This is a genomic window from uncultured Phocaeicola sp., from assembly GCF_948499155.1.
GTDB lineage: Bacteria > Bacteroidota > Bacteroidia > Bacteroidales > Bacteroidaceae > Phocaeicola > Phocaeicola faecalis.
The window spans coordinates 230,685-288,355 of sequence record NZ_CAOOSE010000002.1; the positions used below are offsets into that span (position 1 = coordinate 230,685).

52 protein-coding genes (1 of these 52 only partly in view) are annotated in these 57,671 nt (G+C 43.9%); 29 read left to right on the forward strand and 23 right to left on the reverse strand.

The window, feature by feature from the left end:
• The 7 genes from QYT14_RS02895 to QYT14_RS02925 form a co-directional block, all read left to right on the forward strand.
• Positions 1 to 1,054: the 3' portion of a peptidase domain-containing ABC transporter gene (locus QYT14_RS02895; RefSeq protein ID WP_044917720.1), read on the forward strand. 1,136 nt of this gene lie to the left of the window's left edge; 1,054 of the gene's 2,190 nt are visible here — the last part of the coding sequence; its start codon lies beyond the left edge, outside the window; its stop codon occupies positions 1,052 to 1,054.
• A gap of 2 nt (positions 1,055 to 1,056) precedes the next feature.
• Positions 1,057 to 1,512: a hypothetical protein gene (locus QYT14_RS02900; RefSeq protein ID WP_004319390.1), complete on the forward strand. Its 456-nt coding sequence runs from the start codon at positions 1,057 to 1,059 to the stop codon at positions 1,510 to 1,512.
• A 17-nt stretch (positions 1,513 to 1,529) separates the two neighbouring features.
• Positions 1,530 to 2,978, forward strand: coding sequence for an Ile-Trp crosslink formation radical SAM/SPASM protein ItfD (gene itfD, locus QYT14_RS02905; protein ID WP_004319392.1), 1,449 nt, complete (start codon positions 1,530 to 1,532; stop codon positions 2,976 to 2,978).
• Between the two features lie 48 nt (positions 2,979 to 3,026).
• Positions 3,027 to 5,315 (forward strand): outer membrane beta-barrel family protein, encoded by a 2,289-nt coding sequence (locus QYT14_RS02910; RefSeq protein WP_004319394.1) that lies wholly within the window; start codon positions 3,027 to 3,029, stop codon positions 5,313 to 5,315.
• Positions 5,316 to 5,399: 84 nt separating this feature from the next.
• Positions 5,400 to 6,011: a hypothetical protein gene (locus tag QYT14_RS02915; protein ID WP_004319396.1), complete on the forward strand. Its 612-nt coding sequence runs from the start codon at positions 5,400 to 5,402 to the stop codon at positions 6,009 to 6,011.
• A 170-nt stretch (positions 6,012 to 6,181) separates the two neighbouring features.
• Complete coding sequence (locus QYT14_RS02920; RefSeq protein WP_004319400.1) at positions 6,182 to 6,847, forward strand: hypothetical protein; 666 nt, start codon at positions 6,182 to 6,184, stop codon at positions 6,845 to 6,847.
• Between the two features lie 829 nt (positions 6,848 to 7,676).
• Complete coding sequence (locus tag QYT14_RS02925; RefSeq protein WP_004319406.1) at positions 7,677 to 9,800, forward strand: ABC transporter transmembrane domain-containing protein; 2,124 nt, start codon at positions 7,677 to 7,679, stop codon at positions 9,798 to 9,800.
• Positions 9,801 to 10,062: 262 nt separating this feature from the next.
• Here the strand turns inward: QYT14_RS02925 and QYT14_RS02930 are convergent, their stop codons facing one another.
• The gene (locus QYT14_RS02930; RefSeq protein WP_057249665.1) at positions 10,063 to 10,665 is read right to left on the reverse strand and encodes a TetR/AcrR family transcriptional regulator; all 603 of its coding nucleotides are present in this window, start codon (positions 10,663 to 10,665) and stop codon (positions 10,063 to 10,065) included.
• Between the two features lie 161 nt (positions 10,666 to 10,826).
• On the opposite strand from QYT14_RS02930, the gene QYT14_RS02935 reads away from it, so the two are divergent.
• Entirely contained in the window at positions 10,827 to 12,095 is a 1,269-nt protein-coding gene (locus QYT14_RS02935) for a pyridoxal phosphate-dependent aminotransferase family protein (protein ID WP_004319410.1), read from the forward strand.
• A 360-nt stretch (positions 12,096 to 12,455) separates the two neighbouring features.
• Here the strand turns inward: QYT14_RS02935 and QYT14_RS02940 are convergent, their stop codons facing one another.
• From QYT14_RS02940 to QYT14_RS02950, 3 genes are all read right to left on the reverse strand, one after another.
• Complete coding sequence (locus QYT14_RS02940; protein ID WP_004319412.1) at positions 12,456 to 13,073, reverse strand: TetR/AcrR family transcriptional regulator; 618 nt, start codon at positions 13,071 to 13,073, stop codon at positions 12,456 to 12,458.
• Between the two features lie 457 nt (positions 13,074 to 13,530).
• Positions 13,531 to 14,424: an Abi family protein gene (locus QYT14_RS02945; RefSeq protein ID WP_225982618.1), complete on the reverse strand. Its 894-nt coding sequence runs from the start codon at positions 14,422 to 14,424 to the stop codon at positions 13,531 to 13,533.
• Between the two features lie 423 nt (positions 14,425 to 14,847).
• Entirely contained in the window at positions 14,848 to 15,486 is a 639-nt protein-coding gene (locus QYT14_RS02950; protein WP_004319421.1) for a M23 family metallopeptidase, read from the reverse strand.
• A gap of 279 nt (positions 15,487 to 15,765) precedes the next feature.
• On the opposite strand from QYT14_RS02950, the gene QYT14_RS02955 reads away from it, so the two are divergent.
• From QYT14_RS02955 to QYT14_RS03035, 17 genes are read left to right on the forward strand one after another with little or no spacing between them, the layout of a single operon-like run.
• Positions 15,766 to 16,521: a DUF4099 domain-containing protein gene (locus QYT14_RS02955; protein ID WP_004319423.1), complete on the forward strand. Its 756-nt coding sequence runs from the start codon at positions 15,766 to 15,768 to the stop codon at positions 16,519 to 16,521.
• 5 nt (positions 16,522 to 16,526) lie between these two features.
• Positions 16,527 to 16,763 (forward strand): hypothetical protein, encoded by a 237-nt coding sequence (locus QYT14_RS02960; RefSeq protein WP_004319425.1) that lies wholly within the window; start codon positions 16,527 to 16,529, stop codon positions 16,761 to 16,763.
• Positions 16,764 to 16,790: 27 nt separating this feature from the next.
• The gene (locus QYT14_RS02965; RefSeq protein ID WP_005680951.1) at positions 16,791 to 18,392 is read left to right on the forward strand and encodes a hypothetical protein; all 1,602 of its coding nucleotides are present in this window, start codon (positions 16,791 to 16,793) and stop codon (positions 18,390 to 18,392) included.
• Between the two features lie 39 nt (positions 18,393 to 18,431).
• Positions 18,432 to 20,117, forward strand: a complete 1,686-nt coding sequence (locus QYT14_RS02970; RefSeq protein ID WP_004319429.1) for a toprim domain-containing protein — start codon at positions 18,432 to 18,434, stop codon at positions 20,115 to 20,117.
• 14 nt (positions 20,118 to 20,131) lie between these two features.
• On the forward strand, positions 20,132 to 20,617 hold the full coding sequence (locus tag QYT14_RS02975; protein WP_288324334.1) for a PH domain-containing protein: 486 nt from the start codon (positions 20,132 to 20,134) through the stop codon (positions 20,615 to 20,617).
• Complete coding sequence (locus QYT14_RS02980; RefSeq protein ID WP_004319432.1) at positions 20,598 to 21,290, forward strand: hypothetical protein; 693 nt, start codon at positions 20,598 to 20,600, stop codon at positions 21,288 to 21,290. Before QYT14_RS02975 ends, QYT14_RS02980 begins: the two co-directional genes overlap by 20 nt.
• Before the next feature lie 18 nt (positions 21,291 to 21,308).
• Positions 21,309 to 21,995 carry a hypothetical protein gene (locus QYT14_RS02985; RefSeq protein ID WP_004319434.1) on the forward strand — a complete coding sequence of 229 codons (687 nt, stop codon included), beginning with the start codon at positions 21,309 to 21,311 and terminating at the stop codon, positions 21,993 to 21,995.
• Between the two features lie 42 nt (positions 21,996 to 22,037).
• Positions 22,038 to 22,679 (forward strand): hypothetical protein, encoded by a 642-nt coding sequence (locus QYT14_RS02990; protein WP_004319436.1) that lies wholly within the window; start codon positions 22,038 to 22,040, stop codon positions 22,677 to 22,679.
• Between the two features lie 54 nt (positions 22,680 to 22,733).
• Positions 22,734 to 23,687, forward strand: a complete 954-nt coding sequence (locus QYT14_RS02995) for a radical SAM protein (protein ID WP_004319438.1) — start codon at positions 22,734 to 22,736, stop codon at positions 23,685 to 23,687.
• Positions 23,665 to 24,927 carry a DNA (cytosine-5-)-methyltransferase gene (dcm, locus tag QYT14_RS03000; RefSeq protein ID WP_004319440.1) on the forward strand — a complete coding sequence of 421 codons (1,263 nt, stop codon included), beginning with the start codon at positions 23,665 to 23,667 and terminating at the stop codon, positions 24,925 to 24,927. The genes QYT14_RS02995 and dcm overlap by 23 nt, the downstream gene beginning before the upstream one ends.
• A gap of 11 nt (positions 24,928 to 24,938) precedes the next feature.
• Positions 24,939 to 25,766, forward strand: coding sequence for a M23 family metallopeptidase (locus QYT14_RS03005; protein WP_004319442.1), 828 nt, complete (start codon positions 24,939 to 24,941; stop codon positions 25,764 to 25,766).
• 11 nt (positions 25,767 to 25,777) lie between these two features.
• Complete coding sequence (locus QYT14_RS03010) at positions 25,778 to 26,074, forward strand: hypothetical protein (protein ID WP_004319445.1); 297 nt, start codon at positions 25,778 to 25,780, stop codon at positions 26,072 to 26,074.
• Complete coding sequence (locus QYT14_RS03015) at positions 26,071 to 27,852, forward strand: hypothetical protein (RefSeq protein ID WP_004319447.1); 1,782 nt, start codon at positions 26,071 to 26,073, stop codon at positions 27,850 to 27,852. Before QYT14_RS03010 ends, QYT14_RS03015 begins: the two co-directional genes overlap by 4 nt.
• A gap of 27 nt (positions 27,853 to 27,879) precedes the next feature.
• The gene (locus QYT14_RS03020; RefSeq protein WP_004319449.1) at positions 27,880 to 30,531 is read left to right on the forward strand and encodes a zincin-like metallopeptidase domain-containing protein; all 2,652 of its coding nucleotides are present in this window, start codon (positions 27,880 to 27,882) and stop codon (positions 30,529 to 30,531) included.
• Between the two features lie 39 nt (positions 30,532 to 30,570).
• The gene (locus QYT14_RS03025) at positions 30,571 to 32,085 is read left to right on the forward strand and encodes a glucosaminidase domain-containing protein (RefSeq protein ID WP_004319450.1); all 1,515 of its coding nucleotides are present in this window, start codon (positions 30,571 to 30,573) and stop codon (positions 32,083 to 32,085) included.
• Positions 32,086 to 32,132: 47 nt separating this feature from the next.
• Complete coding sequence (locus QYT14_RS03030) at positions 32,133 to 32,762, forward strand: hypothetical protein (protein WP_004319451.1); 630 nt, start codon at positions 32,133 to 32,135, stop codon at positions 32,760 to 32,762.
• A 2-nt stretch (positions 32,763 to 32,764) separates the two neighbouring features.
• Entirely contained in the window at positions 32,765 to 34,552 is a 1,788-nt protein-coding gene (locus QYT14_RS03035; protein ID WP_004319452.1) for a zincin-like metallopeptidase domain-containing protein, read from the forward strand.
• A gap of 48 nt (positions 34,553 to 34,600) precedes the next feature.
• Here the strand turns inward: QYT14_RS03035 and QYT14_RS03040 are convergent, their stop codons facing one another.
• Both QYT14_RS03040 and QYT14_RS03045 read right to left on the reverse strand, forming a co-directional pair.
• A complete protein-coding gene (locus QYT14_RS03040) occupies positions 34,601 to 35,062 on the reverse strand; it encodes a hypothetical protein (protein ID WP_004319453.1) in 462 nt (153 codons plus the stop codon).
• A gap of 54 nt (positions 35,063 to 35,116) precedes the next feature.
• Positions 35,117 to 35,641, reverse strand: a complete 525-nt coding sequence (locus QYT14_RS03045; protein WP_004319454.1) for a hypothetical protein — start codon at positions 35,639 to 35,641, stop codon at positions 35,117 to 35,119.
• Between the two features lie 420 nt (positions 35,642 to 36,061).
• Here QYT14_RS03045 and QYT14_RS03050 point away from each other — a divergent pair, with 420 nt between their 5' ends.
• On the forward strand, positions 36,062 to 36,715 hold the full coding sequence (locus QYT14_RS03050; protein WP_005836221.1) for an NYN domain-containing protein: 654 nt from the start codon (positions 36,062 to 36,064) through the stop codon (positions 36,713 to 36,715).
• A 64-nt stretch (positions 36,716 to 36,779) separates the two neighbouring features.
• On the forward strand, positions 36,780 to 37,877 hold the full coding sequence (locus QYT14_RS03055) for a hypothetical protein (RefSeq protein ID WP_004319459.1): 1,098 nt from the start codon (positions 36,780 to 36,782) through the stop codon (positions 37,875 to 37,877).
• Positions 37,878 to 38,104: 227 nt separating this feature from the next.
• Here the strand turns inward: QYT14_RS03055 and QYT14_RS03060 are convergent, their stop codons facing one another.
• From QYT14_RS03060 to QYT14_RS03090, 7 genes are all read right to left on the reverse strand, one after another.
• Positions 38,105 to 39,538, reverse strand: a complete 1,434-nt coding sequence (locus QYT14_RS03060) for an OmpA family protein (protein ID WP_004319461.1) — start codon at positions 39,536 to 39,538, stop codon at positions 38,105 to 38,107.
• A 151-nt stretch (positions 39,539 to 39,689) separates the two neighbouring features.
• On the reverse strand, positions 39,690 to 41,150 hold the full coding sequence (gene mobV / locus QYT14_RS03065; protein ID WP_004319463.1) for a MobV family relaxase: 1,461 nt from the start codon (positions 41,148 to 41,150) through the stop codon (positions 39,690 to 39,692).
• A gap of 225 nt (positions 41,151 to 41,375) precedes the next feature.
• On the reverse strand, positions 41,376 to 42,200 hold the full coding sequence (locus QYT14_RS03070) for a hypothetical protein (RefSeq protein WP_004319465.1): 825 nt from the start codon (positions 42,198 to 42,200) through the stop codon (positions 41,376 to 41,378).
• 55 nt (positions 42,201 to 42,255) lie between these two features.
• Positions 42,256 to 42,771 carry a hypothetical protein gene (locus QYT14_RS03075; protein WP_004319469.1) on the reverse strand — a complete coding sequence of 172 codons (516 nt, stop codon included), beginning with the start codon at positions 42,769 to 42,771 and terminating at the stop codon, positions 42,256 to 42,258.
• A 13-nt stretch (positions 42,772 to 42,784) separates the two neighbouring features.
• Positions 42,785 to 43,135 (reverse strand): hypothetical protein, encoded by a 351-nt coding sequence (locus tag QYT14_RS03080; RefSeq protein WP_004319471.1) that lies wholly within the window; start codon positions 43,133 to 43,135, stop codon positions 42,785 to 42,787.
• Entirely contained in the window at positions 43,136 to 43,582 is a 447-nt protein-coding gene (locus tag QYT14_RS03085; protein ID WP_004319473.1) for a hypothetical protein, read from the reverse strand. It abuts the gene before it with no gap.
• Between the two features lie 17 nt (positions 43,583 to 43,599).
• The gene (locus QYT14_RS03090; protein ID WP_004319475.1) at positions 43,600 to 44,715 is read right to left on the reverse strand and encodes a hypothetical protein; all 1,116 of its coding nucleotides are present in this window, start codon (positions 44,713 to 44,715) and stop codon (positions 43,600 to 43,602) included.
• A 367-nt stretch (positions 44,716 to 45,082) separates the two neighbouring features.
• On the opposite strand from QYT14_RS03090, the gene QYT14_RS03095 reads away from it, so the two are divergent.
• Positions 45,083 to 45,673: a recombinase family protein gene (locus tag QYT14_RS03095; RefSeq protein ID WP_004319477.1), complete on the forward strand. Its 591-nt coding sequence runs from the start codon at positions 45,083 to 45,085 to the stop codon at positions 45,671 to 45,673.
• 94 nt (positions 45,674 to 45,767) lie between these two features.
• On the opposite strand, the gene QYT14_RS03100 is transcribed toward QYT14_RS03095, so the two are convergent.
• The 4 genes from QYT14_RS03100 to QYT14_RS03115 all read right to left on the reverse strand — a co-directional run bounded on the left by QYT14_RS03100 (position 45,768) and on the right by QYT14_RS03115 (position 49,116).
• Positions 45,768 to 46,073, reverse strand: coding sequence for a hypothetical protein (locus QYT14_RS03100; RefSeq protein WP_004319478.1), 306 nt, complete (start codon positions 46,071 to 46,073; stop codon positions 45,768 to 45,770).
• Entirely contained in the window at positions 46,070 to 46,312 is a 243-nt protein-coding gene (locus QYT14_RS03105; RefSeq protein ID WP_004319480.1) for a hypothetical protein, read from the reverse strand. Before QYT14_RS03105 ends, QYT14_RS03100 begins: the two co-directional genes overlap by 4 nt.
• Positions 46,313 to 46,325: 13 nt before the next feature.
• Entirely contained in the window at positions 46,326 to 46,610 is a 285-nt protein-coding gene (locus QYT14_RS03110; protein WP_004319482.1) for a hypothetical protein, read from the reverse strand.
• Between the two features lie 775 nt (positions 46,611 to 47,385).
• A complete protein-coding gene (locus tag QYT14_RS03115; protein ID WP_288324333.1) occupies positions 47,386 to 49,116 on the reverse strand; it encodes a ParB/RepB/Spo0J family partition protein in 1,731 nt (576 codons plus the stop codon).
• Between the two features lie 394 nt (positions 49,117 to 49,510).
• Here QYT14_RS03115 and QYT14_RS03120 point away from each other — a divergent pair, with 394 nt between their 5' ends.
• On the forward strand, positions 49,511 to 49,762 hold the full coding sequence (locus QYT14_RS03120) for a hypothetical protein (protein ID WP_032837713.1): 252 nt from the start codon (positions 49,511 to 49,513) through the stop codon (positions 49,760 to 49,762).
• A 102-nt stretch (positions 49,763 to 49,864) separates the two neighbouring features.
• Here the strand turns inward: QYT14_RS03120 and QYT14_RS03125 are convergent, their stop codons facing one another.
• From QYT14_RS03125 to QYT14_RS03150, 6 genes are all read right to left on the reverse strand, one after another.
• A complete protein-coding gene (locus QYT14_RS03125; RefSeq protein ID WP_057097959.1) occupies positions 49,865 to 54,841 on the reverse strand; it encodes an N-6 DNA methylase in 4,977 nt (1,658 codons plus the stop codon).
• Positions 54,842 to 55,286: 445 nt separating this feature from the next.
• Positions 55,287 to 55,772, reverse strand: a complete 486-nt coding sequence (locus tag QYT14_RS03130) for an SLOG family protein (RefSeq protein ID WP_032837707.1) — start codon at positions 55,770 to 55,772, stop codon at positions 55,287 to 55,289.
• A gap of 273 nt (positions 55,773 to 56,045) precedes the next feature.
• Positions 56,046 to 56,240, reverse strand: coding sequence for a hypothetical protein (locus QYT14_RS03135; protein ID WP_004319490.1), 195 nt, complete (start codon positions 56,238 to 56,240; stop codon positions 56,046 to 56,048).
• Positions 56,241 to 56,289: 49 nt separating this feature from the next.
• Positions 56,290 to 56,592 (reverse strand): hypothetical protein, encoded by a 303-nt coding sequence (locus QYT14_RS03140; protein WP_004319491.1) that lies wholly within the window; start codon positions 56,590 to 56,592, stop codon positions 56,290 to 56,292.
• Between the two features lie 10 nt (positions 56,593 to 56,602).
• A complete protein-coding gene (locus tag QYT14_RS03145; protein ID WP_004319494.1) occupies positions 56,603 to 56,845 on the reverse strand; it encodes a hypothetical protein in 243 nt (80 codons plus the stop codon).
• 408 nt (positions 56,846 to 57,253) lie between these two features.
• Positions 57,254 to 57,631, reverse strand: a complete 378-nt coding sequence (locus QYT14_RS03150; protein WP_004319496.1) for a single-stranded DNA-binding protein — start codon at positions 57,629 to 57,631, stop codon at positions 57,254 to 57,256.
• Positions 57,632 to 57,671: the final 40 nt, after the last annotated feature.

The window sequence follows — 57,671 nt, forward strand, 5'->3', positions numbered from 1 at the left end:
TCAAATCAATATAAAATCTTTGGTAATTGCTCAACTTCAAGGAGCAGGTGGAGCCTTTATCAACCAAATAAAAAATGTCATTATCTCATATCTGGCAGCAACATCTGTAGTAAAAGGGGAAATGACTCTTGGAATGATGATTGCCATACAATATGTTCTTGGGCAGTTGAATACTCCATTGAATCAATTCTTAAACTTCATAAAAGAATCGCAAGAAGCTAAAATTAGTTTAGAACGTATTAATGAGATATATGATAAACCGGATGAAGAACCTGTAGGGGTTAGTAAAATTACCAATATACCTAGTTGTTCTAATATCATATTCCAGAATGTAACTTTCTGTTATGGAAATCCTGAGGCAGAAAAGGCCCTTAAAAATATTAATCTTATTATTGAGGCCGGCAAAGTAACCGCCATAGTAGGAACAAGTGGAAGTGGAAAAACAACTTTACTTAAATTGCTATTGGGATTTTACCATCCAACTTCTGGTATCGTTTGTATTGGAGAAAAATCTTTAACAGATTATAGCGAGAAATACTGGAGAAGATGTTGTGGGGTGGTAATGCAGGAAGGATTCATATTTTCAGATTCAATTGCAAAAAACATAGGCATTATTGATGAAGAGCTTGATTATGACAGACTACACTATGCAGCACGGCTGGCCAATATCGATTCTTTCATTAACTCACTCCCACTAGGATACGAAACCAAAATTGGGAGTGAAGGCTGTGGATTAAGCAATGGCCAAAAGCAGCGAATATTGATAGCAAGAGCGATATATAAAAATCCAAATTATATTTTTCTAGATGAAGCAACTAATTCATTAGATACCACAAATGAAACTATCATCATGGAGAATTTGCAGAAATTTTACTCGGGAAGGACAGTTGTGATAGTCGCACATCGATTAAGCACAGTTAGAAATGCTGATAAAATAATCGTTCTTCATCATGGAGAAATAGTAGAAGTAGGTACTCATGAAACGTTAATATCACATCAAGGTGTTTATTATCAATTGATTGAAAATCAATTGGAACTCAATAAGAATGTATAATTATGAATGAACAAAATCCGAAATTAGAAAAAATAATGAACAAAGTTCCTGGTGGGTTGATTATTAGTGGGATAATGTGGCTTATTATGTGTATCTTAATAATTGCAGGTATGTATTTAATAAAGTATCCGCACTTTACTTACATATCAGTCATATATAATGGAAACCAGAATAATGAACATAAAAATGAATTGCTTTTCACAATAGAAAACACTGATATTGGGATATTACAGTCTCATATTAAGGGAAGCCGCGTTTCATTGAAAATAAATGGAAGACTACTATTAGGAGTTATAACAAATATATTTGCGCAAGGAAAAGATGAATTCATTGAGATAAGTATTACTGATATAGATATGCAGAAAATACCTGTAGGAAGCAAAGGACAGATGGCAATCATGATGTCTAAAAAACGAATGTTTGAATTGATTCCTTTTCTAAAAAGAGCTAGTAAATAACAATATACACTATAAAAATGGGAAATATATTTAACATAGAAGAATACTGCAAGGATACTAAAAGTACTCTTAGCATGCAAGATGTGGAAATTAATGATTATAATAAAGACTATGTGATTTTAGTAGCTAAAGAAACTGGAGCTTGGGCTACTATTAATAAGTCATGTATCTATCTTGTTGAAGAACTATTAGAAAAAGAAATTACCTTGAATAAATTTAAAGAAACATTTCCTGAACATATTCAACTATTAAATTTACTTTTCAATTCAGGGGTTTTAAAAGTTAATCATACATCATCATTCCATGATAAGTTAAAAAGGCGCCAATGCAAAATATCCAGTTCCAACGTTTGCCAAGTTGTACTTAGGTATACAAAGAGTTGCAATTTATCATGCTCTTATTGTTATGCTCATACAGATTTAAAACCTCCTACATCAATGAGCAATGAAACTGTTTTATACATATTGCGCAAATTGAGTAAATCTTATCCAGAGAAGGTTCTTAATTTATCATTTCACGGTGGGGAACCATTGTTGAACTATAATAAACTTGTACCTTTGGTAAAGGAAATAAGGAAAATTTCTGAAAATATTAAATTCTACATACAAACTAATGGAACTTTAGTAACAAAAGAGATTGCAGGTTTTCTAAAAGCAGAAAATTTTAATGTTGGAATAAGCATAGACGGGTTTGATACCGCTTCTAATTCACATCGATGCCAACTCAACGGGAGTAGTTCATTAAAACAGTCGCTTATTGGACTGGATTATTTGTTGGCTGCTGGAATTTCCCCCGGAATGTTTACGGTAGTCACTGCTGCCAATCAATATAAGCTATTAGATCATTTTGATTTTTACGTAGGCAAAGGTATAAAGAAATTCAATTTTAGCCCTATACTTCATTCTGGGAAAGCAGCTGATAAAAAATATGATGTGAACATTAATCATTTGATTGAAACAAATCTCAAATTAATGGAGAAAATCAATTTGATAAATAATGAATGTAATAATATTGAAGACTATATTTCTGAAGTGAATATTAGTAATCTACTGAATAATTTGTCATCTTTGAATATTTATAATTTGTGCACATTGGCTCCTTGTGGAGCCGGTCATACAATGCTGGGGTTTGATATTGACGGTTCATTCTATTCCTGCGATTATTTTATCGGTAATTTAGAATTTAAAATTGGCAATATTTATGAAGTAGATGACATAAAAAATAGTATTTTCAGAAATCCATCAGTTCAAAATTTATTAAAGAGAAATATTGATAGTATTAAAGAGTGTAGGATGTGTACATGGAAAAACGTATGTACATATCATTGTGCTTCAGATTCCTATTTTAATCACAAAACACTATACAAGCCACATAGTATGTGCGAATATGTAAAAAAAATTATTCCTCGAATAATAGATTTATTATATAGGAAAAAAATATCTATAAATAACATTCCGCCCTGTTGATAAAGGGTGTTAAAATATTTTTCTATGACTATATAAAAATGAATTGATATGAAATTTATAATAAGTGCCATACTTTCCTTGTGTATTAACAATGTATATGCACAGAAAATAACCGGAGTAATTACAGACAGAGATAATAACCCGATTGAATTTGCAACAATTGTTTTACAGACAACTGATTCTGTATTTTTGAATTCTGCCTATACCGATTCCGTTGGGAGATTCAGTATAAAAACAGATACACTTCCTGTAATTATAACCATTCAACATCTGATGTACGAAACGTATCAAAAAAAATGTAACACAAAGGCTATTGGCTCTATCCAGATGAATGAGAAAAGTCAAATGTTGTCTGAAGTGTCTATAATAGGTGAATATCCGCTGGTGAGAGTCATTGACGGAAAAATGACTTATAATATGTCGCAGCTTTTAACAGACAAAATGGCAACTAGCATCTATGATGCCATATTGAAACTTCCTGGGATTCATATACAAAAGGGTACTTTTCAACTGATAGGGGCAAATAACGTGACTATCCTAATCAATGGAAAGAAAACCAATATGGATGAAAACCAATTGAATAATCTGCTAAAAAATATGCCGAAAGAGCGTATTCGGGAAGCAGAAGTAATGTATAGTGCTCCTCCCCAGTATCATGTACGTGGAGCCGTAATAAACCTTGTACTTGACAATGCGATTTACGACACCCAGCAATTGCAAGGACAAATAAATACGTTGTATAACCAAGGGTATTATAAGAATTTTCAAGGAGGTGTCACAATCCTATATAACACTCCTAAAACCTTGACAGATTTCCTCTATTCGTTCGGTTACAACCAGGTTCGCACAGGACAGGAAATTATATCTCAACATATATTCAATGATCAGGTATCTGATATAAATCAATCCGACCGAGGTTACTCCGTCAAGCCTATCCATACCATTCGTTTGGGGAATGATTGGCTAATCAACGACAAGGACAAAATCACCCTAGCATACACTGCAGAAATTCAGCCGTGGATGCGGTCTTTCAATTCTTCTAATGGAACCTACTCAGATTCGGAAAATAAAAAAAATACGGATAAGCCAGTGCAAATGCACAATATTGCGTTGAACTACACCTCCGGATTTGGGTTTAGCACAGGCATTGACTTCACTTCCTATAAAAACCATACGACACAGCATTACCGGGAAAGGATGGAAGGCAAGGAAGATTTCTTTGATGCCCGCTCGAAGCAAGATATTCGCCGTCTTTCATTCTACGCAGATCAAAGCCATTCACTGGGAAAAGGCTGGACATTGAATTATGGTACTAAATTTAGTTTCGCCTCAGACAAGAGTTCTCAAATCTATCATTCCTCTGTCAGCCATAATTGGTCAGACTATGACAGTGACAGCCAATTGAATGAGTACACTTATGATTTATACGCAGGTTTCTCCAAGCGTTTTGCCAACAATCTCTCCCTGAATGCTTCCTTGACCGGAGAGTATTATAAGCATAAGAAAATTGACTACCGAAGCCTATTCCCTATGATGGAAATTACTTATACAGCTAATCCTGTCTCTGTTTTTCAACTGTCAGTTTCTTCTGATAAGGTTTATCCGAGTTATTGGGAAATGCAAAATACAACATCTTACCTCAATGGATATACAGAAATACAGGGAAATACGGATTTGAGACCTGCAAAAAACTACTCGTTTCAGTTAAACTACATCTGGAAAAGTAAATATATTTTTACATTATTCGCGAATTATACAGATGATTTTTTCTGCCAGATACCTTATCAGTCCTCCGACAGATTGATGCTGATTTATAAGACCTTGAACTTTAATTATTCAGCGAAGTTAGGGTTTAACATGATGATTCCGTTTCGGATAAGCAGGATATTTGAATCCAGATTTATCTTAAACGGATATTACGACAAAATGAAAAGCGACCATTATTATGACCTAAGCTTCACGAAAAACAATCTAGCGATTTATACCAATCTTGATAATACATTTACCATATCATCGAAACCCAATATCAAGGCGGAATTATCCGGTTCCTATATTTCACGTAACATTCAGGGGCCTATGACTATCAATGCCATGTATCGCATTGATACGGGTATAAAATGGACATTTAATCGTAACAAAGCGGAATTATCTCTGAAAGTCAACGATATATTCAACTCATGGGCTCCGAAAGAACTTAACCTCCAATATCAAACACAGAATCTACGGATGAAAGAAGTTGTGGATTCAAGAAGGATTTCTTTGTCTTTCACATACAGGTTTGGCGATTTCAAACCAAAAGCACACAAAGAAGTAGATCAATCACGGTTTGGCAAATAAGCATAAAAAAATTAGATGTACTAAAGTAAATAACAGAAGCTATTAGATTACTCGAATAAGCATTTTATATAATAACAATTAGTTATGCAAATACTAAGAATGATGATATGTCTGTTTATGATAAATGGCACTTTTGTATTGAAGCCAATCTACGCCCAAGAACATTGGGGTAAGGAGGACTCTATAAAACTATCTAAAATGCTAAATGGAGAAATGCCAATATATATAAATAAAAAAATCAAAATAGAATTTGAAAAATCGCTTTTAGAACATCCTCAAATAGAAGATAATGATGAGTGGAAAAAATATCTAAATTTTAAACAATCATTGACATACCATTGGTTATCCCCAATTGACGATGATATATTGACTAATCATTTTTTACAAACTTACAATAAAAGAATGAATGATAATTTGTTTTTCATGAATAATCAAATTATAAATATTTCCCAATATTCCAATATGTCAATACCACTTGCGAAGAGAATTCATTTCAATGTTTATGGGATCAAAGAATTAAGTGAGAAAAAAGTACTGCCCCATCCTATCTCCTTTTTTCCTTACGAGTTTGGAGCAGGTTTTTCATATGATATTAATCGCCACTTAAAAATAGGAACGCAAAGTAATTATCAATATAATTCTATTCACAAAAAGTGGGAGTGGTTTATGGGACTTGGAATAGTTGTGGTCTTTTGACAACTTCAGAGAATTCTATTTTTAAGGTATTATTGCACTATAGAAAATTTGCACCATAGCAAAACTTCATGCGTAGCAAGAAATATAAAAAATATATTTTGAATATTTAACTTACAGTCTATACTGTTTATTGATGTTTTTTCTATTTTTGTACTATAAATAAACGAAATATGAAAAATAAAATTACCATACTGGGAAACTTAATATTTGATAATTGGTTTCTATTTGTAATAAATACATTGATATACATATATTCATTGTATTTAGAGTTGAAATATATATTCGTAGATGACTTCTATCGATTATCAGTATATAAAAGATATGGGAATGAAGAGGAGTTTCTCAAATTTCTTTCATCAGAAAGATCTTTAGATTTTCTAAATTATTTATGGATGCCAATACACGTTATTGGAATTGCTTTGTTTACAACAATATGCATATTCTTGGGCTTTAATATTATGGGAATTAGATTAGCCTTCAATAAGGCTTTTAAATATTCCTTGCAGGCATCAATAGTATTTTCGTTCAACTATTTGTTATTGACTCTCTTGAAAATATTGGGTGTCGTAACTTATAATTACAACACTGTCGATGATGTGTATTTTGTTCAATCATTAGGTCGCTTGTTCACTCGCTTTAATTGGCCAGATTGGGCTTATGGCATTTTAGGCAGGATTAGTATTGTAGAGTTTCTTTTTTATTTTGTACTATCAATAATCATAGCAAAATCAATAAAAATCAACTTTAAAACAAGTTTATATAAGACCGGAATATCATACGGTATTGGTTTGTGTTTTCTTGGAATAATAACAACCTTTATTGGTTTTATTATATAACAATTATTATTAACTTATTAAATTAGTTTTTTATGAAAAAAGTAAGCAACAAAGTTTTGTCCCGTGCATTTGGGGGTAAAATGTTTGGATCAAAAACAGAATGCGAACGTTGGGAAGGCGGTTGTAGATGCCGTCAAGTCTATTACACATTTTGGGTAAAATCCTATGGAGCCTGGAACCCTGCAGCCGATTGGCAGTGCAACTAACCAGTAGGTAAATAAGAGATATATCTTCATTGGCTGCTTTTTATTTAATCTTTAAGAATTAATAAAATAGTAAAGCCAATTGATGGTATATCTCTTTTATTTTTGCAAATTATGAATAGAAAAAAATATTGTATTGCAACAGTAATATTTATAGTGGCGTCCACCATGTCACTCTTTACAATTTCAATAAGAAAGCATAGTTACAACGCTTCTCATTCATTTGATATGAATTCTATCCATATGGATATAGAAAACCGGAATATTCAATTATCTATGCAGGTCACGAAAAGTATTATGTGTATATTTTTTAACACAGAATGCGATTTATGTGCCAAAGAAATTCTTTATATAAAAGATAACTTAGATATATTTTCACGTAAATACAACCTCGTTCTAATATCATTTGAAGATAGACATAAATTAATAAATTATAAAAATGAAATTATATCTAAAGATAAAACCTCTTCATTGATATTCATATCCGACAGTAATTTTGAACTTATTGAAAAGTACAATGTATCTGTATTTCCGACCATTTTAGTTTTCTCTAAAAATGGAATAGAAGAAAGTAGATGTACTGGTATAAATATTGATTTTTTAAAACAACTAAAAAGTAATATGTAATGATATTAAATATCGATCAAGCGAAGAAAGTATTTACGCAACAAAAATCAATTAATTTATGCGGGATAGCTTGTCTTATTTCTGTATGTAAATACTTTAATATTAATGTCAATGAAGCGGAAATATTGAGAAACAGTGGAACTGTACATACAGGCACAACCCTTTTGGGCATAAAAGAGTCAGCAGAAAAACTCAATTTAACAGCAGATGGTTATAGATGCAGTATTGATGAATTAAAGAATTGTGACACAATTTCGATATTACATACGGTTAACAAAGATGGTTTTACCCATTTTGTAACCTGCTTTGGGTATAATAATATAACTAATCAATTTTTAATTGGTGATCCGGCAAGTGGGTTATTTCATTGCGACGAATATTATTTAGACTCAATATGGAAGTCAAAACTTTTATTGTTATTTGATAGTAAAAAAAGCACATCTAAGAATAACAGAGACAAAAAAAGCAACAATTATCAATATATTTTTGATATTATAAGTCGAGATATACCACTCCTACTAGTTACATTAATCTTAAGTATATTTGCATCAATTTTTAGCTTAGTTCCAGCCATCTTTATTCAAAAATTGGCAGACGATATTATTCCTCAAAAAAATATGATGCTCATTTTTTATGGTATCATGCTTTATGCCTTAATACTCGTAATTATAGCCATAATATCATATATAAATGAAAGAGTTATTATTAAGCAAAACCTATTATTCAATGTAAGGATATTGCGAAATCTTTTATTTAGGGTCTTTCATTTACCCATAACTTTTCACAAGTCACTAAATACTGGGGAAATAGTATCAAGGTTGAGCGATACTGAGCGAATTCAGAATTCAATAGTATTGCTTATAAATTCAGTTTTTATGCAAATAATCATTTTGTTTGTATCTATATCCATTTTATTCTATTATGAACTAAATATAGGAGTAATTGCACTATTAAGCATACCTTCGCTTATTTGGTTGTCATATTATTATAGTTCTAAAATAGGAAAGAAGCAAAAGCAAACAATGGCAAAATATGCCAAATTTGAAGCATATTCAATAGATATACTTTCCGGATATTTTGCGATAAAAAGTAATGTAAAAGAAAAACTGTTTCATAAAAGGCTACTTGAATCATACAAGTCTGCTCAACTAAAAAGAACGGATCTCCAAATACTTAATTCTCAATATAATTTATACACTAACTTAATTGTATGTGTATTTTCAATTACCGTTGTTTTGCTAAGCTCGTACTTTGTGGTTATCGGAAAAATTGAAATTGGAGTTTTATTTGCAATTATTACTATTTTGGCTCAAATTCTTCAAGCATCCATAAAAGTAGTTTCATATATGGTAAGTGTGCAAGAGGCAAAAGCCGCTTATAATCGTTCTCTTCTTATAATTCAGCATCCTCTTGAAGACAATAGTAAACATATAGATATAACAATAACTTCTTGTAACATGCTTGCATTAGAAAATGTTACGTTTAAGTATCCGGGACGAGAAATTTTACTTGAAAAAATAAATTTAACAGTCAGGACAGGTGAGCTTTTATCTATATTTGGTCGGATCGGTAGTGGGAAAACAACGATAATTCAACTGATTCAACGTTTTTATGCACCAAGTGAGGGTATTATAACATTTAATAATGCAGATATTAATAAATTTGATTTGCATAAATGGAGAAGACAAATAAAGGTCGTTTCACAACAAACCAAATTGTTTATTGGAACAATTGCGGATAATATATCTATGTTTTCTGATTCGTTGGAAAATGTAGAGTTATTTTGTAAGACAATGCAATTGGATTGGTTTTTCAAAATTGAAGATTTGAAATTGCATAATATGGTCGATGAGAATGGGAACAACCTTTCGGGAGGTCAAAAGCAGCTGATTGGGATTGCAAGAGCCTTGTATCAAAGTGCTCCAATTTTAGTATTAGATGAACCAACAGCAAGTATGGATAAAGAGTGTGAGCTTGAGGTGATCCAATTACTTTTTAGGCTAAAAAAAGACATGATAATAATAATGATAACCCATAAACCAGAAATAGCAAAAATGAGTGATAAAATTTATATATTGGATAATAAGCACATGACGGTTTGTGATGACTATTTACTCTTATAATGATAAAATACCCTAATAAAAATAAATCAATATTATTGTTGGTTGCTATGACGATTTTATTTTTACTGAGTTATACCTTATATATAACAATAGCAACTGTCACTATGAACCAATAGTTACAGTTGCTATTGTTTTATTACGCTTGATATATCGTAGTTGTACCAATTACTATATTTTGTGCTTTGCATAGTCAACTAGTTTCCAAATGTAATAACTTCTATTTGTGTAGAAGCAATTCAGGGAATAAAGGAGCTTTTTGTAACTATGCTTTGATTAATTGATAAATTTGCATAACCTCCCTTTCCAACTGTTCTATTTTATATCCATCAGTATAAACAATGCCACTTAGATAAGATCCTAAAAATACATTCTCAAATATACTTGCAAAAAGTTCTACATTTATATCACTTCTAATCTCTTTTAGCTCTTTTGCTTTTTCTAAAATATTCATCCAAACCACTTTCTCCTGAGAAAGCCAATTGAATGCATATTCCCTCATTTTAGGTAATGCAAAAAATGCAGAAATTGTAATGTTCATCATTGCAGTGTTCACATTAAAAATTCCGGAAGCTGCCATTTCTTTTTTTTCCTTTTGACAAGATTCTATAAAATGAGTCAATGTAAGTATAAGACTAGACTGGGGAGTTTTAGGCATAGAAGAGATACTATTGACTTCAAATATAAATTTTTTGACTACATTTAAAAATAAATTTTCTTTTGTTTTGATATGATATAAAATTGCTCCGCGACTCAATCCTGTAGCTTGTTCTAAGTCTGCGAATGTAACTCGATCATATGGTTTTGACGTAAATAACTTGAAAGCTTCAATTAAAAGCTTATCCTTTGTAGATTTTCCATTTCTCATAACATTTTAAGTTTATCAGTATGTTCTGTTTACAAAGGTATTGAATATTTGTCGAATACAAATATATTTGTCTCTCTTTTCAGGAAATTAATAAAAAAAAACATGTCATAAAGAAAAAAGACTTATATTTGCACAGTCTATACTGTATAATACATAACATTATGAGGTACGTTATAAACATAACAAAAAATAAGACCAGTAAAGATGGTTCTATTTTAGGGAAAGTCCTTGACTTTAAGAATGAAATGACTTTGCATGAACAAAGCGAGTTGAATGTATATAAAAAGCATCCACAATTAACGGCTTGCAATAGAGAAGTTACAATCTATAATAGATACACTCAACAAAAAGTACAAACTATCATGTTCGGCTCAAATAGCTATTTAGGTGCTACTATCTTTCCTGAAGCTATTCAAAAGGCTATTGAAGTGACGAAGGAATTAGGTATAGGATCTGGTGGAGTTCCGTTATTATCAGGTACATTTATGTATCAGCAAGAATTAGAACATCTTATTGCTAAAATGTCAGGTATGGATGATTCTATTCTGTTTTCTTCCGGTTATACAGCCAATTTAGGAGTTATTTCCGGATTAATACGAGCGAATAACCTCATCATACATGATAAGCTTAATCATGCTAGTCTACTTGATGGCACAGTCATGTCTGGTGCAAAAATGATTAGGTATAAACATGGTGATATAAGTCATTTAGAAAGTTTATTAAAAGACAACAGTCCTAAATATCCCGAAGGCATTCTGGTTGTTACAGATGGTGTATTTAGTATGGATGGTGATATCGCAAAACTTCCATTAATCTTGGAGACTATAAGGAAATATAATGCAGTTTTACTTATTGATGAAGCACATGCAACAGGAGTGATAGGTGATAATGGGGCTGGAACATTATCGCATTACGGAATTACTGATAGAAAAAATATTATTCTAACTGGAACACTGAGCAAAGCAATTGGAACAGTGGGTGGGTATATAACAGCCTCACAAGACATTATAGACTATTTGCGAATATATGCAAGAAGCAATATGTTCTCAACCTCATTGCCTCCCAGCGTATGTGCTGCTGCTATTGAGGTAATAAAAGTAATGCAAAATACAAATATAGTAGAACGACTCAAACAAAATGCAAAGTATCTACAACATAAATTTAGAGATGGAGGATTTAATATATTGAATACTGAAACGCCAATTATTCCTTTGGTCGTAGGTGATCAAGCCATTTTGACTCAAATGGCCAAAGATGCTTTTGATAACGGATTTGTCTTAAACTCTATTTTTCCACCAGTCGTACCAGCCAATTTGACAAGATTTCGAATAAGCATAATGGCAAACCACACACAAAAAGATATGGATATGTTATTTGAATTGATGATTAAATTATTTGATAAATACAACGTTCCACGATTCGTGAGATAATCATTCTATAAGTTGAGGTGTGTTCATTCTCTCAATAAAGAAGAAATTTTAGAGAAAATCATAATCAAAAAAGAAACGATATTAAATGTTCTAATACAAGTATACATTTTGTGGCTAAAAACTTTACCAAATACAATAAAACAAGTATAATGTCATTGATGAGGGTCAAAACTCCATTTTGAAAAGATGAACTTATAATTTGAAATTTGAGCATCCTAAAAGGCTAAAGAAAGGGTCATAGCATTACTCAATACAGAGTCTGATACGACCCTTTTTAGTATTTGTTGTTACAATCTGTAACTTTGGGGAGTATTCATTTTGGTTTTGACACCCCTCATCAATTACTGCAAAAAAACGGCTCTAATTTTTAATTGCAAATATAGATTCAAGAAAATAAGGGTATTCAAAAGTATGCAGTCTTTCGTAATAACAAGTCGTATGATATTGTTCTACATAAATACTTCGAAATAAAAAACCGCATACCAAAGAATCCATTTTAGAATTTTGAACTTTTTTATCCATTTGTGCTGCTAGTTTCCAGTACTTCTTATCACATGCAATAAATGCTAACATTCTTTCTTTAAAATCTAAAACATACAGATTAGCTTGTCCTGCAATGTGAAAGAAAGCACTACAAGGATTGATTAGAATTTCTTCTTGGTCGAACCAAGATTGTATCTTCACTAAATGCTCATTCTTTTTATTCCAATATTCTTGTAAAGAATAAGCCTCGTCAGGTATAACAGGAAAGAATATATTTAAAGGAGAAAAAAAATACTTAGCTATTACTTCCTTAAATATTGTTTCCTTATCTTTAAAATGATAAAAAATTGCTCCACGCTGCAACTTAGTAACACGTTCCAACTCAGGAACTGTCACTTTTTCCACATTCCTCTGAAGGAATAGCTTAAAAGCTTCCTTCAGAATCAATTCTCTTGAATTCTCTACAGGTTTATTAAACCAATCTGTCTCTGCCATAACGATAGGGTAAATTGTTTATTTAATTTCTTTAAGCAAACCCTTTACCATATCTAATATATTGAAAGGCACAGAGTCCGCTCATTTTGTAAAGAGAGGCACTGGTATACCCGAAAGACAAAACGAGCGACCTGTGCCGTATTTAAACAAATACGACACACTCGCTTCGTATATCCTTGTCTTTCTTGAAAATTACCAGTTTTCTCTTTACAAGTCCACACGAACACGAACTGAATGAGATAAACTCATTCTACATAAGAATGGTGATATTACACACCAACTTACTGCAAAGATACACAAAATATTATAATGTGTGAAAGTTGATTAAGGAAATAACGAATTTTAATTCAAGATGGTTGGAAGTAGTATATTGTTTCCAATAGATTATAAAAAAAACAGCCAAACTCTTAGATAAGAATTCGGCTGTTTTTAGATGTGTATGTCTTTTGGATATATACTATAACCAAAATGGGTCTTCTTTCCAATTTGTGGTAAAGCCCATTGCTGTGGTATCTACATTCGGGAACTCCTGTAACAGGGACTTGAAATCTTGCACCAGTGTATTTTCAGGTTCAATTGCATTAAGCCAATAGATAAGGCAGCAAAATACAGCATAGAAACGATTGGCCATTTGCGGTTTGTCCGTTATCCAGGTATTTCGCAAGGTGGCGGGTAACTGTGGTATGACAGGCATCACCCTGTTCCAAATACGTTCATGATGGGCGCAAGCATTTCTTAACGCATTGACCGCCTTCATCCAACTTTCAAGCATTTCATGCTGTGGTACGCCATACGAACGGGCGATTTTCTTTTTGATAGTCGTATCGGCGAAATTGAAATAGAGCTTAGTCAAGCAACCGAATGAAACCAATTCCAATATTTTCCATGCCGGAGGATAACCTTCTTTGCCGTATTTAACACAATGCTCCTTGATAAACTCGTCTTTGGAGCGTTGGAGTTCTCTCTCCAGCGTACTTAAGTTCTCTGTAAACTTATGCTTGTCTGTGGCCAATTCCGGCTGGATAAACCAAAATGCGCCATGGCTTAACGAGAAATGATTGATAATCTTGGCACGCAAGGACACTTCTATTTGTTGTATTGCAGAGAAAATAAGCATTCTTAGCCGTGTATCGAACAGATATAGTGACACAGCCTTGCCAAATGAGGCTCCGGACTTGTATTGGTGCATAACCGTATCTTGCTCCATAGGACGAAGATATGTCCTGAAACGGAAATAGCTGACATTTTCAAGAAATGCCAACGCCTTGTTGTCGTCAGTAATTGACAGTCCCCTATCTTTTAATGTTTGGATTAAAGCAGGAACTTCAAGAGGGGAATTTGTATAATCCATAAACGTATATATAAAAAAAGTTCCGCCCTGGTACGCTGTTCTACGGGAAGCGTGGCGGATTCTAGCAATGCAAATGTACGACTTTCTTTTGGAATATCCAAGAGTTTCGGACAAATCAATTCATTTTTAACTATTTTAAAGCCTGTTCTTATCCCCATGCGATCGGTTCCACGTGTCGTAATCGGAATACGTAGGGGTATCATCCCAAAAGGATGATTTCTTTCTTCTTTTGCGGTGTTTGGGCTTTTTATCGTAGTCATCCCCACCGGAAAATATGCTTTTGAGTATTACATAACCTACCAAAAGTATTATCAGAGCGTCCATATATTCATGTTTTAAGTGTTTTAAAATCAGTATGTAAAGTTACAAAACAATATCTATATAATCAAATAATCACAGAGAAAATTCGCAAGAAAAACGCTGTCAGAAAATACCTAAACGGGCGACAGCTTCCTCTTTTGTCTCCCGGACAAACTGCAAGAGAATACCGGGATTGATGTAACGGTTTTGGAATTTGCAGGTAAGGTGCATATGGGGACCGGTACTGCGCCCCGTGTTGCCGGTAATGGCAATCACCTCGCCGGGCATGACGGAAGCCCCCCGACGAACCAGCACTTGGGAAAGGTGGCAATAGCTGACGGTGTAACCGCCGTGACGGAGGGTGACGAAGTTACCCGAACGCCTGTCGTACCCCACCTTGACCACCACGCCCGACAACATGGCGTAAGCTTCTTCACCTTTGGCACGCAGGTCGATCCCGTTGTGCCGACTGCGCTTCTTGCTGAAAGGGTCGATACGGAGACCATAAGGCGAAGTGACAGTAATACGCTTCAACGGATAGGAGACGCTCATGTATCGCCGTACCCACTCGCCATACTCATTGGCAGGGAATTTCCCTGCCGTAGAAACAGACTCCTTATTTGGATTGGAAACCTTTTCTACAGGAGGAAGGCCTTTTTTTGTGTCTATGCGACAGACCGGTTGCCGCCTGGCTACGGTGTGGAACTGCGCTTTAGCGGACAGACACACCGACAGCATGGATAATATAAGAATCGCTTTCATACGGACAAAGGTAGGGAGAGAACTTCGACTACTTTATATATAAAGGAGGAAAAGCACTGAATTTTAACCTTGTATAAGCCATCATACCTGGGAATCATACTCGCAACCAACACACGCCAGAATGGGTTGAATTTTCCGTTTGGAGTATGATTGACAGTCTGATTTTTCCGTGTTTCCATAAATAACTTCAAAAACGGAACGATTTATCGTTTCCGCCCAATACAGGTGCAGACGATGAATTTATTTTGCCCCCAAAAGTGAACTTATACCCAAAGGATTATGAACTATCAACACAAATTCAAAGAGGAAGAAATACCTTACGGCATCCTCAAAAAATTCGGACTGACCCGTGAAATGATTGGCGACTTGCCGCAATCGGTGTTGCAACAGGTATGTGACGGCTACCGTTCACCAGTGCTGCCTATCCATATCACGGATGAAGGAGGGAATATCATACAAGGGCGCACACGCTTCGCATTGGTCAGAACCGAAACAAGGGAAGCGGACATCCTGTTTTATCCGGTGCTTGCCCAAAGTCGATTGGAACAGTTCAGCGAGGCAAACTGCCAAAAGCTGGAAGCCGGGAAAGCGGTGATGGCTACCATGACCGATGCGGACGGCAGACAGGTGCAAGCCTTCCACCAAATAGACGAAGGCACCGGACAGATTCTTTCCGTGCCGACACCCGTCATCGGCCGTAACCTGCAATACTTCTGCGATTATTTTGAACTGAGCAACGCCGAACTGAACTGTCTGCAGAACGGTGAGCCTTTGACACTGGTTGACGAAGGCAGTATGCTGACACTCGGTATCGACCTGCATGACCCTACCGGCATCCGCATCGGTATCGGGGATGAACGCCAATGGCGTGAACAGAACAAGAAGGGGTTGAAAAAATACAACTTCGGGTGCTTCGGCTGTTGGGTGATGGACGAACAGGGCAACCTGGACTATGTGGAGGAAAAGGAGTACAGTGAAGAGATGTGGGAGGAAATGAAGAAGAACGGGGCAGGCAAATTGAAAATGAAGAATTAAGAATGATGAATGAAAAATTGGAAACGGAAAGATTCTATCCGGAAGAAACGCTTGTGGAGAAGGTGCAGAGCGGCGTGTTCGGATGGCTGGGGTATGTGACCCACCACTCCAAGGCATGGAAACAGGAGTATGAGCGGTATTGCCGCCTGCGTGAACTGCCGATGAATGACGGAACCGCCTGGAAGTTCCTGCAAATGAAGCAAGAGGAACTGGAGGAAGCGATAGCGAACGGAGACGCTTGATTGAACCATTAAATAAGAGAATACAATATGTCTATCCGAAAGAATACCAATCCCCGGCCGTTGGATTTACCGCCGGAAATGCAAGACCTGTTGCTGCGTAACGGTATGCGTGGCTACCTTGCCGGAAGCAGCGAAGGGTTTGCCTTGATTGTGCAGGGGCATGATTCGCCCTTGCTGACCTATCCTATCGGCGAGAAGCAACTGCGTGCGCTGACCGACTGGGGCACGAACTCCGCCAACAAACGGTGTTACAATACCTTTGCGAGCATCGTGGCCGCCGACTTCGACCTGCCGAAAGACTTCGTACATGCCCGGAACGCCAACGGACGGGTCGCCATGGGACTGCACGGCTACCGTACCGGTGCCGGAGAGTATGGGCGTGTGGGAATGCCCATGCGTCCTTTCCATCCGATCTGCCACGGCTTTCTCGGCTGGACACCCCGGCAACAAGGGGGCTTCCACCTGCGGCGCATCGGCGGAGACCTCTACTATCCCGGTGCGCCTATCGTGCCAAACCGCCCTGACGGACGCATGAAACCGGGGGAACTACAATCGGGCGGCTACGGCTTCTATTACAAAGGACACGCCACCGCCCCGGTAGCGGAGAGGGATGTGCTGAAAGAATTGCAGAGCGTGGTGACGCCCATACACCCCCGACAGAGAAGCACCGAGTCTGCCAAGCCCTACAAGGAACTGGTAGCCTCGCCGGTGTATTTCACCAACGAGAGATGGCAGGAATGCCTGGCAAGCCACGGTATTATCGTGGATAGCGAGACACGAACGCTGACCGTGCAGTCGGCTGCGGTGGATGCGGACCTGCAATATGACCTGACAGAGGAGGAACTTGCCGCACTGACCGCCAACACATTGGAAGAAGCTACGGCGGAAAAACGGCTGGAAATCATCAACGGGGTAATCCAAGACGATTATGACGGCAAAGTGACGTTGGAAATGCTGAATGGCAGGGAGACTGTGAACCTGTCCTTGCACCCGGAGGTGCTGGAAGATTTGAACAGCCGGTTGGCCGTGGGGCAACAACAGGCGGAAAGGATTGCCGGCGGTATGCCGGTGGAAGCGGAACGGGAGCTGCGAGAGGGATTGCCGAGGGGCGGCGTGGCAATGAACGGCAACGACCTTGCGGCAATCCGTCCCGACAAAGGCTGGTACCGGGAAGGAAAGCATGGCAGGGAGGTGACAGTGGATGACATCCGTGTGGAGCCGTCCGGACAAGAGGGAACATACAAGATGACCGCCATTATCGACGGCGAACGGGTGAGCCACGAGATTACGCAGAAGCAATACGACAAGTTTATGGCTATTGACGACTACCACCGCCTGAAGCTGTTCTCCAAAGTGTTCGGCGAGGTGGATATGAAGTCGAGAGACCGGACCCCGTTGGGAACGAAAATCGGTGCCGCCCTGCTTGCCGGCGCAGCCGTGGCTGCGGAACTGGGGCATGACCACCACTGCCATTCAAGACCGGTGATATTCGCCGAACATCACCACCACGGGCCTGCGCTACACCCCTACTTCAAACCGGGAGTGGATACGCCTATGGATGTGGCCACACGAAACTTTGAGGCGGCGGCGAATGAGCATATCCGCCACGAGATGCGCCACGGAATGTAAACCCATAAAGAGAACACAACACAAACACACCTTTATATTATGTCGGAACTGACCTATGAAGATTTCAAACAACGCATCAACATCCAAGAGGTGTTGCAGGATGCCGGGTATCATTTGAACCGGAAGGACGGTATCCGCTACCCCTCTTACGTTCGCCTGGACAGCAACGGCCGCCGTATTCGTGGTGACAAATTCATTGTCACCCGGAACGGCATGTGCTGCTTCCAACCGCCCGAACAGCGGAACTACAACATCATCTCCTTTATCAAGGAGCATCCGCATTTCTTTGCGGAATATACGCCGGGGATGTCGAAGGACAGGCTGGTGAACCTTGTGTGCAACCGCCTGCTGAACCAACCTGTCACGGAACGGAATGCCCGTGTCTTGAATCCGGAGAAGCAAAACAAACCCTTCAACGCCAATGATTACGAATGGCAGAGCTTTGACTTGGGCAACTGGGAGAGCCAGAAGAAATTCTATCCTTACTTCAAGAACCGTGGCATCGACCTTGCCACCCAACGGCTGTTTGCCGACAATATCTTCCTGACCACCAAGCTGCGGACGGACGGGAAGCGATATACCAACCTCTCGTTTCCCTTAACCCTGCCGAACAAGCCGGATGAAAAAGCCGGATTGGAGGAACGAAGCCGCCCGAACCGGGAGGGAAAAATGGTGTATAAGGGCATGGCCGCCGGAAGTAACGCCACGCAAGGAATATGGATAGGTAATCCGGGACACTTGGCTTTACCTGAAGTGAGAAACGTGTATTGGTTTGAGAGTGCGCTCGATGCGATGGCTTTCTGCCAGTTGAACGCAAGTACACTGAATATGGAAGATTCGGTGTTTGTCTCCACCGGAGGGTCGCCGAGCCAGCAACAATTCAAGGGGATGATGGCAGAGACACCGACTGCCACACACCACCTTTGTTTTGACCGTGACCGTTCCGGACAGGTATTCGCTATCAATTTTGCGCTGACCCATGCCGGAAGGGAGTTCTCCGGTTACCTGTCGAAAGCCGGGAATTTAATCGTGCAAGATTGCAGTGGGGGTTATCAACGCCATGAAATAGCAATGGAACCGTTTGACTTCAAGAAAGTGACAGCGAGCCTGGGCATAGATACCTTGAAACCCGATTTGGAAGATGCGGTTCTCAAATACATGAAAATGGGTGACGGATATTTGCAGGAGATGTATATGAACCGTAGGGACAATTATGAAACCAGCCGTACTGACGGTGCGACAAACAAGGAGGAACTGGAGGAAATGGAAAACGACCTGCACGCTATCTCCAAAGCTCTACAAATGCTATCCCGGTCCGGCACACCTGTGATGGGAAGCATCATCTATGAGCCGGCGGCTGAAGGTTACAAGGACTGGAACGACCAATTGCTTGACAAACGGATGGAAACGGAAGAAAAGGAACTTGATGATTGGGAAATCAGTGGCAGGGCTACCCTGAACCGCGCCTTGTCCGATTTGCCCGAAGTCAATCCCGGACATATCCGTACCGGCCTGTATGATGAAGCAGACCATGAAGCCGTACGCAAACGGATTGAACGGGCAGAGAAAGTCGTGCAATCTTTTGAAGTCAATGACAGGGGAATGCCGGACAAAGGTTTCCAAGAGATGTATGAGATACAGGAAGAACTTGCCCGGTTGGAAACGGATATAACCAACTCACTTTCGGGCATGAGAGAAGAATACCAACCCCGTTTTCACCGATAATCCCCATGAAGCCTATGCAGACCGCCCACTACGGAACCCTTGTCATCCGACCGCATTCCATGCAATTTGCCATTGATGAACTGCCCCTGCTCCTGCTTTGCCTTGCCGGATACGGCTGTGCCTGGATAGAGAACCTTGCCGGTAGCGGTATCTTGTCAGGGGCTTCCGTGCTGTGCAGCCTTTACCTGCTGTACCGGTTCATCTACCTGCGCCGTACCGAATACCTTATCAGCAGCGAACAGATAATCTACCGGCATGGCGTGTTCAGCCGAAGCTGCGACTACATGGAACTGTACCGTGTAGTGGACTTCAGGGAACACCGCAGCTTCCTGCAACAACCGACCGGGCTGAAAACTGTGAGCGTGTATTCGGGAGACCGCATGACCCCCAAACTGGATATACGCGGCGTGGAATACCGGACGAATCTTGTCGATCATATCCGTGAACGAGTGGAAACCAATAAACAACGAAAGGGTATTTATGAGATTACAAACCGTTAGCCTCCTGCTGCTTATGAGCATTCTGTGGGTACAGCGTGCAGTGGCACAATATGTGCAGACTAATCCGCTGGAGTGGATGGCACTTGCCGAAGGAAATGAGGCTATCAATGGAGAGATAGAGAGCCAGACGGACGGGCAACTGCGCACGGCTGCCTTGCAGAACACCATTGCCGCCGAGTTCAATAAAATCCATGAATGGGAACGGAAATACAGCAGCTACCTGCAAACGGCCAGCGGGTATGCTTCCTCGCTGAAAGCCGCCACCACGTTGTATGAGGACGGCGTGCGCATCTTCATTTCACTGGGCAGGCTACGCAAGGCTGTAAGCAATAATCCGCTGGGCGTCATCGCCACGTTGTCGATGAACAACCTGTATATCGAGACCGCCACGGAACTGGTGACGGTCTATACGCTGCTGCGGAATGCCGTAGCCACCGGAGGGCCGCAGAATATGCTGACCGGTGCGGAACGGAGTGAAACGATGTGGGCGTTGGCCGATAAATTAGGCGCATTCAACAAGAAACTGAACAAACTATGTCTGAGCATCCGCTACTATACGATGATGGACGTGTGGAACAACATCACCTCCGGAATGATTGACCGGGACAACAGCGAGATAGCGCACCTTGCCTTAGACCGGTGGAAACGGGCGGCAAGAGCGGCGAGGTATTAACGTAAGAAGAAAGAGCACATGAAGAAATGGCTTGGATATTACATCGGATTTATCCTGCTGCTATTGGCAGGGACGGCGAAAGTGGAGGCACAGATTGACCCGACACTGGCCGGGATGATATTAGGCTACACCAACAAGGCGGAGAAAGAGCTAAAAAGCCAAGAAAAGGCGATGCTGATGCAGACAACCGGACATCTCTGGATGCGGGAAGAAGTGGAAGGCACGACCGATTTGCAACGGACATTCAACAACTATCTTGATTCGTTCCGGGATATCGTGTGCTATGCGGCACAAATCTATGGCTTCTACCACGAGATAGGACGGCTGTCGGACAACATGGGAGACTTGTCGAAGCAACTTAGGCAACACGCTGAAGGGGCTTTTGCCGTGGCACTGACACCCCGGAGGAACCAAATTTACCGTGACTTGATATTGGGAAGCGTGGAAATCGTGAACGACATCCGGCAGGTGTGTATGAACAACACGAAAATGACGGAGAAGCAACGCATGGAGATTGTATTCGCCATACGCCCCAAGCTGAAACGGATGAACAAGAAGCTGAAGCATCTGGCACTCGCCGTGAAATATACCTCGTTTGTTGACGTATGGGCGGAGATTGACGAAGGGAGCCGACCCAGGCCAACGGACAAGGCTGGAATCGTGCAGGCTGCCATGCGGCGATGGAAACGGAGCGGAAACCGATAACAAAACAATCAAAGGAATCATATAAACACAATCAACACGACAATGGGAAAATGGTCAACAATCTTAGGTATAGGCAAAAAAGTAGCCAACCACTCGGCAACACAAACTACGGCACGCAGTATCGGAGGAGCACTTGTGCATCCCCAACGCACACTTGCAGGATTGGGAAATGCCACCAAAACAGCGGTAATGGGTGGTGGCATGGGATATCTCGCTTGGGAGAAACTTGTGAATGACAAACCGGTAGTCCGTGCGGCGGCAGACCTGCTGGTCGGGGAAGAAGCCGTTGACAAGGGACTGGAAATGGCAGGGAACGCTACAAATAAAATAGCGGATGCGGCAGACAAAGCCGGGGAAAGCCTGCAAGAGGTAAGCCAATCGGTGTCATCGATGGGTGCGTCTTGGGGTGGTGTGGGTACTTTTCTGCGGAACATGACCGGCGGCAACGGCATGGATATGTTGGGGAACTTCTTCGGCAATCTCGGTAAGGGGAACGTGTCGGGACTGGGCATCTTCGGACTGTTGGCTTCTGCCATGCTGGTATTCGGACGCTTCGGTTGGCTTGGAAAGATTGCCGGGGCGTTATTGGGCATGATGCTGATTGGTAACAATTCCAAAGTGGCACAACCGTTGACTCCTGCGGTGAGTGAAGAACAGGGACGGCCGGGAGGAATGAGAAGGTAATGAAGAATGAGAAATTAAGAATTTACTTCTGAAGACAAACACAAAAGAGACACAATGAATATCGGATTATTGGCAGTAGATAGCCGTTACCCTAACCTCGCACTGATGAAAATCAGCAGCTACCACAAGGCGCAGGGCAATCGTGTGGAGTGGTACAGTCCGCTCAGCCGATACGACAAGGTATATTTGGCGAAAGTATTCACCTTTACGCCGGATTACGCATATTTCCTGAACGCCGACGAAGCGGAACGAGGGGGAACCGGCTATGACATAGGAAAGGTACTACCTCCAGAGATAGACAGAGCCGTACCGGATTACAGCCTGTATGGAATAGACAAAAGAACGGCTTACGGCTTTCTGACACGGGGATGCCCGAACCGGTGCAAGTGGTGCGTAGTACCCCAGAAAGAAGGGAATATCAATCCTTATATGGATATAGAAGAGATTGCGGTGGAGGGGCGTAACCGTATCATCCTCATGGATAACAATGTACTGGCCTCGGACTACGGACTGGGGCAGATAGAGAAGATTGTCCGGATGGGGTTGCGTGTGGACTTCAACCAAGGATTGGACGCCCGGTTGGTAACGGATGAGACAGCGAAGCTACTTGCACAGGTGAAATGGCTGAAACACATCCGCTTCGGTTGTGATACACAGGCGCAGATAGCGGAATGCGAGCGTGCCACGGCTCTGATAGATAAATACGGATACAAGGGGGAATACTTCTTTTATTGCATCCTGCTCAATGATTTTGAAGAATCATTTTCCCGTGTGAACCATTGGAAACAGAAAGGGAGGCGTTTTCTGCCCTACTGCCAGCCGTACCGGGATTTGCACAATCCCAACCAAAGCATTCCCCAATGGCAGAAGGACCTGGCAGGCTGGGCCGATAAGAGATGGATATTCCTGAGCTGCGAGTTCAAGGACTTCATACCGAGAAAAGGATTCAAGTGCAGCACATATTTCAACCATAAAACGGAGACGAATGAAGGTTTTGAGCTTGTTTGACGGAATGTCATGCGGACAGATTGCCTTGAAACGACTTGGCATCCGGACGGAAACATATTACGCCTCCGAAATAGACCGACACGCTATCCGGCAAACCCAACTGAATTTTCCGGACACGATACAACTCGGCGATGTCACACAAGTGGACGTGCGCCAACTGGAGCCGATAGACCTGCTGATAGGCGGAAGCCCCTGCCAGTCGTTTTCCTTTGCCGGGAAACGAGCAGGGATGTCCACCATAGACAAGGAGGAAATCTATACGTTGAAGCGTTATTTGGAATTGAAGCGTGAAGGCTTCCTGTTTGAAGGGGAATCATACCTGTTTTGGGAATATATGCGTATCCTGACAGATATTCGCATGTACAATCCTGATGTGCTGTTCCTATTAGAAAATGTGGAAATGGGCAAGAAATGGGAACGTGTACTGAGCGAGGCTATCGGGATATTCGGGGTGCATATCAACTCCGCCCTGGTGTCGGCACAGAATCGTGCCCGCATCTATTGGACGAACATACGGACAAAAAAGGTCGGGCTGTTCGGTGAACTGCACGCCGACATTCCGCAACCTCAAGACCGGAAGATATTCCTCCGGCACATCGTAGAGGAAGAAGCGGACAAGAAATACTACTTGAGCGAAAAGATGATGGGCTGGCTGAAAAGGCATGGCGAGAAACGGAATACCGACATGAACGTGCTGGGAGACAACGACAAAAGCCACTGCCTGACGGCTACCGCACAGGCCAAAGGAAACCTGACCACGAACTATGTCTGTATGGCCATGCGTGGACGAGAGACCTGCCTCACTTCCCGGAGGACGGAGTATGGCAAGCGGATACGCAAGGCATACGAAGCCGGCAGCATTGCCGAACTCCGAAAGAACATCCAACAGCTTGAACCCCGGACAGACGGCAAGACAAACTGCCTGACGAGCGTGCAGAAAGACAACTTGATATGGGCTGGTCTGGCCGGATGCAGGCCGGACAGAAAGGGAAAGACAGGCACTTGTTCCCAAAATCCGCTCCCCTTTGGAGAAATATGTATGTCGTGCGGACGCATCCGCCGCCTGACACCCACGGAGTGCGCACGCCTGCAAACCATACCGGAATGGTACCAATGGAAATGCAGCGACACGCAACAATACCGTATGTTGGGAAACGGCTGGACAGTGGAAGTGATTGTACACATATTCAGCTTCTTAAAAGATAACATCCATATAAACATCGCCTGGCAACAGGCTTGAAACAAAAGACAATGAACTATACGCAAGAAATGAACCTGGTATCGAAAAGCGGCTATTGTATGCCGTTTGAGGAGAGTAAAGGAGAAGTGAGCCTGACGCTGGGCTACGGGAAGCAGATCCACCCAATGACACAGGAGGAGTTTTTCCACCATGGTGTGGACTTCGCTACCCACCGCTATATCCTTACCGCCGTAGCGGACGGTGTGGTGTCGGGTATCGGCAGCAACCCCACGCACGGGCTGTACCAAGTGATACGCTACGGTAAGTATGAAGTGACCTACGCCCACCTTGCCAACGCACTTGCCCCCTTCGGCGCACGGGTAAAGGCCGGCAGCGTGGTGGGTATCAGCGGAGACCTACTGCATATCGAAGTGAAGTATGACGGGGAGGAAATCAATCCGATGGAGTTCCTTGCCATGCTGTACGGCAACCTGCTGGCAATGCGGCAGCAAGGACATCCGGGTATGCCGGAACTGGAGACGATGGAAATGGATATTCCGACAATGTATGACGATGACCGGGAGGAAATCGAGGAACTGATGCTACGCTTCTACCCGGAGTACCTACTGGAAGTGGGCAACGGCGGCTACCGTGTGCCGGAGCATACGGAACAATCGCTGCGCAACATCTTCTCACAGTCCGCCGTGAAGAACTATTTCTATGAGATGATACCCTCGCTCGCCAACCCGTTGGGGATAGGAGACCGCTCGATGCCGATAGCCGCCAAAGTGCAGAACCTGCTTATCAGCGACTTCCTGAACTACCTCGCTTTGCGCCACGAGATTTTTCTTTCCACGCTGAGCGAAAACGATAAAAAAAAACGGCCGACCAAGCCATAGCGACTTGCGGCATGGTGGACCCGCTTACCGATTTGGAGATAGACGTGCAGAGTTTTGACATTCCCCGGCTGGTGACGGTATATCCCGACAAGGCCGGAATGCGGTGGTGGACGAAGGCATGGTTCAATAACCGAGAAGAAGGCGAAGCCTCCGTGGAAATCAGCCGGCAAGTGGCGGTAAAGTTCATCCAAAACCTGATTGACAAGGATACGATGCTGGAAGAATACTTTCCAAAACAGATGGAAGTGTACCACCACGCCATAGAACAGACCAAAGAACAACTATTGCAACAAATGAATTTGACATGAGCAAACCCCGACAGACCCAGCATTTTGCAGAAATCGAATATTGCCTGCAAAACTACTTCAACAGCCAGCTGGCTCCCGTGATGAAGGAAGCCCAAACCTACCTTACGCAAAAGCAGGTGGAAGAAATCGGTGCATACCACGCCAGTACTGCCGGCGTGCTGCGCTCTCTCGCCAACGGTGCGAACGGAATGCCGGACGACTCCTTGCCGTATCTCCGGCAGACCGGCGAGTGGAACAGCAAGACAACAGAGGATTATGTGGCAATGTGCCGGGAACGGATAGCCGCCACCCCGGAAACCGTGGAAGACCTGAGCCTGCTTGCCGGAGAGTGGCGCAATGCCGTTGTAGCGGAAATCGGTAGGGAACAGTACGAGGAACTCTCCAAGGAACTGGGTGGAGACCTCGCCTTTGCCTACGTGGACTACCGGGTGGAACAGATGATGATTGACCGAATGGCGGTCGAGCAGATGCCGAAATCATCCGTGGAGTATATCCTGCGGAAAGGTGCGGAAGGCAGCCTGCTGGGATTGGCGCAAGGCATGATGAAGTCGCCCCTGCAACAAGAGATAGAACGGCGTGGCGAAGCCGCCTACCGGCCAAGCGGTGCGGAGAAAGCATGGGGTACAGCGGTGGGTGTCGGCATGGACACCGTGATGATGGGCGGTATTTCCTCGTGGGGAAGCCTTATCAAGCTGGGCGGCGTGGAAGCGGTAAGCTATGCGGTGGGGAAATTCATGGACGGAACGGAGGATGCTCCGGCCATGACGGTGGAGGATTGTATCAGCCGTGGCGTGTTCGGCAGCGAACATAATGTGTTCGCCGACTTCCGTGCGCAAGGCAAGGTCATAAAATCCTACGAAAACCCTTACATACTGTCGCTCAACGAGCGGTTGGCCCAAAAGATGGGCATACTGACCGAAAAACCGCTTTGGGCGGAACTTATGGAAGCCGAGGCGCAGGTTCCGCATGGGTGGCCATTCCCGGCATACGAGCCTTCTTCCAATGAGCGCAAACCCGGACACGGGGATGTGCCCATGGTGGTGGCACCTGGACGGGAAGAAGAATATCTAGCGATGATGCAAGAGGAAGAGGAAAAGGAACGTGTCGAAACTGCGAAAAGGGAAACGGAAAAAACGGCTACGGAACAAGATAATATGGCGGACAAGCATCCTACGGAGAGCGGTGAGACGCAGGGAAAGAGGAATGAAAACGGCTGGGGCGACTTGTTCGGCACTTTCGGGCTGGACGGTCTGGACGACATCGGCCAAAACTTGGGCTATGTCATTTCCATGCTGCCCGACATCCTTTTCGGGCTGTTTACCGGCAAGTCGAAATCACTGCTTCCGCAAAACAACCTGTTGCCCATCGCTTCCATATTGACCGGTATGTATGTACGGAACCCGATGCTGAAGATGGTACTGATAGGCATGGGTGGCGTGAACCTGTTGAACAAAGCCGGGCATGAAGCCCTTGGACGGCAAGGGAACAAAGTTGTGCAACCCTACAAGGTATATGCCGATGAGCCACTCAATCCACGCATCGCCAACCCGGTGCTGCAAGGGAACAGCCTGATTGCGGTGATTGACAAAGTGCCGTGCAGCATCCAACTGACCGACAATGTGGTGGATGCCCACCGTAGCGGCGCATTGCCCCTGAACACACTCGCCAACGCCGTGCTTGCCAAGCACGATGAAATGCAGCAAATGGCACAACAGAACTACCGGGCCGCCGAAGCGGAACGGGACGAGGGCCGGGAACGCACAATCCTACTCAAATAATCAAACAACCCTATAAACACAACAGCAATGAAAGAAAAAAGTCCACGTGAACAATCGGCCGCCCACCAACAGACAGCACTCCTGATAAACGCCCTGAACGGTGCGGTTGCCGGTAGCGGCTACTGGCTGAATGCGGCGGGACGGAATTTACCGAAATTCTATCCGAAGGGTGTAGCTGTCAGTCCGTTCAACTCCCTCGTATTGGGCATGCACACCGACCAAAGCGGCTACAAGACCGGACTATATACGATGTTCTCCGACGCAAAGCAGCGTGGAGAGGCAATATTGCAACAGGAACACGGCGTGCCGTTCAACTGGTACAAGTGGGACAAGTACGTGAACCGCCATAACTCGGAAGATATGCTGTCTCGTGAGGCATACAAAGCCTTGCCCGAAGCACAGCAGAAGCTCTACAAAGGAGTGCGCCAACGGGAAATCATGGTCTTGTTCAACATCGACCAGACCACTCTGCCGATGGCGGATGCGGAGAAATACCGGGATTTGCAACAACGCTTCGGCAGCCGTGCAGACCGGGGCTACCTGCAAAGCGAGGAACGACAACTGCGCAGCACGGTGAACCGGTTCGTGGCGCAGGTCAGGGAACACCTGCTTCCCGTGCGCAAGGATGCCGCAGGCATGGCGCACTTCGATACCGCCAAAGATGCAGTCTATATGCCCGAAGCGAAACAGTTTGAACACTACGAAGACTATGTGCAAGAACTGATGCGCCAAGTGGCAGGTGCCACCGGACACGCCCAACGGCTTGCCCGTGAAGGCATGGTGATGCAAGGCGGCAAAGCCCCCTCGGAAGATGCCATACGCTATGAACGGCTGGTAGCGGAACTGGCCTCCGGCGTGAAGATGATGGAACTCGGACTGCCTGCCCGGTTAGCGAACGACAGCCTGCCCTTGGTGGAACACTGGACACGGGAACTGCAAGAGAATCCGCACTACATAGATGCTATCGAAAGCGATGTGAACAATGCGCTGGGGGTTATCCGAAAGGCGGAACAGGGTGAGAAAGTGGAATATGCCACGCTGCGCACGCAACGCCAGACCTCGGAAATGCAGGAACGGCAAGGGCCGCAGGTGGACGCCCGTGAGAGTGCCATACTAGTGGATATTCTCCGTACCGGAGGAATGGCGATAGACGGACGCAACTTCCCTTCTCCTGAAGCCCGGAATGCGTTTCTGGAAAAATTCAATCTGGGTTATTACGAACGGCAGAAGAACGAAGCCTTGTTGAGGGTGACGGACGAAGATGCCGATGTGGTGGAGATAGCCTATACCGAAGCACTCGCCTACGGTGCGAAGATTGCCACGGCGTGCCGGGAATACCTGCCTACAGAATGGAACACGAAAGGAAACTACCGGATAGCAGAGGAACTGAAAAGCGTGCCTGACCGCTCCACCAAAGAAATGGTGGTGGTGCGCGACAGGGAGACCGGGATTGCCGACGTGGTGCTGCCTGCCGGTGCCACCACAGGTGGCCACGTGATACTGTCCGCTACGGACAGACGTCCGTTTTACCTGACTCCCGATGAGGTAATGCCTGCGCAGGAACGGTCGGAACAACAGGCAAGGGTCGTCACCAACAACCTGCCCGGATTCTCCAAGCAACAGATAACGGGCGCATTGATGAAGCAAGGAGCAAGCTATGTGCGCTTCTTCAACAAGGACGGCCTGCTGGGGTACCGTCCCGATGACAGTTACTTCAAGGACAAGGAAGTGTTTACCGCCAAGCTGACCGGCAAGGAGTTGCAAGTGCAGGCGACGCTTGATGTGGCGGAGGCGGTAGATAAAGCCACTAACGTACAGTTTGAGCGCATACAGATGTTACGTGATGACAATAACCGTTGGGCACTCTACTTGAAGCCCGTAGAGGGGGAAGCCTTCAGCATCTATCCCGATAAGGAGGACTTAAACCGCTTCTTCTCCGCCGTGAAGCAGAATGAACGGCAGTCGGCACAGGGGGTACGTATGGAACTGGCGCAGAAATATTATGCGCTCGGCACCGACCGCCCCGAACTAAGACAGGACTTGTTCGGCACGGCATCTACGGACGTGGATGTATCGCTTATCAAGCGTGTGAATATCTTCCGGGCCAAAGACGACAAGTTCCTTTGTGTGCCGCAAATCGAGGGAATGGGGAAAATTGAGGCTCGTGAGGTGTCGAGGCTGCAATGGCAACGGATCTGGATTGCGGAGGATATGGCCGGATATAAGACACAGTTGGCGGCCACCTTGTTTGCGGACGTGCTGAAACAGGCACAGGAAGCGAAACAGGCGAAAAGCCAAGTGGAGACTTCGGAAGTGGAGCATGGAAGGGAAAAGGAACAAGTGAAGGCTGACGGGGCGAAAGGACAGACGGACTGGAGGAATTTTGAGGAGTTGAAAGCCAAACACTCCGATGCCGTGCTTCTCTTCCGCTGCCGTGACTTCTATGAATCCTACAAGGAGGATGCGGACAGAATGGCAAACGTGCTGGGGCTTGACGTGTCGGAACGTGACGGAGGGATTCACGTGGCTTCGTTTCCCAAAACGGCATTGGACACTTATTTGCCCAAGCTGGTACGGTCGGGAGTAAGGGTCGGAATCTGCGATGAACTGCCTCGTAAGGGAGTGTCCGAAATGGACACCCCCGTTGAGAATGAGCAACGTCCGGCACGACGGATGTAGTGTGTAACGTATGAGAGAAACATATACCTATATATAATAATGAGCAAGAATCAAGAATATGCAGAACGGTATGCGAATTTTGCCATGGTACAGATGCGCAAGTACGGTATTCCGGCTTCGGTGACGTTGGCACAAGGTATACTGGAAAGTTCCAACGGACAAAGCCGACTGGCACAGAAAGAGAATAACCATTTCGGTATCAAGGCGACTGCGGCATGGATAGAGGGTGGCGGCAAATACGGGCTGTACACTGACGACAAACCGGATGAAAAATTTTGCAGCTATGCTACGGTGGGTGATTCCTACGAGCATCATTCCCGCTTCCTGAAGGAGAACAAGCGGTATGCGGATTGCTTCAAACTGGCGGCTGACGACTACAAGGGCTGGGCGCAAGGTCTGGAACGTGCCGGGTATGCCACCGGAGGGAACTATGCCGCCAACCTGCAACGGATTATCGAGGTGAACGGCCTTGACAAGTATGACCGTATGGTGATGGAAGCAGGGATTTCGCAAGGCAAGGCTGCCACGGAGCACTACTCCTTCCCGGTGAAAAGGGATGAGTTTCTGTTGGTGACTTCGCCTTTCGGGATGCGTGAAGATCCGATGAATCCGGACAAGCAACAGATGCACAAAGGCATCGACATCCGGACAAACCAAGAAGCGGTGCTTGCTACGGAGGATAAAGGAAAGGTGGTGGCAGTCAATCTGAACGCTGACACGCCGGGCGGTCGTTCCGTGACCGTGGAATACGGGCGTGCGGACAACAGCAAGGTACAGGTAAGCTATCATCATCTGGAGACGGTAGGCGTAAAAACAGGTGAAACGGTGAATGCCGGGCAACAGCTTGGCGTGTCGGGCAACACCGGCACACGGACAACCGGCGAACATCTGCATCTGGAGGTGAAACAAATCCATGTGAATGGAACCCTGCGTGAGGTGAACCCTGCGGCCTACCTTACCGAAATAGCGCAAAAAGGAAACATCGGGCTGCAACTGCTGTCGGACGGCAAAGACCTGATGGCAAAATTCCGCACACAAGAGAACGAAACTCCGTCGATAGGCTTGACTGATTCTCCTGAAGATTGGATGAAAAAACTGCTTTCCTCGGAGGACAGCGGTGTCCGGATGAGCGGTAATGATCCGATTATGGAGTTGGTAATGGAAATGTTTACCTCGCTGATGGCTCTTGCCGTGCAGATTGACAGCAAGGAACAGGATCAACAGATGGGGGCTGCGACAAAAGCGGCTTTGGAGAAACGCATAGACCTTTCCTCACTTGTTCCCTCGCTGAGATCGTGCGAGCTGGTGATACAGGACAACGCAAGGCCGATATTGTACGCCCAAGATGCTACCGGCAGTTACTCGCATGAACTGACTGCGGCTGAAATGAATCGGTTGTCGCTGATACTGAACCATACGGATATGCCGGACGAGAGCAAACGGCACCGAATCGGTACGGCGGTGAACCATATACTCGTGGCTGAACGCGCTGCCAGAAGCTATGAGCAGGGAATGGAGCAACGTGGGCAGGCGGAAGGCTTGCAGATACGATAATGAATTTAGGAATGCAATAGTTGTATAATAGTTTAAAAAAGTAATTTATGATTAAGTGTAATGTGACAATCAACGGCATTGTGAGCCGCACGGCTTCCATGCGTACCAACAAAGAGGGGAAATCTTATATTAGTTTTGCCGTGAAAATAAGCATTCTTGCCAAGGCAGGGAGTAGCAAGCAAGTGGAGGTGTTCGTGTCGAAGAACGGAACGACTGCGGAACTACTTTCTTATGTGACCGGTCAACGTATTGAGTTGAAAGGGGTGCTGACTTTCCGCAAACGTGAAGAAAACCTGTATCTCAATTTCCATGCCGACAGCGTGGACTTCCACCCACAAAGCGAGCGTGATGCGATTGAGGGCACTATCGAGTTCCGGGGGACGGTGGGTAAACAAGTGGAAGAAAAGAGGGATAAGAAGGGCAATGCTTATTCGGTGTTCTCCGCCTTCAGTACAGAGAAGCATGAGGAAAACTTTGCTTTCACATGGGTACGTTTTATCCGTTTCTCCGCAGAAAAAGAAAGTTGGCTCCAGCCTAAGGCACGTATCTGCGCCAAAGGAGTATTGGAACTATCTATATATCTGGACAAAATCAACCTCTCCTGCCGGGTGGAGGAAATGGCAGAATGGGTGAAACCGGTTATGACCAATGGAACTGAGGATGAATTACCGTTTTGAGTATGGCAGGAAACAGAAGATATAATTCGGATGGGCCAAGTGCGGAGGAACGTGCGCTTGAACGGTTTACGGAGTTGATGATAAAGAAAATATCGTCTATCAAGGGGGATTGGAAGAAACCATGGTTTACCGAGGGCTTTATGACATGGCCGAAGAACCTCTCCGGTCGAGAATATAACGGAATGAATGCACTCATGTTGATGCTGCTTTGCGAGGAAAACGGTTACAAACTTCCGGTGTTTTGTACCTTTCAGCGTGTGTCGGGGCTGAACTATTCGACTGACAAGCAGGGAAACCATAGGCCATTGACGGATGCCAATGGGGAGAGGCTTCCGCAGGTGTCTGTCCTGAAAGGGGAAAAATCGTTTCCCGTATTCATTACCACATTTACCGTAGTGGATAAAGAGACGAAAGAGAAAATCAAGATGGAGGATTATCGGAAACTGTCGCCGGAAGAACAGGCGAAGTATTCGGTCTATCCCAAACTGAACGTACATAATGTGTTCAATGTGGCGCAGACCAACCTTCGGGAAGCACGTCCGGAACTGTATGAAAAACTGTGTGAACAGAACAACCTGAAACGGTCGGCTTCGCTGGACGATGAAAAAATAGCGTTTGCCCCGTTGGATGAGATGATTGCGGAAAATCTGTGGGTGTGTCCGATTTCTTTGGAACATCAGGATAATGCTTATTACAGCATTAGCAAAGATGCGATTGTGCTACCGGAAAAGAGCCAGTTCATCAATGGGGAAACATTCTACGGAACATTGCTGCATGAAATGACACACAGCACCGGGGCTGAAGGACGCTTAGACCGTATCAAGCCAGCCGCATTCGGAAGTAAAGAATATGCACGTGAGGAACTGGTGGCCGAACTGGGTAGTGCTTTGGTGGCATCACAGTATGGAATCACCAAAACAATCAAAGAGGATAGTGCACTGTATCTCGGTTCTTGGCTGGATGTATTGAAGGAATCTCCGGAGTTTTTGAAAACCACATTGTTTGATGTAAAAAAGGCTTCATCGATGATTGCACAACGGATTGATGCGGTGGCTGAGAAAATTGAGGCAAAAGCCCGGCCGTTCTATTGCTCTGTGGCATTTCTTCAATCTCAGGATGATACGGCAAGATTGGATGCATTCAAAGATAAAGGAGACTTTGAGGGGCTACTGAATGAAGCCACGGAGTATTATGACGGGAATGGCATGGATGAGATGTATACTTACAGATATCCGGCACAGCATACGCATGATAACGTGCTCATTGAAAATGAGAAATGGGCATTGGTCTATAACGGAAGTGTCGGAGGAACTTATGACCTGATGTTGAAATATAGCGAAGAAGAGGTACGTGACCACATCCGTCGCTATGGTATCGGAAGGGCATCTGAAGATGTCAAGAATTTCGCAAAGGATATGGTAGCAAAAGAATACCTTTCAACAGTAAAAGTACGTTCGCCGAAGTTCGAGATGCCTACCGGTGACATTCTATGCGTTTACTATAACAGATTGTCTGATACACTGGATATAGGGACAGTCGTAAACGGTAAATTTACGGAAAGGCACAGCTTTGCCTATGACCATGACAAAGACCTTACCGACAACCTGCAAAATGTCCGGACGGCTTTGGAAGCAATGCCCGAATATCAGTACCGAGGCGATGTTGCCGGCGAAAGGGTAAATCCTCAAATAGACCTCATGGATGCGGATAATGATGGCAACACGCAGGAGGTGGCACATGAGGAAAGGGAACAGGAGGATGAGTATGTGCCTTATCGGAGGGGAAGATAAGATGTTGAGTGCAAGGAGTGTATGGGCACATTCCTTGCACTGCTCTTTTTATTCTTCTATGAGCGTTAATTGCTCCGGACGGTCGGCAAACCAATAGGCATCGCTGTCAATATATACGCATCTGCCATTGACTGGCTTTCCAAAAGCCAACACTTCGTGGGGACCGAATACTACTCCGTGGTCGTTGGTGAAGATAACCCTGTCACCGACGGATAAATCCCGGTCTGTGTAGGTGACTTCGGAAAGTCGGTCGTAGAATATCGTACCTTCCGCTTCATACCGGGCTTTCCAACGCTGGAAATCCTCTTTATGACTCATGGTCATGCCAAAGGGGAATAACTCGGAGGGGAAAACTTCGGCTTCCGAATGGTCGGAGGCAATCAGGATAATGCTATCTTCGTCAATTTCCTTGGGGGCGGAAATCACTTTGTAAGCTCCTGAAGCCTTGCCGTTGTCGGGGGCGTTCCAATAAAGGGTGTTGCCGTTCTTGATAAAATCGTACTTGCTCATTGTGTATAATTATTTAGTTGAAAATCAATATAAATCATTCTTGTGTTGCCACTTCTAAACCACATTTTTTTGTCCTGCAATTTTCCAGCCATAAACTGCTGCCACATCGGGATATAGGGAACGTGTCAGTTTGCGGAAACCTCTTTCGTCTATCTCACCGTTGTAAATCTTGGCTGCTATACGTTCGGCTGTTTCTTCGTCTTTGGCTATGCGGTAAAGCACATAGTTGGTGCCATCATGGTGGTGCAGTATTCCACGTATGTTGTAGGCATCGCCGTACCATTCGGCATCCTCGCATCGGGTATGAAGTATGTTGGCAATGTTGTTACCAAAAAATTGAAAGGCATTTCTTCTGCCTTGCCATAGCCCTAAATCGGCAAACGCAATAATAATGCCATTTACCTTTTTATCAAGGTTGCCTCTTTCATCGGACAGGCCTAAATACACTTCGTCTGCCCATTCTTCATCAGTGAGTTGGTAATCCTTATTTTCCGTAATGGCACGCATATTTTCCAAATAGTTTTCACGCGCTTCATCATCATAAAGCATTTCGCTGCTCCAAATCATTTTCTTTTCCATTGTCTTACTCTTTAAATTGTTGGTTATGCACTTCCCCTTTCATTAGAGAATTTTTATCTCTACCAGGAGTTCTATTTTTACGTGCAATCCCATAACGGCTTGTCAGGCAAAATAAAGGCAAGGAATTTGGGGATTTTGATGCCGGGCTTGGAAAGCCTATTAAAATATTCAAATAACGGAGTGGTACTTGACGGATTTTGCGAGCCGTAACTTTGCAGAGTAAAAAGGAAGGCTTGGTAGATGGGAATGGCGGATTGAGCTAAAAGAGGTTAATTTGCTGAATTTATGGCTATGATTACAAAATAAATCTCATACAAGTTTGTTTTCTCAAATAAAAAATGTACATTTGCAGTATAAAATTATCCCCCTTGGTTGGGAAAGACCAAGGCTCGCCCTCGATTTCGAGGGCTTATTTTTTATATGACTATGGCAGAAAAAAACAAGCAACGAGTAATCATTTACATTGACGGATTCAACTTCTATTATGGATTAAAGACCGCTCCGTGGAAGAAGTATTATTGGCTAGATATTGTCAAGTTGATGGAGTCTTTCTTACGTCCTAATCAGGAATTAATAGCAGTAAAGTATTTCTCTGCTAGACCGACAGACGTAGGTAAACGGAAAAGACAGGATGCCTTTTTCCAAGCCAATAAGGAGAATCCGAAATTTAAGTTGATATTGGGAAAGTATCTAAAAAAGGAAATCGAGTGTTTCAAATGCCACAATATCATCCATACTTACGAAGAAAAGGAGTCTGACGTGCGTATAGCTACCCAGATTGTGGCCGACGCTTTCCAACATAACTGTGACCTTGCTATCATTGTTTCCGCAGACAGTGATATGATACCAGCCGTTGAACTGGCCAAAGAAGCTAAAATCAATGTATTTATCTATTTCCCACCTCATCAGTATTCTAGTAACTTGGCTACAATGGGAAATGGAGCACCCATTCAGATGTTGCGCTATGAAAAGAGGTTTAAGCAGGCATTATTGCCAGATAAAATAACGCTTGCCAATGGATTTGAACTTTCCATTCCAACGGAATGGAAAGTTTTACAAAGAGGAGAAAAATAACATCTCATTGCTATTCAAGGCAGGGATAGAGATACAGTTTTTTTATAATAATTGGATTCAATAAATGGCAGTATTATTTGACAGTTTTTCATATAGGATAAAGGAAGTCGAATCTGGTATATGTTATGATAGATGGCATTTTGGAAAATATCCAGAACTTACTATGCCTGAACATTTATATTATTTGAATCGAGTTATAAATTGTTTGCTAACACATGATAAAATCATTATCAGGACAGATTCATTGGAAGAAATTATAGACGTTTTGGGTTTTGAAGCCTTTAGACTTTTATATGAAAGGCAAGAACTTGTAATAATTGATAATTGGTGGTTTCCAGCATTCATGATAGGAAATGAAAATTTGCTATTTATGAATATGCATAAGAGTAATTATTATGATAAAGTTATTGAACGAATAAATAACAAATATGGTTTTCAGGCATCTTTATTTATCAAGCAAGTATTTGAAAAGGTAACTTCTGATTCAGAATCGGAAGAATATGTATATTGGGATCATATTGCCCAAGAAAATATGTATGAGGATTTCACAATCAATAATCAAATTAGAACCTATTTAAATATAGAATCTGAAAACATCCTTGACATTAACGAAAAAGACACATGGAGTGCCGTAAGATTATGCCTATTCGAAAGAAGTATTGTGTGGGGTAGTTATTTACAGACTGATGAAATAATTTTAGAAGATGAAGCTAAGTATTATTTCATGCAGAAAAACAATCTAATTCCAGAACAAACTCTTAATGATAGAATGAACAAATATCTTTTTGCAAGGAATATTCCCAACTTATCTTTGCTTTATTACAATAAAATAATTGATATAAAAAAAATTATTCAAGTAAGAGATCATGCTTTTGGAGGTTTTTATAGAGATTGGCTACAATCGAATAACTATAATATAAATGAACTGGAGCGAATCCTTTTAGGAGGTAACTCATCTTCACAAGCAGAAAAATGGTTTAGATGGGGACTGGTTTCTGTTACAGGACTAATCCTTCCGGCTGTGGGTGGATTAGCTGTCAGTTTACTAAATGAAAAAATTCCATCATTCTCCCAAAAGATTCCAAATATTTTCTTCGATCATGTATTATCTCAAGTTTTTAATACTAGAAAAAACAGGAATGCTTTGCTTGCTTTGAAATGACATTAGTTTGTCGAAATTTTCAATAATTCACTTGATTGTTTTTTCCCACTACTAAATAAGGCTACAAATATTTGGTAATTTCATTTGAGTGGATGTTTACAAATAAAGTTGATTAAAAAAATCACTATATTATTTTTATCTTTATTTCAAAAATTAGCCGGCTGACCTTCACAGGCTAACCGACTATCACACAATATAAGTTTTTTATTATGAACAAAAAGTAATCCTCATTTTGGGGGAGAAAGCAATCTTACACAAGCGTTCCTGTTTGCCTCATTGGGTGAATAATCGTCAATCCCCCCTTCTGAAACAATTTCAATACGGTTGCTTGGCACGGCACGTTTGATAAGCTGGGCCTTGATGTATTCCGCACGGCAAAGCCCCAATGAATTGTTGAGCGTTTCATTACCCGTGGCATTGTCTGCCGCTCCTGAAACCCGGATATGCAACCTATGCTTATTGGCAATCCGGGCTATCCCGTCAAGGTTGATGAGTTGCGAGGTATCAGTCAGATGGCCGGTATTCAGGACAAAGAAGAAATAGATAGGTGCCCCGACATACAGGCTGTCGGAAACAAGCTGTGAGGCATCACTATCTAAATGGTGGGTATGCTGTCTTTGTGAAACAATTTGCTCATTGGTATGTGCCGCCGGATGAGCGGAAGATGTAGAGTCGCTTGCCTCCGTCAAGGGTGATTGATTCAACCTTGCGCGAAGCGAATTTAATCCGCTGTAATTGTTTCTCGGATAGCCGGAAGAAGCGGTTTGGCTTTCTGCGTTGCCGACAAGTTCGGACAGCTTATCAGCGTATCGGTCTAACAGACCTTCCAACTCCAGAATCTTCTTCAACTCGGCGATAATGGCCAGGTTCATGGCATTGTTTTTCTGTAATCCCCGGTTCTTCCCTGCCAAACACAAGGCATGAACAGCCAGTTCCTCATTCTGTCTTATATAAGGAACAGGGTCTATCACCTTCCGCCAACCGACCTTGCCAATCGTAAAGGAGATTCCTGCCGTCAGGCCCACTAAATTATCCCCGAATTGGTCTGAAGCACCATAACCGTCGAAGTCCTTGAAAGTCGTGGTGCCACCCAGTTCCGCAAGCAAGTGGAAACGGTCTGTAAGACGGTATCTGCCCTGTATGCCGTAGGAAAGAGCAAACGGATGGTGGCCGCTCCCCTTGTGGTGGATGATACCGGCTCCCGCATAAGGGATGAGACTCCAACGGCACGGTGTATTGCCCCTATCCAAGCCTGCCAATACATTCCAAAGCAAATCCGCATGGCAGAATTGATATGATTGTGTTTCCAACCGTGAATCCTTGAATCGGAAACCCTGATAGGACAAGCGACCTCCTATAGCTGGCGTGAACCATTTGCCTGCCGAAACAGCCAATGTAGGCTTCATCCTGCCAAATAAATCTTCACACCCTAATGGTGAACCCAAGAAAGCGGAAGTACCGCCGGAAACATTCAGGAACCAGTTATCTTTCCACGTGGAGACGGAAACGACATCGATCAGGTAAGAAGGCTGTACCGTTTCCCACTTCTCCTTGAAATACTCTCTGTGACGGGTACACACCGTATCGGCTATATTCACATTGTAAGCCTGTGCTCCCATCGAAAATGCCATTGGCAACATAAACAAAAATATTCTCTTCATTCTATCTAAAATTTGGTTTGTGATGCAAAGAAACAACGTGACCGATCTATGCCTGAACGTATGGAAGCCTATCACGCCGTCTTTAACAAGTATTCTTTTTTACTTCTCCCAATCAGACTGTCAATCAGACTTCATGGAGAGTGAATTTCTCTTATTTTTTACGGACGCTCTTTCCACCGGCAGGCTTCATCATCCGGTGTGCCCTCTGCAAGCAACGCCTTGCCCATGTCCGGTCGTCCTCGTCCTCCTTCCTTCTCCAGGGCAGGTCGCTTCCCCCTCCGCCACCTCCATGCCCTTCGGCAAAGGTGGTGGCCAAATCGACATAATTGGCGAAAAGGTAAATGGCGCACTTGAATATATCTTCGCCACGTTCGGCCATGTCCTTAATCAATGAATCATCGAACACGCTTTGCGCCTCTTTCCCCAAACTTTGGAAATGCGTCCTGAACTCCCGGATGATGTCACCGACCATGGCTTCCGCCAATCTGTATCGGACCTGGTTCTCCAGATTATAAGTAGCTAGTCTCACTTCCTCCCTGTAACTCTCCACCTTGTCTTTCGATTCGGCCTCCAGTGTTTTCAACTCCGACAATTTGCAGTCGGCTTCCGCCAATTTCTCCCGTTTGTCGGACAGGTTTTCAAGTACTTTCTGAAGCTCATAATCAAGCTTAGCGATGCGTTTCTGGAGTTCTTCGGAATCCCCTTTGCCCGTCCTCAAATCAGTGGCCACTGTTCTGATTTCTTCCTCCAATTCCAGTTTCTTTTGTTCCTGATTGGCAATCATGGTAGATAATCCTTTCACTCTTTTTTCTGCCAGACGGATGTCCGAATGGAGTTGTCGAAGCAGCTCACGGTCGTTCCCAATCTGTTTCTCCAGCGCGGTACATTCACGGCTCAACGCACGCCTGTATTCTTCCGTTGTGCGGTGCTTGGTGCCGGTCACGCTCACGCTGTCTCCACGGTTCAATCCCCACTTCCCATTGACTTTGGCAAGCTCGTCGTGGAGTGCGAACAGACGCTCTTTGAAGTCATAGATATTTCCTCCGAAAATCTTGTTGAACGAAATCTTATTCCGTTCATCTACCGGTATCACGGTGCAATGCACGTGTGGGTTGAGTTCGTCAAGGTGTACATAGAAGCCTATGACATTATCCTCCCCCCATTTGTCACACGCAAACCTGTACACGTCCTGCGCCCAAAGTTCTATATCCTTGTTGCGCCGGATATGTGAGTTATCAGCTCCATGCGTGAGGTTTACTTTCTGGCCGCCAAAGGCTATCTCGTGCATCCTCTCCCTGGAGCCTCCAAAGATGATATTCGCCACAGTACGGAACTTCGGTTCGGTAAGCCCGGCGTTGGGGTCTTTGATACTACGCTCACGCAAGGTTTCCGCCATGCGATCCGGTATGGATTTGGACTTATCCACTGGCACGACCTTACCTCCTTTGATGACTTCAAAGTTAAGCCGTTCACGGGTGCGGTCATAGTTGCCGTGCTTCGATGCCCATTCCCAACCTCTTTCCGTCCAGTTGCGCTGATGCTCGTCGCTTTGACCGGTGGTCATGCCCTTTCCGGGCCTGATGTCCATAACCTGTTTGATGTTGTTCGCCATGTGTCCTATATGCTATTTTTACAGCTTGCTGCCGCCTTTGCGGTCTCTGCATTTTGCCCGTCCGGGGCAAAGTGCGTATTAGGCTACGTGCTGGAAGCACTTCCTTCCGGACGGGCAAGCCCGTCGTAAAACTGGAGGTCAAGACCTCGCATGAGGGTTACGCTTCCGCAAGTGGAAATAAGGGCATACCCGGTGAGTCTAAAAGGAGAGGCAGCAAGCAGGGTTCTATTGGTTGGTTTGGGGTATTTTCCCAGCCTTCTCTTGATTGATTCCCTCAAAATAGGGAGCGTAGTATTCCCAAAGCAGGCGGAGGTCTTCTGAAACCTTGTCTGGTATCAAGGCTAATAAATATTCCGGAACTTTCGGGCATTGTACGTCAATCAGGTTCAGACCTGCCGATGCGAGTAGTTGAAGGTATATCGCCACATCCCTGTGGCAAACCTCGCAGTACACTCTCTCCAATGTGGCGGAAAGCGTTGGATTGGTCGGAAACAAGTTCGTCCTTTGCAGGATTATATGGGCGAACAGCTTATGCAAGCGTTCCCCGATGCCGGCTCCGCTATCTGTCACCGGCATGGATAGAACATGTTCGGTAGTTGTGATGAACTGTACAGCCGATTCAGCCATTTCCTCCAGGCACAGGTAACCACATATCCACTTATTGATGCGTTCTTCCTCCGGTGACATCATACGGGGCTGCAAGCCTTCCGTTCCCGGCAACGTGTAATTCATTGTTATTAGGAAAAACTTCTTGTGTGCGTCTATCCTCGCCATGCCGAAGTTCTCCAACGCATCGAGGAAACTGCGCGTCGTGGCACGGTGCCATTTCCATTGCCGGGCAAGCTTGCTGACGGTCGTGACGAATTGCCCTTTCCGCAAGGTGACGTTCGTTCCGAAATAGGTCAGGCTGTCACGGCTTTCACCGGATGCCTTGTCGAGTAAGTCACAGAGGGCATCCATTTTGGAGAATCTTTCTTCTTCATCCGAACGGAGGAACTCAAGCAGTTCCTTGTCCGCAATTATTCTGTAATTGATGTATTCCTTCTTCATGAATTTATGATGATTATATAGTCTTCGAACGGTAATAAAAGCAGGGAAAACATTATCATTTCTTCCTATACCCCCAGTTTCGATAATGCGGAATGATACTTTCAGGATTCTCTAAAAACGATTGTCTTAAAAAGGGCTTCTTTACCATGCGGCAAACCGACAATGAGGGGTAAAACGCCGCCCCGAAAATCAGTGCGCCAATGGTAACGCCAAGCGACAGGAAGTGAGGGGTAAACAGGCAGACAACAGAGAATACCGCCACTCCGAGAAGTGTCCGCTCCTGCTGCAAAAAGCGGAATACCCGTTCTGAAATCCGATGGGAGAACAGCAACAGGCATACCACGGACGAGGGGGCCAGTTCCAACGGTAGCTTGAACAAAGAGAGGTGGTAGAAGTGGAACATGAGCAGGGTTGAAAGCAATACCAGCCTGTAACACTTGCGGAAGTTATGGCTGAATGCCATACGCAGGTAGAACTTAGTCATGGACGGTTTGGACTTCTTTCTGTGATAAAAGAAAGGAAGCACTAAAAACGTGAGTAGAAAAAGCAGATAAAGGGATTTTACAATCATGGCTATCTATGTCTTAGGGTTCTAATTCGAGTTTAATGAAATGATTGGAAGCAATACGGACAATATCTTCCACATCAGTATATAGCAATGCTTCCGATTGGTAGCGTGACTTGAAATCGGGATTGCGTTTCAATGAACGCACGGCACTGTCCAATTTGTATTCCGGTATGCTCAATACATGGCCTTTGGGATAGACGCTGTTCGGGACTTTCGCCACCAAGTACAGGACACGGCAATGCACCGGATGCAACTCTCCACCCTTCTGGACGGAGAACGTGCTTTCCCTGTCTGCATCCAGCACATCAATCCATGTCCTGTAATCATGGATGACGGATACCAGTTTTCTATAAATACTCTCTTTCATTCAGATAAAATCTCTTAACAGTTCTTCCTCACTCCGCGCAAACAACATATGGCCGTTCTTGATGACCTTCAGCAGTTCTTCCCGAAGTTCGCAGCCCATTATCTCCAGAGAATCATAGAGGGTCACATACAGGGTATCACATTCAATGTTTCCGTTTGCCGTGGCATTGAGCTTATACATCCGGCCGAAACGTGGATTGGAATAGGCACAACATTTCTGGCCGAAATCCGTGGACGTGGATGGCAGGTAGTGATAGAGCAATATGAGTTCCATTTGATCCTCCAGTTCATCAATCAGTTCTTCCAATGGGTACACCTTTGGCAAGAGGAAGGTCAGCACGGCACTGTCCTCATAAATCTCCGCTTCTTGAAATTTCCCCGGAGAAATCAATGCCGGCATTTCCAGACCTGCCAGCGTGACGAACCGGTCTATTTGTTCTTTCTGCATGATATATTGTTTTGATATTAGTTGATATTCGTGATGTATGCCTTGATAAGAAGTGCAGGCAACTCGTCCACCTCCAACGGGAAGTCGGAGTGCTTCAACTTCCTGGTTGCTTTGGAAGTCTCTTTGGCCAACCTGTGAAGTGCATCGGTTTGTTGCACGGACAACAGCGTATAGGATAGTTCATCGAAGGAAATCCACGGTTGAACCAATATCCAAAGATATGCCGTTAAGCGGTTACTGTCGGCTATGTACCTGTTACGTTGTATCTCGTCCAAACAAACGAGGGCATTTTGCAGCAAACGGCGGTTGTTGCGTACCGTCAGGAGGATAACCAGTTCTTCCTTGTGGAATAGAGGCTGCTCCTTCATGGAGAGGTCTATGATATGCCGTATCACTTTTCCGGTCTGTGTCGTGATGTCGTCCAGTGGAATATCCCCATAGGCAGGAAAATGTTCCAGAAAGGAACGGAATGCCATATCTTCCTCCTGCAAAAAGGTGATAATGTCCGCTTTGGATTGAAAGCCGTCTTTTAATGTCCGGCCGAGCATCTTCTGATACTGGACTACGGTCTGTTCAGCGTTCGTGCCGTAGGTTGGAACGCTGTCCAGACCTGCATAAAACTGGTGTGCGGAAGTTACCAATGGCAGGGAAAACGTATCGACTTCCACTCTATTCAGTGACTCTATGATTGTGAGGTAATCCGTAAAAGCCCACTGCCGTTTGTCAATCAGCCTGCCCATATAAAAACGTAGGGAATCATGGATGATTTCCAGTCCGGCCGATGCATGGGCTGTAAGACTGTCACGGATAATACAACTTGCCACGGAATCATCCAACGCATACCATTTCCGTACTAATTCCACAAGTCTGCCGGTGGTAATATTTTCCGCATTTTTTACTTTTCGTAAAAAATCTGCATAGGCATCGAAAGCTTTTTCGGAAGAATGGAAGCCATGTTCCGCAGAACGATTGCAAGAAGCCAACAGGATTATGGCCAACAAAGCCACCCATGTTGTGTGTAAAAGAGGACGGTCACCTTTGAATAACAGGCGGCCAATGCCCAGATGGAAACAAGATGATTGTCTCCGTGTCTGTCGTACTGACAATGTTTTTGTCACTAAATGCAATTTCATATCGGACTTTAGCTTTGTGATTTCAAGAAGCAAAAATAAGGTGTAATATCCATATAATAAGTATGTAAAATGCAAGTTTACAAAAGCTTATGGAATTATACTCCAAGTCTGATTTTTGCAACTTTGTGTAAATCAACCAACGGATAACAAATAGCACAAAAAACATTTTTCAAGCTATCCGGTAAAAGAGAGAAAGAATACATAGAAATACTTTCAAAAAAGAGTGGCAACATGGCAAACAATCTGTCTGACACGCTATGGAACCTCGATATGAAATGATAAAAAAGGTTGTCCGAGCTGCCATTTATGCGGCTTTGTGAGGTATTTGTTATACCTTTGTACTTAAATAAATTAGGAACGAATAAATATGTCGAAGGTAGGATATGTAATAAATTATGCCGGGTATGGTACGGACGTGGATAAAGAATGGATGAAGCGTTTCGGCTGTACGGAGATTATGGAAGAAAAGCAAGAGTGTGGCCCGTTACGTGCAGAATGGAACAAATTGCTTAGACGGCTAAATAAAGGGGATGAACTGGTTGTTCCCAAATTGAGCTATATCATCCGTGAGACACGGCAGCTTTCGTATCTCCTTGAATATTGCCGTCTGAAGGAAATCCGGCTCATATCTATCCATGACTGCATAGACTCCGGCAACGAGCTTTTTCCAGAGACACAGATGTCGGATATACTCAATGTCGTGGCATTGCTGCCCAAAGAAGCATTTGATGTCCGCAAATCCTCTGATGCAATCCGAAAGGTGAAAAGCCGCATGAGAACATTGTCCCCGGTGGATTATAACCGCATCGAGCGGAAAGAGTGCGTGGTGAATATGTATAAAAGCGGCCACCTTATCAATGAGATATGGAAAGCAAGTGGCTTCAGGAGCCGGAGTTCCGTGTTCCGGGTGCTGAAAGAAGCCGGGATAACATTGAACAGAGGGCGTAAAAAAGGATAAGCCTTTATGTAGTTAAAAGGGGGCTAAGGTGCAATGATACAGCATGGATGGGATTTATCTCCCCCATCCATGCTGCCATTTCGTAGTACGGCTTTTATTCAATAACCCGAATACGTCTGTTATAATAAACACCCTTGAATGCTTTTACAACAGTATCATAGATTTCATCGCACGATACGGCATCAAAGCAAAGCTCCATCGTCCAGAAATCAAATTGAAATTCCACCAATGTTCCCGAATAACGGTCTGACGTATTGTAAATGGTCACGGACATATAATCGACCGTTCCGCTTTGCAATTCCACCCAATGCCCGTAATAGGAAAACGAGTCATTGTTTGACTGGCTGTTAAGGGTGATTTTGTTTATCAATCTGCTTATGAAATTATATCTCTTTTTCATTGCGGTATCTGTTCATCTATTCCCACCGTGAAGCCTTGTCCGTCCTCATTCATAAACTCATAAAGCCTTTCAAAGTCATGCTTGACCTCTCCATGGCGGAAGTTTTTCATGCACTCTTGAATTTCAACTTCCATTGCGGCTTTGGCTTTCTCCAAAGTGCTGTAAAGCGTATGGCAATCGGAAACGCTTTCACCGCAATCAACTAATGTATAAAGTATGTGGATGGTGTTCGTTTTCATTTTTGTAAACCAGTTAGATGTGAGGTATATATCGTTCGTTCTCTGCTAAAAACTCTATAATTGCTTTAGCCTCTTCGTGCGAAGCCCTGTTACGGTCATCGTATCGGCGTTCTTCGTCAGCCATGACCTTCAGACATTTCCGGATTAATCGGTACAGCAGTTGTTGGATAGTCGGGTGCATGAATGGGATGGAAGCAGCAAATACGGAATGATTGAAACTATAATTATTCAACATATTCTCTACTTCTTTTGCAAATTGGTACTCCTTGGTTGCTTGGATGTTCGGAATTTTTTCCATTGTCTTTTCTGTTTTAATGGGTTACACATATCTTTCCCTGTCTTCGGCTTCTTTCTGTCCTGCCGGTTCGGAATTTATGCTGCGGTTTCCAATCATCGGCCAGGCTTATAGGTACGGTCTTTTTTGCCAATTACTCTTGCATGACAAGGAAGAATTTGCAAAAAATATATTTCAGACCGGAGTGTTAAGCCACGATGATAGACCTTTGCAGCCCAAAATCTGAGCGGTGCGGACAGATTGGATTCCGAAAATACTTGATGAGTATAAAAGGAATAATAGGTTGGTTTAAAAGGGAACGATTTGCTTTCGGGCGGGTCGGATAAGAGTCTGTCTGGCAAACAAGAAGGTGACTTTTCATATCTTGGGCTATACCGAAGATACAGGACAAAATAGGACGTGTCACCGTTTGCCCATACCATAACCTGCCTTCCCATATTTTGTATGGTAAGGTTGGCTGTGGTACAGACATTCCACTGATATGGGTGGGGAAAGCAAACCGATAAAAGAGGAAGTCCAAATGATATAAAAGGAAGTCCGACAATCCCTTCGGGTTCTAAAAAAGGTAGTTGGTCTAAGCACATTATAATAGGAAAGCCGGGGAAGCAAACCTTATTTGGCTCACTACCCCCAGCCCTGCATATTCACACTTGCTAATCAAACCAGTCGGGATTATCTGCTTTGAGTTGGGTTATCAACCCGCTATCATCCGTTGTCATTTTACATAATGTTACCGGGATTAAAGAAAGCAAGTAGTGGGCGGATTGCTCCACCCTTGCTACTTATTTAGGCTGCTACTTCGGATTGTTGTTTCTATGGGTTGGGGAACTCCTTCAGGTTGAGGATGTCCGGCATCTTCTGTCTGCTCCAACAAAGCGACTTTCTTTTCTTCAATGCGTTTATGGCGGTTTTCGTACACTTCATTATACTTGTTTGTGATGTTTGCCAACTCTTCGGGCATATGTTTTTTTGCAAAGTCAAGCAAGAGTGCAGCCGTGCCATTGTTCCTAAAGGCATCCTTAAAATTAGCAATCAAGAAATCCCTGCGGATAACGGCTTTTGCTTTTGCCGTAAGATTGGCTATGACGTTCATCTTTTCTTCATCTTTCAGATAATCACATTCTTTGTCAATGCCGACGGCAGCATAATTTTCCTTACGGAGAGAGGACAACAAGAAGAAATACATCATCCTATCTTCATCAGCACCAAATTTTGTTTCCGTTGTATCAATTTCCTTTATCACCCTTTTTACATCATCTACTGTGTTCTCAGTGGCGATTTCCTTGTTACGCTTGTCTTTCTTTTCCAGTTTCGCTATTTGTGTGGCTATTGTTTGTGTAACCTTATTACTTTCAGCTATTTGGGTTGCGGTCTTTTCCACATAACAGAGTGTGATGTCAGCCTGCCCAATCTTGGCATAAAGTGTAATCTCTCCGGCTTCGCCCTGCCTGCTGATTTCATTGCATATCTCCATATAGTCTGCTTGTTCTTCCTCGTAATCCTTTAGTGCTTCCTCGTAATCTTCGGAGTTATCGTAATCTCCGATTTGTGGTTCTATCGGATTTTTAGGAAAAGCTATGCAACTATTTATTGTTTCAACGTCATAGCCCGAAGCGATGAGACGTTCAACCGTGGTTGCATTAGTGCAATATGGGTCACGGCAAAGGATTATATCGGGCTGTTGTTGCGCAATCTGAATGGCTTTCTCTTTCAGAAAGGCTGCATTCATTTCTGCAAGACAAGTGCGGTTAGAGCATTGTCCACAACCACCGTCATTGAATAGCAAAAGGTTATTGGTGTTATACCGGCAAGAAGCACATTCGGTCTTGTCGAAGTAGTAACGCTCCAAGTCTATGGTGAATTTTTGCTCGATAAGCTCTGCTATCTCTTTGGCTTTTCGGCCTCTCCAACTGGAATAGTGCTGGATGCCTTCTTTGAGATATTTCTCGTACACCTCACGTTGCACATCTTCCCCATATCGGCATATCTCAGAAGCCACACTAATGGTGATAACGTCTGCATCCAGCAATTCGGCAAGTTCGGGAATGAGGGTGGAGAAATTCAATCGGGTACGGATATAGTTCTCGCTTTTACAAAATAAGACAGACAAGGTTTCTACCGTATGCCTCCCACTATCAATGAGTTGCTTATAAGCATTGGCTTCTTCCGTAGGAGTAACGTCTTTACGCTGCAAGTTCTCTGTGACCGCCATTTCCTGTGCTTCTTCGTCCGAAAGTTCGGATATGATAGCCGGAACTTCTTCCAAACCAGCAATAACGGAAGCACGGTATCTGCGTTCGCCAAAGACAATCTCGTAACGGTCTGTGTCTGCAATAGGGCGCACGGTGATAGGTTGCAATACGCCTTGTTGCTTGATGCTTTCCGCAAGTTCGTCCAGACCTGTTTCATCGAAACGCTTGCGAGGATTGTAGTTACTCGGCTGAATGTTTGCCACTGACACTAACGTGATGTTTCTTTCTGCTGCTGATTGATTAGCTGTTGTCATAATCTTTGTAATTTTAAAAGTTTGATATTATGTGAATATTTGTTTTTTCCCTTTCATCGGTTTCTTTTTGTCGAAACCGTTTTGGAGTTTTACAATGCCACACACAGCTATCGGTATAGCTTCATGCGGCGGCTTTTCTTGCCAATTACGCTCCGAAGGAGGAAGAATTTGCAAGAAATTCATTTCAAGCTGGCGGCATCAAGTGCGATAGCAGACTTTTGCATTAGGAAAACCCAACCGGTGCCGACTTAAAAAGTGACAGGAAGAAGGGTCAGGGAAAGAATGAGTAGAAAAGGACTATAAAGTCTCTATATATAATAGGTATGTGGAGAATGGTATAAAAGGAGGGATAGAACCTATAAAGGTCTCCGGCTTGGGTGGGTAGAATAATCAGGGTTTGCCGGACAAACAAAAAGCGGCTTTTTCCCGAACTCCATGCAGAGACAACTCGACGATTGTCGAAGTCCCTGCATGGAGTACCGGAATGTGCCGCCGTTTGTCCTGCCTCTCCCCGTGTCTGAGCGAAGTGAAAACTCAGGGAGAGGACAAGCCTTATCCTATGAAAAATCCGGGTGGGAAAGCCGGTGGAAGCTATGCTTATTATAAAAGGTATGGTCGCAATGAGGTATTACTCATTGAGTTGTTATAAAAGGGAACGATGGCTTGTAATGTGCCACCGCATCATAGAAGAAATTCCCTTTGCCTTGTCTCACGACAAAACAAAGGGAATGGTTAAAATATACTGTATAAATTAAGCTGCGATTACTGTCACGGCAGGTTGTTGCTCCAACTCTTTCAAGGAGTTATCAATCTTCCGCTGCAACTCCTTGCACTCCTGTTTCAGTGCATCCAGTTCGGCGGTCTTGCCCCACTTGCGGCTGAAAATCTGCTGCAAGGTCGTGAGTTCATTTGCCAGTTGGTCAATCTTTTCCTGTTGGCGTCTTATCAGTTCCGGCAACTTGTCAAGGGTGGCTTGCGGATAGACTGCGGAATCGGCAAAGCCCAATGGCAATGCACCGGACAAACCGCATTTGTATTTCAACCCACTTTTACCTTCCACCAAGAATATGTTGCGTTCAAAAGCACCGGTATAGTGGTATTCGCTGCGGACGGACAGGTTCAGCCCGATGTAGCTGCCAACGGTGCCGATGGCTTCGCTCCTGTAAGTCTTGGCTATCTTATGCAACTCACGTCCGGTTTCTTCCGCTATGGCTTGTTGCAGGTTCAGAAGCAAGGTTTTCCGTTCGCCTTTGTATTCTTTATAATATGCCCAATCCTCGGACATCCGTTGTTTGGTTAGCATGGCTTCCTCTATATCCTGCTCAGTTTTGGCAATCTTGCGCTCGGCACGGTATCTTTCCTTGTTGAAAATGGCCTGCTCTTTCTCCAACTGCATAATCCGGTTGTCAAGCTTTGCCTTGTTCAACAAATCCATATTGCCGGAAAGGACTGCAACGAACTCGGCGAAGTTCATGCCTGTGTTCTCGTCCATGCTGTCCTCGTCAATCCTGCGCACGGCTATCGTGCCGTTGTTTATCTGATTGATAAACAGTTGCTTGTTCCGTAACAGGTTGAATTTGTAGGCATCCAGCGTTTTCTCCGTGCCGTAAATGATAATATCCACGACATTGCCACCCCAGAACTTCACGGTATTGCCTTTGCGGACGGCACGCCCGTTGCGCTGCTCCAAATCTGCCGGGCGCCAGGGTACCTCCAAATGATGCACCGCCACGGCTCGCTGCTGCGCATTGACACCTGTACCCAACATGGAAGTAGAGCCGAACAATACCCGGACAGTGCCGTTGTTCATGTCGGTAAACAGTTTCTTACGTTCCTGTTCGGTCTTGGCAGTCTGTATAAACCGTATCTCATTTGCCGGAATACCCATTGTCACCAACTTGTCTTTGATGTCCTGATAGATGTTCCACTCATTAGACTTGTACGTGCTTAAGTCACTGAACACGAACTGCGTACCTTTGTTGGATTTGGAACGTACATAATAGTCGTAGATAGTGGCCGCACACCGGGAAGCCTTGTTGCCCGGATCGTCAGCGAACTTATCACCCAACAGGCGCATATCCAAAGCCATTTTCCGTGCCACATTGGTAGCCACCAGCATTTTAGCCATATCCAGATTGTCGGGCTGCGGAATGTCAAGCCCCAAATCATCCCAATTACCGCTACCGGCGAACGACACCAGACGTCCAATCATTTCCTCTTGGGCAATGGTAGGCTTGTCGGAGAGAAAACGTACATTCTTCTGCGGCACGTCAAGGTTTATCATTTCAGCCGTGCGATAATCGGTTATCTCACGCAGGAAGGTCGCCAGTTCAGGAATCTTGATATACGTGCGGAAACGCTCTTTGCGCTTGATTGAGCCGGTGATGTTCAACTCATAGTCGGTTGTCTTTTTCGTGAAAATAGCCGCCCAAGCGTCAAAGCAACTTATACATTGGCGTGACAACTCTTTCGGCCGCAAGTATTTGAACAACACATACAATTCGGTCAGCGCATTTACCACCACCGTGCCGGAAAGGAACGTGGCACCCAAATCCCTGCCCGTCCGTTGCTGTATGTCACGAATGGCGACAAGCAGGTTCATGGCACGTTGCGAGCCTTGTGTATTACCAATCCCGGCAACCCTTGTGTGGCGTGTCTGGAACATCAGATTTTTAAAATAGTGGCTCTCATCGACAAAGATGTGGTCGATGCCCATAGCATGAAAATCAACGCAATCATCCTTTTTCTCGCCAAGTTTCTTTTTTAAGGCTTCCAAGTTGGCGTTGAGGTTCTTCTGCCGTTTCTCCAAACCTTTCTGTAACCTTTTGTTGTTATCAGCCATACCGCTGTCCTCCAACACTTTCAAAGAGCGTTCCACGTCTTGAAGTTCCTGCTCGCATATCTCCAGCATGGTCTGCTCGGATTGCGGTATCTTGGAAAACTGGTCGTGCGTGAGAATGATGCAATCCCAGTTGTTATTCTTGATTTTAGAGAACAATTCCTGTCGGTTGGCAGGTGTGAAGTCCTCTTTTCCCGGATAAAGAAGTTTTGCGGTCGGATATGCCTTGCGGAAACAGTCCGCAATCTCGTGTACGTTGGCTTTCAAGCCGATAATGAGCGGCTTCTGTGTCATGCCCAAACGCTTCATTTCATAAGCCGCCACACACATTACCATTGTCTTGCCTGCACCGACTGCGTGCCAGCATACGCCACCGCCATTCTGCTTAATCATCCAGATTGCATCCTTTTGTGAGGGATAGAGGTCATCGTATGGGAACTGCTCAAAAGAGAGGTTGGGGAATGTCTGTACCGAACCGTCATAATGAGGACGGACGTAGCAATTAAAGCGTTCGTTATACAGGCGTACCAATTCATCACGCACGGCGATAGGTTGGCAATCCAACCATTCGTTGAACTTGCGGCGTATCTCCTGTATCTTCGTGGATGCCGCTTGTATGGCTTCTTCATCGGGTACACGGATACTTTCACCGTTGCGCATTATCTCTTTGGTGATTTCCGGAACCGTATCGTGCAGGGCGTGGACGAACAGGGCTTCCCCGTTATAGCTTCCAATCGAATAGACATTATAGGCAATGGGGGAATGGCCTTGCAAAGAGACAATATAGGTGTCATTCACATCAAAATACATCACTGTTGTGTTTACCCCGAACAGGTCTTTGGCAAAGGAAGCGTAAATACTTGCCGGAATCCAACGCTCACCCATATTGAAGTCAAGTTCTTCATACGGAATAAGTTCGGGGGTCGCATCTTCCAAAGCCTCGACAGATGTAGCCGCCCATTTTTGAGCGTTGCCTGTCAGGTCAGCAAGAACGGTACATATCTCCTTACATTTCTCCACGACATTACCTGCAAGGAATTTGCCTTTGTTCTCCCAACAATCCGTCAAAGGATTGTAAAATATCTCACCGGCAAGGGCTTCTGTCAGTTCTGTTTCGGTCTGTCCGGTTGTCTGTACAAGATAGTCCATATTGACCGAACCGTAATAGTTAAGGCTGCTTGCCAATGCTTCTACCGGTGTCAGTTGAATGGAAGTATCTATTTTCTTGAATGCAACAGGCTCGTGCATGATGTCGGCTTTACAGATGTCCTTTCCGAGTTGCATTTCAATCGTGAATACTTCCATGCCCAGACTATCCCAAGAGAAAAACTCCTTGTTGTCGTTGTGGTGGAAAAAGCCCCACTTGCGCACATAAGTATCATAGTGTTTGTTGAGTTGTTCCCTTAGCTTCGGATATTCGGCCAGTTCCTCGCTTTCTTTAGTTGTCAGTTCAAAGTAGGCTTCACGGATAGGAAAATAATCGTTGGCACGCTCTATGTTTATCCGGGAGACTTTTAAAGGTACGAATGTAACGGTCATGTCGGAAAAACAGTTTGCCTGTTTGTAGCGGAGTGTGCCAAGTTGGTTTTCAAAGAGTACCAACGTGCCGTTTTTCATCCACTTGTGCAACGTGCCTGTGTACGTGCGTTTTTCCCTGTTGGGTTGTGCCGCCTTGTTGGTATTAAAGCAATCAAAAAGAGACATTTGTATGCCGCCAATGCCTTTGTTCGGTGTGGCAAACAGGTTCTTTCTGAAAAAACGCTCAAAGTCGGCTTTCAGCATGGAGGAAAGGGTTTGTTGCAAATCGGCTTCTTCTCCCTGCCAGCGGTATTTGCGCACATATTCCCCATATTGGTTGGTTTGTATGCGACTTTCTGTAAACAAGGCGGTTTTTGGTAAAGTAAACAATTTATTGGCATGTCCGGTATATTGGTCACTACCCGGCACGATTTCTCGGGTTGTTTCCATGAACAGCTTTTCACGGTCTGTAAGCGTTACCTTACGGCCGCTCTTTTGGAATATCAACAGGTCGCTGCCTACTTCAATGCCGCTTGTCTGCATGAACAGGCTATCAGGCAAACGTAATGCCGTAATCAGATTGCAACGGTGTACAAGATAGTCACGCACGAATTGGTTGCCTTGTGTGTCAGCGATACCTCTTGATGTGACGAAAGCCAATATGCCGCCCTCGTTCAGTTTCTCAACGGCTTTCACGAAGAAATAGTTATGGATGGTCTTGGAAGCCTGTGCATAGATGCCGCCTTTTTTGCTAAAAGTATTGTCGAACACACGGAAGTCGCCAAACGGTATGTTGGAAGCGATTACGTCAAAGCGGTTGTGTTCCGTCTCTTGGCTGTCAATCGTTTCAAATCCTTCGATGAATACCTGTGTGTCGGGATGCAGGGCGGACAATACAAGTCCGGTAAGCAGGTCTTTCTCAAAAGCCGTCCGATGTGTAGCCATATCTCCGACTGGTAGGAAACCGCCGATACCGGCGGACGGTTCTAAGAATGTGCCCATTTTAAGGTCGTTTGCCGTGAAAGTGTCTTTGATTTGCTTGGCTACGGCTTGAATAAGGAATGTCGGGGTATAAAAAGCTGTCAATACGGACGATTTCAGACTTTGCAGGAGTTGCCTGTAAAGTGTTTCATTCCCTTTTGCCGCTTTTGACAGGACGGAGAGCAAGCGTTTGACGGCTTCCTGCATGGTGTCGGGTATGGGGGTGCCCGTTCCGATACTCAATACTTCCTTGATACCTCCGCAGCCTGTAAACTTGGATAATGTCTCACGCTCTGCGGTGGTCGCATTTCTGCGTTCCTCGTGAATGGCAAGGGCTGTGCTTATCGCTTCGATATTGCCCTCTAATGCTTTTAACTTGTTGTAACTCATACGTGTATATTTAACCTTTTGTTTAATATTTCCCTTTCTTCGGGCTGGTTGTTGCAACCTGCCGGGGATTATTTTTCTGCCCCGAAAAGGTGACGGGGCAATACGGGCAAATCTGACGAAGGAAATACGCTCGAACTTGTGAGAGGAAGATTTCGTGAAGACATCCACGGCACAGCCGGATTTGACAAGTCTTGACACCGGACGTTACCTTTGCGGAAAAATAAATCCGGGCTAGGTGGAATCACGCTCAAGAAGGCAATCTTGATTGTCACGTTATTAGAGGATAGGGAAAGTTTATAAAAGGAGCCATTTCGGGTAAAAGTGGAAGGGAAGCCGTTCTTGGAGCGGATGGTCAAAAAGGGAATAGGTTATGACAGGTAATTAGAGCGCAGTGCTGACCAAAAGAAAAAGGCTCTGTGCAATCATACACAAAACCTTTCATTGATTAAAACAGATTGACAATCGACATACCTCGCTGCCTGGCTCTCTTGAAGTATGTACCTCCTTTGGGTACTCCATCAAAATAGGCTATCAAGCAAGCGGAACATGACAGCATATAGTCATTCCTCTGCAAGAAACAGCCGTCGACATAGCTCTCATTAAGTATTACAACTTCGTCCGCTTTGGTAAGAGCGTTACGATAGCGTTCCTTATTATAAGGTGTAAACTTCTCGCATTGCCCACAATAAGGTACGGCGGCAACCAATGTAATGTCGGAATATACTTCTTTCATGGATAAGGCTGTTTCTGCGGCAAGCAGGTCGAAGCCCATCGCCATGCCACAGTAAAATATGCGGATGCCTCGATTGTAATGTTCCAATATCACTGTCCTTAATGCTTGCCGAAGCGAAGGTACTTTGTCGTAGGGTATGAAACGGTGGCCGGTAAGTGCCACTGCCATTACCTGATTATGTGAATTGGTTTGTTTCATTGTACACTCAATAGGTAGTTTTAATACTCTTTGATTGATTCTATATATTCTCTTGCCAGTTCTTCTACCGCAGCATACGGGTCTTTTTTATCTGCAATATCTTTCACATGAACCATGAAATTGTCTATTTCTCATATACAATTTTCATCGGTATATACTTGGCAATAATAGCCACCTACATTTTCCTCACAATCAGGATAAAATGTTACATATACTTGCGCTCCTTTTAATGTTCTTGCTGTTACCATATATTTTATTTTAATTATTGACTGGTTATAAAGCTGGAATTATGCCGCTTGCTATCAATATACCTCCTTTATAAAGTTCAATCGTGCCTGGCACAAATCCCATTTTTCCAAAAGCAATGTTACGGATATAGGCTTTGTATTCATCCGCTTTAAAGTTTTGTCCGGTCAGATTATTGAATATCATAGAGATAGATATGTTGTCGTCAGACCAAAGAATCATTTTTTGACCTTGCCTTATTTCCTCGATGCAACTTTCCTTTGGAGGATTTCTATTCGATATTACCTTCATCATCTTCATTCTTTGGGTTGTACCTACAAAAATCTACTATCAATAACCGTTCATCCATGTATTTGGAAGGGTCTGAGGCAAGGCGTTGCTTCAGCCAAAAATGTTGTCTGCCGTATCCATAAGCAAAGAACTTGTCAAAATCCGTGGTTTCAGACAATTTTGTAACAACAGCTTGAAAACCAGCTTTGTCTGTTGCAAATACAGCATGGTTTACCAGTTCAACCAATAAGTTGGGAATTTGTGCGTCCCATACGTTAATAAGATTTTCAAATGTCACATTCATAGCGTCTCAATTAGATATTATAAAAAACGATACAATCTTCCACTTCGGTTGCCTTGCCGAATAGTGGGTCTTTGGTATAATAAGGTGGCATACCGCCTTGCACGCTGTCTGCAATGGGGCATACCAGTTCGATACACCGATTACGCAATAGGTTGTCAATCATTTTAATCTCTTTGTCTTTCAGTCCTGTGGCGTCTCCGTTAGCCATGTAAGGCAATGCCCATGTGGGTACTCTTTCGATACTTCGTTCCATATAGCTTTTTTTTAAGTTAATACTATTATTTTCTCAATGCCTGACTTGTTTTCCCTACGTTACTTTTCAGTTCCGCAGGTCGGCATATCAGACTTTTTAAGGCATCCCCTGAATGAAGCCATTGATGGAATAAGGCAAGCCCGGATATGAAAATCAACCATGCAATAGTCTATTTTCATCATACGAGCAACGTGTGGCTTGCTATTTCCGGGCTTCATTCTAATTTCGCCGCACGAAAAGTGATGTGCCGGCTTGCGAGCCAAAAGAGCAATATGCTTCTTTATAGTGGTACAATGGGAATCAATATGATATAACAGGGAGGATTTGTTAAAAAAAGAGAGTATGCGTAAATGTATCTGTTGAACATAAAAAAACGGTCGAAGCCGTTTTTGAAAGGAGAAACTGCTGTTAAGCAGCTTTCTTGGCTTTCTTCTTTTTTGAAGCGATAGGAGCTTTTTCTTCTTTCTCCACCGGCTCATAGAAGTCGGTGACTGCCATGATGATACGGTTATGTTTGACACCTTGCTGGTCAGTCCATTCGTCGGGTTTGAAAAATCCCTTGACTGTAATGTTTTTGCCTTTCTTCAACAACTCAAAAGAAGTGCTGTCATTTTTACGCCAGGCTTCCACGTAAATGAAAGATGACACATATTCTTCTCCGTTTTGCTCCTTGCGGCTTACTGCCAGTGGGAAGCGTGCTACGCTTGCTGTTGTAAACTGACGGATTTCTGCATCCTTACCAACGAAACCTGTTACTGCGAATGAATTTTCTACTACTTTCTTCATAATTCTATTTTTTAGAAGTTAAACAATTAATTTTTATGAT

What these genes read in the sequence shown, in the direction of transcription:
- QYT14_RS03020 (WP_004319449.1), top strand. Translation starts at nt 27,880, where the DNA reads ATGAAAGAAAAAAGTCCACGTGAACAATCGGCCGCCCACCAACAGACA.
- QYT14_RS03110 (WP_004319482.1), bottom strand. Translation starts at nt 46,610, where the DNA reads ATGGAAAAAATTCCGAACATCCAAGCAACCAAGGAGTACCAATTTGCA.
- QYT14_RS02955 (WP_004319423.1), top strand. Translation starts at nt 15,766, where the DNA reads ATGAACTATCAACACAAATTCAAAGAGGAAGAAATACCTTACGGCATC.
- QYT14_RS02975 (WP_288324334.1), top strand. Translation starts at nt 20,132, where the DNA reads ATGCAGACCGCCCACTACGGAACCCTTGTCATCCGACCGCATTCCATG.
- QYT14_RS02985 (WP_004319434.1), top strand. Translation starts at nt 21,309, where the DNA reads ATGAAGAAATGGCTTGGATATTACATCGGATTTATCCTGCTGCTATTG.
- QYT14_RS03015 (WP_004319447.1), top strand. Translation starts at nt 26,071, where the DNA reads ATGAGCAAACCCCGACAGACCCAGCATTTTGCAGAAATCGAATATTGC.
- QYT14_RS02910 (WP_004319394.1), top strand. Translation starts at nt 3,027, where the DNA reads ATGAAATTTATAATAAGTGCCATACTTTCCTTGTGTATTAACAATGTA.
- QYT14_RS03045 (WP_004319454.1), bottom strand. Translation starts at nt 35,641, where the DNA reads ATGGAAAAGAAAATGATTTGGAGCAGCGAAATGCTTTATGATGATGAA.
- QYT14_RS03140 (WP_004319491.1), bottom strand. Translation starts at nt 56,592, where the DNA reads ATGAATGTGACATTTGAAAATCTTATTAACGTATGGGACGCACAAATT.
- QYT14_RS03095 (WP_004319477.1), top strand. Translation starts at nt 45,083, where the DNA reads ATGTCGAAGGTAGGATATGTAATAAATTATGCCGGGTATGGTACGGAC.
- dcm (WP_004319440.1), top strand. Translation starts at nt 23,665, where the DNA reads ATGAAGGTTTTGAGCTTGTTTGACGGAATGTCATGCGGACAGATTGCC.
- QYT14_RS03075 (WP_004319469.1), bottom strand. Translation starts at nt 42,771, where the DNA reads ATGATTGTAAAATCCCTTTATCTGCTTTTTCTACTCACGTTTTTAGTG.
- QYT14_RS02970 (WP_004319429.1), top strand. Translation starts at nt 18,432, where the DNA reads ATGTCGGAACTGACCTATGAAGATTTCAAACAACGCATCAACATCCAA.
- QYT14_RS03090 (WP_004319475.1), bottom strand. Translation starts at nt 44,715, where the DNA reads ATGAAATTGCATTTAGTGACAAAAACATTGTCAGTACGACAGACACGG.
- QYT14_RS03005 (WP_004319442.1), top strand. Translation starts at nt 24,939, where the DNA reads ATGAACTATACGCAAGAAATGAACCTGGTATCGAAAAGCGGCTATTGT.
- QYT14_RS02935 (WP_004319410.1), top strand. Translation starts at nt 10,827, where the DNA reads ATGAGGTACGTTATAAACATAACAAAAAATAAGACCAGTAAAGATGGT.
- QYT14_RS02900 (WP_004319390.1), top strand. Translation starts at nt 1,057, where the DNA reads ATGAATGAACAAAATCCGAAATTAGAAAAAATAATGAACAAAGTTCCT.
- QYT14_RS03040 (WP_004319453.1), bottom strand. Translation starts at nt 35,062, where the DNA reads ATGAGCAAGTACGATTTTATCAAGAACGGCAACACCCTTTATTGGAAC.
- QYT14_RS03060 (WP_004319461.1), bottom strand. Translation starts at nt 39,538, where the DNA reads ATGAAGAGAATATTTTTGTTTATGTTGCCAATGGCATTTTCGATGGGA.
- QYT14_RS03010 (WP_004319445.1), top strand. Translation starts at nt 25,778, where the DNA reads ATGGTGGACCCGCTTACCGATTTGGAGATAGACGTGCAGAGTTTTGAC.
- QYT14_RS02940 (WP_004319412.1), bottom strand. Translation starts at nt 13,073, where the DNA reads ATGGCAGAGACAGATTGGTTTAATAAACCTGTAGAGAATTCAAGAGAA.
- QYT14_RS02995 (WP_004319438.1), top strand. Translation starts at nt 22,734, where the DNA reads ATGAATATCGGATTATTGGCAGTAGATAGCCGTTACCCTAACCTCGCA.
- QYT14_RS03105 (WP_004319480.1), bottom strand. Translation starts at nt 46,312, where the DNA reads ATGAAAACGAACACCATCCACATACTTTATACATTAGTTGATTGCGGT.
- QYT14_RS03025 (WP_004319450.1), top strand. Translation starts at nt 30,571, where the DNA reads ATGAGCAAGAATCAAGAATATGCAGAACGGTATGCGAATTTTGCCATG.
- QYT14_RS02965 (WP_005680951.1), top strand. Translation starts at nt 16,791, where the DNA reads ATGTCTATCCGAAAGAATACCAATCCCCGGCCGTTGGATTTACCGCCG.
- QYT14_RS02920 (WP_004319400.1), top strand. Translation starts at nt 6,182, where the DNA reads ATGAAAAATAAAATTACCATACTGGGAAACTTAATATTTGATAATTGG.
- QYT14_RS03150 (WP_004319496.1), bottom strand. Translation starts at nt 57,631, where the DNA reads ATGAAGAAAGTAGTAGAAAATTCATTCGCAGTAACAGGTTTCGTTGGT.
- QYT14_RS03030 (WP_004319451.1), top strand. Translation starts at nt 32,133, where the DNA reads ATGATTAAGTGTAATGTGACAATCAACGGCATTGTGAGCCGCACGGCT.
- itfD (WP_004319392.1), top strand. Translation starts at nt 1,530, where the DNA reads ATGGGAAATATATTTAACATAGAAGAATACTGCAAGGATACTAAAAGT.
- QYT14_RS03050 (WP_005836221.1), top strand. Translation starts at nt 36,062, where the DNA reads ATGACTATGGCAGAAAAAAACAAGCAACGAGTAATCATTTACATTGAC.
- QYT14_RS03070 (WP_004319465.1), bottom strand. Translation starts at nt 42,200, where the DNA reads ATGAAGAAGGAATACATCAATTACAGAATAATTGCGGACAAGGAACTG.
- QYT14_RS03100 (WP_004319478.1), bottom strand. Translation starts at nt 46,073, where the DNA reads ATGAAAAAGAGATATAATTTCATAAGCAGATTGATAAACAAAATCACC.
- QYT14_RS03035 (WP_004319452.1), top strand. Translation starts at nt 32,765, where the DNA reads ATGGCAGGAAACAGAAGATATAATTCGGATGGGCCAAGTGCGGAGGAA.
- QYT14_RS03080 (WP_004319471.1), bottom strand. Translation starts at nt 43,135, where the DNA reads ATGAAAGAGAGTATTTATAGAAAACTGGTATCCGTCATCCATGATTAC.
- mobV (WP_004319463.1), bottom strand. Translation starts at nt 41,150, where the DNA reads ATGGCGAACAACATCAAACAGGTTATGGACATCAGGCCCGGAAAGGGC.
- QYT14_RS03125 (WP_057097959.1), bottom strand. Translation starts at nt 54,841, where the DNA reads ATGAGTTACAACAAGTTAAAAGCATTAGAGGGCAATATCGAAGCGATA.
- QYT14_RS02915 (WP_004319396.1), top strand. Translation starts at nt 5,400, where the DNA reads ATGCAAATACTAAGAATGATGATATGTCTGTTTATGATAAATGGCACT.
- QYT14_RS02945 (WP_225982618.1), bottom strand. Translation starts at nt 14,424, where the DNA reads ATGGATTATACAAATTCCCCTCTTGAAGTTCCTGCTTTAATCCAAACA.
- QYT14_RS03135 (WP_004319490.1), bottom strand. Translation starts at nt 56,240, where the DNA reads ATGATTCTTTGGTCTGACGACAACATATCTATCTCTATGATATTCAAT.
- QYT14_RS02950 (WP_004319421.1), bottom strand. Translation starts at nt 15,486, where the DNA reads ATGAAAGCGATTCTTATATTATCCATGCTGTCGGTGTGTCTGTCCGCT.
- QYT14_RS02960 (WP_004319425.1), top strand. Translation starts at nt 16,527, where the DNA reads ATGAATGAAAAATTGGAAACGGAAAGATTCTATCCGGAAGAAACGCTT.
- QYT14_RS03130 (WP_032837707.1), bottom strand. Translation starts at nt 55,772, where the DNA reads ATGAAACAAACCAATTCACATAATCAGGTAATGGCAGTGGCACTTACC.
- QYT14_RS02925 (WP_004319406.1), top strand. Translation starts at nt 7,677, where the DNA reads ATGATATTAAATATCGATCAAGCGAAGAAAGTATTTACGCAACAAAAA.
- QYT14_RS02990 (WP_004319436.1), top strand. Translation starts at nt 22,038, where the DNA reads ATGGGAAAATGGTCAACAATCTTAGGTATAGGCAAAAAAGTAGCCAAC.
- QYT14_RS03145 (WP_004319494.1), bottom strand. Translation starts at nt 56,845, where the DNA reads ATGGAACGAAGTATCGAAAGAGTACCCACATGGGCATTGCCTTACATG.
- QYT14_RS02980 (WP_004319432.1), top strand. Translation starts at nt 20,598, where the DNA reads ATGAGATTACAAACCGTTAGCCTCCTGCTGCTTATGAGCATTCTGTGG.
- QYT14_RS02930 (WP_057249665.1), bottom strand. Translation starts at nt 10,665, where the DNA reads ATGAGAAATGGAAAATCTACAAAGGATAAGCTTTTAATTGAAGCTTTC.
- QYT14_RS03055 (WP_004319459.1), top strand. Translation starts at nt 36,780, where the DNA reads ATGGCAGTATTATTTGACAGTTTTTCATATAGGATAAAGGAAGTCGAA.
- QYT14_RS03085 (WP_004319473.1), bottom strand. Translation starts at nt 43,582, where the DNA reads ATGCAGAAAGAACAAATAGACCGGTTCGTCACGCTGGCAGGTCTGGAA.